49 protein-coding genes, 1 tRNA gene and 3 pseudogenes (1 of these 53 only partly in view) are annotated in these 57,671 nt (G+C 41.4%); 25 read left to right on the top strand and 28 right to left on the bottom strand.

Annotation, left to right across the window (positions count from 1 at the left end; genetic code table 11):
* A protein-coding gene (gene gatB, locus H6G83_RS17165) for an Asp-tRNA(Asn)/Glu-tRNA(Gln) amidotransferase subunit GatB (protein WP_190474465.1) crosses the window boundary here: on the top strand, positions 1-1,409 show its 3' portion. It extends 91 nt beyond the left edge of the window; only the last 1,409 of its 1,500 coding nucleotides appear in the window; its start codon lies off the left edge, out of view; it ends in the stop codon at positions 1,407-1,409.
* 469 nt (positions 1,410-1,878) lie between these two features.
* Here gatB and H6G83_RS17160 read toward each other — a convergent pair whose 3' ends face one another.
* The 3 genes from H6G83_RS17160 to H6G83_RS17150 all read right to left on the bottom strand — a co-directional run bounded on the left by H6G83_RS17160 (position 1,879) and on the right by H6G83_RS17150 (position 4,190).
* Positions 1,879-3,033: a site-specific integrase gene (locus H6G83_RS17160; RefSeq protein WP_190474463.1), complete on the bottom strand. Its 1,155-nt coding sequence runs from the start codon at positions 3,031-3,033 to the stop codon at positions 1,879-1,881.
* A 186-nt stretch (positions 3,034-3,219) separates the two neighbouring features.
* Positions 3,220-3,292, bottom strand: a tRNA-Phe gene (locus H6G83_RS17155).
* Between the two features lie 76 nt (positions 3,293-3,368).
* A complete protein-coding gene (locus H6G83_RS17150; protein WP_242044645.1) occupies positions 3,369-4,190 on the bottom strand; it encodes a metal ABC transporter permease in 822 nt (273 codons plus the stop codon).
* Positions 4,191-4,537: 347 nt separating this feature from the next.
* Between H6G83_RS17150 and H6G83_RS17145 the strand changes: the two genes are divergently transcribed.
* Entirely contained in the window at positions 4,538-4,801 is a 264-nt protein-coding gene (locus H6G83_RS17145; RefSeq protein ID WP_390822176.1) for an ArsR/SmtB family transcription factor, read from the top strand.
* Positions 4,802-4,912: 111 nt separating this feature from the next.
* Here H6G83_RS17145 and H6G83_RS17140 read toward each other — a convergent pair whose 3' ends face one another.
* A complete protein-coding gene (locus tag H6G83_RS17140; protein WP_190474458.1) occupies positions 4,913-5,683 on the bottom strand; it encodes a metal ABC transporter ATP-binding protein in 771 nt (256 codons plus the stop codon).
* Between the two features lie 69 nt (positions 5,684-5,752).
* Positions 5,753-6,706, bottom strand: a complete 954-nt coding sequence (locus tag H6G83_RS17135) for a metal ABC transporter substrate-binding protein (protein ID WP_190474483.1) — start codon at positions 6,704-6,706, stop codon at positions 5,753-5,755.
* A 527-nt stretch (positions 6,707-7,233) separates the two neighbouring features.
* Between H6G83_RS17135 and H6G83_RS17130 the strand changes: the two genes are divergently transcribed.
* Positions 7,234-8,859, top strand: a complete 1,626-nt coding sequence (locus H6G83_RS17130; RefSeq protein ID WP_190474456.1) for an iron uptake porin — start codon at positions 7,234-7,236, stop codon at positions 8,857-8,859.
* Between the two features lie 875 nt (positions 8,860-9,734).
* Here H6G83_RS17130 and H6G83_RS17125 read toward each other — a convergent pair.
* Entirely contained in the window at positions 9,735-10,634 is a 900-nt protein-coding gene (locus H6G83_RS17125; protein ID WP_190474480.1) for an alpha/beta fold hydrolase, read from the bottom strand.
* A 393-nt stretch (positions 10,635-11,027) separates the two neighbouring features.
* Here H6G83_RS17125 and H6G83_RS17120 point away from each other — a divergent pair, with 393 nt between their 5' ends.
* A complete protein-coding gene (locus tag H6G83_RS17120; protein WP_190474454.1) occupies positions 11,028-11,627 on the top strand; it encodes a hypothetical protein in 600 nt (199 codons plus the stop codon).
* Positions 11,628-11,914: 287 nt separating this feature from the next.
* The gene (locus tag H6G83_RS17115; protein ID WP_190474451.1) at positions 11,915-12,676 is read left to right on the top strand and encodes an armadillo-type fold-containing protein; all 762 of its coding nucleotides are present in this window, start codon (positions 11,915-11,917) and stop codon (positions 12,674-12,676) included.
* Between the two features lie 58 nt (positions 12,677-12,734).
* Here the strand turns inward: H6G83_RS17115 and ftsE are convergent, their stop codons facing one another.
* Together ftsE and H6G83_RS17105 are read right to left on the bottom strand one after the other, a co-directional pair.
* The gene (ftsE, locus tag H6G83_RS17110; RefSeq protein WP_190474450.1) at positions 12,735-13,487 is read right to left on the bottom strand and encodes a cell division ATP-binding protein FtsE; all 753 of its coding nucleotides are present in this window, start codon (positions 13,485-13,487) and stop codon (positions 12,735-12,737) included.
* Between the two features lie 273 nt (positions 13,488-13,760).
* Complete coding sequence (locus H6G83_RS17105) at positions 13,761-14,501, bottom strand: WecB/TagA/CpsF family glycosyltransferase (protein WP_190474448.1); 741 nt, start codon at positions 14,499-14,501, stop codon at positions 13,761-13,763.
* A 329-nt stretch (positions 14,502-14,830) separates the two neighbouring features.
* Here H6G83_RS17105 and H6G83_RS17100 point away from each other — a divergent pair, with 329 nt between their 5' ends.
* The 5 genes from H6G83_RS17100 (at position 14,831) to H6G83_RS35390 (ending at position 19,599) form a co-directional block, all read left to right on the top strand.
* The gene (locus H6G83_RS17100; protein WP_190474446.1) at positions 14,831-15,550 is read left to right on the top strand and encodes a response regulator transcription factor; all 720 of its coding nucleotides are present in this window, start codon (positions 14,831-14,833) and stop codon (positions 15,548-15,550) included.
* A 274-nt stretch (positions 15,551-15,824) separates the two neighbouring features.
* A complete protein-coding gene (locus H6G83_RS17095; RefSeq protein ID WP_190474444.1) occupies positions 15,825-17,501 on the top strand; it encodes a SpoIIE family protein phosphatase in 1,677 nt (558 codons plus the stop codon).
* A 3-nt stretch (positions 17,502-17,504) separates the two neighbouring features.
* Entirely contained in the window at positions 17,505-17,933 is a 429-nt protein-coding gene (locus tag H6G83_RS17090; RefSeq protein WP_190474443.1) for an ATP-binding protein, read from the top strand.
* 285 nt (positions 17,934-18,218) lie between these two features.
* Complete coding sequence (locus H6G83_RS17085) at positions 18,219-19,388, top strand: homocysteine biosynthesis protein (RefSeq protein WP_190474441.1); 1,170 nt, start codon at positions 18,219-18,221, stop codon at positions 19,386-19,388.
* Between the two features lie 73 nt (positions 19,389-19,461).
* Complete coding sequence (locus H6G83_RS35390; RefSeq protein WP_242044640.1) at positions 19,462-19,599, top strand: hypothetical protein; 138 nt, start codon at positions 19,462-19,464, stop codon at positions 19,597-19,599.
* Here the strand turns inward: H6G83_RS35390 and H6G83_RS17075 are convergent.
* On the bottom strand, positions 19,574-20,572 hold the full coding sequence (locus H6G83_RS17075) for a hypothetical protein (protein ID WP_190474478.1): 999 nt from the start codon (positions 20,570-20,572) through the stop codon (positions 19,574-19,576). The two genes, H6G83_RS35390 and H6G83_RS17075, sit on opposite strands and share 26 nt — an antisense overlap.
* A 377-nt stretch (positions 20,573-20,949) precedes the next feature.
* Between H6G83_RS17075 and H6G83_RS17070 the strand changes: the two genes are divergently transcribed.
* Positions 20,950-21,876: a tetratricopeptide repeat protein gene (locus H6G83_RS17070; RefSeq protein WP_190474439.1), complete on the top strand. Its 927-nt coding sequence runs from the start codon at positions 20,950-20,952 to the stop codon at positions 21,874-21,876.
* A gap of 290 nt (positions 21,877-22,166) precedes the next feature.
* Here H6G83_RS17070 and H6G83_RS17065 read toward each other — a convergent pair whose 3' ends face one another.
* The 4 genes from H6G83_RS17065 to H6G83_RS17050 all read right to left on the bottom strand — a co-directional run bounded on the left by H6G83_RS17065 (position 22,167) and on the right by H6G83_RS17050 (position 26,695).
* Positions 22,167-22,796, bottom strand: coding sequence for a TMEM165/GDT1 family protein (locus H6G83_RS17065; protein ID WP_190474436.1), 630 nt, complete (start codon positions 22,794-22,796; stop codon positions 22,167-22,169).
* A gap of 390 nt (positions 22,797-23,186) precedes the next feature.
* Positions 23,187-24,176 carry a protochlorophyllide reductase gene (locus tag H6G83_RS17060; protein ID WP_190474434.1) on the bottom strand — a complete coding sequence of 330 codons (990 nt, stop codon included), beginning with the start codon at positions 24,174-24,176 and terminating at the stop codon, positions 23,187-23,189.
* 236 nt (positions 24,177-24,412) lie between these two features.
* A complete protein-coding gene (locus H6G83_RS17055; RefSeq protein WP_190474432.1) occupies positions 24,413-26,065 on the bottom strand; it encodes a hypothetical protein in 1,653 nt (550 codons plus the stop codon).
* Between the two features lie 444 nt (positions 26,066-26,509).
* Positions 26,510-26,695 (bottom strand): DUF6887 family protein, encoded by a 186-nt coding sequence (locus H6G83_RS17050; protein WP_190474428.1) that lies wholly within the window; start codon positions 26,693-26,695, stop codon positions 26,510-26,512.
* Between H6G83_RS17050 and H6G83_RS17045 the strand changes: the two genes are divergently transcribed.
* Positions 26,694-26,894 carry a DUF6887 family protein gene (locus tag H6G83_RS17045; protein ID WP_190474427.1) on the top strand — a complete coding sequence of 67 codons (201 nt, stop codon included), beginning with the start codon at positions 26,694-26,696 and terminating at the stop codon, positions 26,892-26,894. The two genes, H6G83_RS17050 and H6G83_RS17045, sit on opposite strands and share 2 nt — an antisense overlap.
* Positions 26,895-26,959: 65 nt before the next feature.
* Here the strand turns inward: H6G83_RS17045 and H6G83_RS17040 are convergent, their stop codons facing one another.
* Together H6G83_RS17040 and H6G83_RS17035 are read right to left on the bottom strand one after the other, a co-directional pair.
* On the bottom strand, positions 26,960-28,687 hold the full coding sequence (locus tag H6G83_RS17040; RefSeq protein WP_190474425.1) for a succinate dehydrogenase/fumarate reductase flavoprotein subunit: 1,728 nt from the start codon (positions 28,685-28,687) through the stop codon (positions 26,960-26,962).
* Positions 28,688-28,886: 199 nt separating this feature from the next.
* Complete coding sequence (locus H6G83_RS17035) at positions 28,887-29,204, bottom strand: hypothetical protein (RefSeq protein WP_190474423.1); 318 nt, start codon at positions 29,202-29,204, stop codon at positions 28,887-28,889.
* A gap of 304 nt (positions 29,205-29,508) precedes the next feature.
* Here H6G83_RS17035 and H6G83_RS17030 point away from each other — a divergent pair, with 304 nt between their 5' ends.
* From H6G83_RS17030 to H6G83_RS17010, 5 genes are all read left to right on the top strand, one after another.
* Positions 29,509-30,156 (top strand): histidine phosphatase family protein, encoded by a 648-nt coding sequence (locus H6G83_RS17030; protein WP_190474421.1) that lies wholly within the window; start codon positions 29,509-29,511, stop codon positions 30,154-30,156.
* A 244-nt stretch (positions 30,157-30,400) separates the two neighbouring features.
* Positions 30,401-31,426 (top strand): glucokinase, encoded by a 1,026-nt coding sequence (locus H6G83_RS17025; RefSeq protein WP_190474419.1) that lies wholly within the window; start codon positions 30,401-30,403, stop codon positions 31,424-31,426.
* Between the two features lie 44 nt (positions 31,427-31,470).
* Positions 31,471-32,202: a hypothetical protein gene (locus tag H6G83_RS17020; RefSeq protein ID WP_190474417.1), complete on the top strand. Its 732-nt coding sequence runs from the start codon at positions 31,471-31,473 to the stop codon at positions 32,200-32,202.
* Between the two features lie 447 nt (positions 32,203-32,649).
* The gene (locus H6G83_RS17015) at positions 32,650-33,516 is read left to right on the top strand and encodes a zinc metalloprotease HtpX (protein ID WP_190474415.1); all 867 of its coding nucleotides are present in this window, start codon (positions 32,650-32,652) and stop codon (positions 33,514-33,516) included.
* Positions 33,517-33,713: 197 nt separating this feature from the next.
* Positions 33,714-34,163, top strand: a complete 450-nt coding sequence (locus H6G83_RS17010) for a hypothetical protein (RefSeq protein WP_190474476.1) — start codon at positions 33,714-33,716, stop codon at positions 34,161-34,163.
* Positions 34,164-34,701: 538 nt separating this feature from the next.
* Here H6G83_RS17010 and H6G83_RS17005 read toward each other — a convergent pair.
* Complete coding sequence (locus tag H6G83_RS17005) at positions 34,702-35,574, bottom strand: S-methyl-5'-thioadenosine phosphorylase (protein ID WP_190474413.1); 873 nt, start codon at positions 35,572-35,574, stop codon at positions 34,702-34,704.
* A gap of 182 nt (positions 35,575-35,756) precedes the next feature.
* Here H6G83_RS17005 and H6G83_RS17000 point away from each other — a divergent pair, with 182 nt between their 5' ends.
* A complete protein-coding gene (locus H6G83_RS17000; protein WP_190474411.1) occupies positions 35,757-35,960 on the top strand; it encodes a hypothetical protein in 204 nt (67 codons plus the stop codon).
* A gap of 403 nt (positions 35,961-36,363) precedes the next feature.
* On the opposite strand, the gene surE is transcribed toward H6G83_RS17000, so the two are convergent.
* The gene (gene surE, locus H6G83_RS16995; protein WP_190474409.1) at positions 36,364-37,044 is read right to left on the bottom strand and encodes a 5'/3'-nucleotidase SurE; all 681 of its coding nucleotides are present in this window, start codon (positions 37,042-37,044) and stop codon (positions 36,364-36,366) included.
* Between the two features lie 282 nt (positions 37,045-37,326).
* Here surE and psb32 point away from each other — a divergent pair, with 282 nt between their 5' ends.
* On the top strand, positions 37,327-38,064 hold the full coding sequence (psb32, locus tag H6G83_RS16990; protein ID WP_190474408.1) for a photosystem II repair protein Psb32: 738 nt from the start codon (positions 37,327-37,329) through the stop codon (positions 38,062-38,064).
* Between the two features lie 76 nt (positions 38,065-38,140).
* On the opposite strand, the gene H6G83_RS16985 is transcribed toward psb32, so the two are convergent.
* Entirely contained in the window at positions 38,141-38,524 is a 384-nt protein-coding gene (locus H6G83_RS16985; RefSeq protein ID WP_190474406.1) for a DUF4346 domain-containing protein, read from the bottom strand.
* Positions 38,525-38,699: 175 nt separating this feature from the next.
* Here H6G83_RS16985 and H6G83_RS16980 point away from each other — a divergent pair, with 175 nt between their 5' ends.
* Positions 38,700-39,500 (top strand): Tab2/Atab2 family RNA-binding protein, encoded by an 801-nt coding sequence (locus tag H6G83_RS16980; protein ID WP_190474404.1) that lies wholly within the window; start codon positions 38,700-38,702, stop codon positions 39,498-39,500.
* A 936-nt stretch (positions 39,501-40,436) separates the two neighbouring features.
* Here the strand turns inward: H6G83_RS16980 and glcD are convergent.
* Positions 40,437-41,915: a glycolate oxidase subunit GlcD gene (gene glcD / locus H6G83_RS16975; RefSeq protein WP_199328473.1), complete on the bottom strand. Its 1,479-nt coding sequence runs from the start codon at positions 41,913-41,915 to the stop codon at positions 40,437-40,439.
* A gap of 139 nt (positions 41,916-42,054) precedes the next feature.
* Positions 42,055-42,846: a WG repeat-containing protein gene (locus tag H6G83_RS16970; RefSeq protein ID WP_190474402.1), complete on the bottom strand. Its 792-nt coding sequence runs from the start codon at positions 42,844-42,846 to the stop codon at positions 42,055-42,057.
* 156 nt (positions 42,847-43,002) lie between these two features.
* On the opposite strand from H6G83_RS16970, the gene H6G83_RS16965 reads away from it, so the two are divergent.
* On the top strand, positions 43,003-43,794 hold the full coding sequence (locus H6G83_RS16965) for a Uma2 family endonuclease (protein ID WP_190474400.1): 792 nt from the start codon (positions 43,003-43,005) through the stop codon (positions 43,792-43,794).
* 181 nt (positions 43,795-43,975) lie between these two features.
* On the opposite strand, the gene miaA is transcribed toward H6G83_RS16965, so the two are convergent.
* On the bottom strand, positions 43,976-44,875 hold the full coding sequence (gene miaA, locus H6G83_RS16960) for a tRNA (adenosine(37)-N6)-dimethylallyltransferase MiaA (protein WP_190474398.1): 900 nt from the start codon (positions 44,873-44,875) through the stop codon (positions 43,976-43,978).
* Between the two features lie 505 nt (positions 44,876-45,380).
* On the opposite strand from miaA, the pseudogene H6G83_RS36260 reads away from it, so the two are divergent.
* The 4 genes and pseudogenes from H6G83_RS36260 to rpoD all read left to right on the top strand — a co-directional run.
* Positions 45,381-46,901 (top strand): annotated as a pseudogene (locus H6G83_RS36260) (DNA gyrase subunit B); the annotation flags it as partial.
* Positions 46,890-48,539: pseudogene (locus H6G83_RS36255) on the top strand (LAGLIDADG family homing endonuclease); the annotation flags it as partial. The pseudogenes H6G83_RS36260 and H6G83_RS36255, both read left to right, overlap by 12 nt.
* Before the next feature lie 6 nt (positions 48,540-48,545).
* Positions 48,546-48,971 (top strand): annotated as a pseudogene (locus tag H6G83_RS36250) (DNA topoisomerase IV subunit B); the annotation flags it as partial.
* Positions 48,972-50,612: 1,641 nt separating this feature from the next.
* Positions 50,613-51,785: an RNA polymerase sigma factor RpoD gene (gene rpoD / locus H6G83_RS16950; protein WP_190474394.1), complete on the top strand. Its 1,173-nt coding sequence runs from the start codon at positions 50,613-50,615 to the stop codon at positions 51,783-51,785.
* A gap of 264 nt (positions 51,786-52,049) precedes the next feature.
* Here rpoD and H6G83_RS16945 read toward each other — a convergent pair whose 3' ends face one another.
* From H6G83_RS16945 to H6G83_RS16915, 7 genes are all read right to left on the bottom strand, one after another.
* Positions 52,050-52,229 carry a chlorophyll a/b-binding protein gene (locus tag H6G83_RS16945; RefSeq protein WP_067763960.1) on the bottom strand — a complete coding sequence of 60 codons (180 nt, stop codon included), beginning with the start codon at positions 52,227-52,229 and terminating at the stop codon, positions 52,050-52,052.
* Between the two features lie 628 nt (positions 52,230-52,857).
* Positions 52,858-53,031, bottom strand: a complete 174-nt coding sequence (locus tag H6G83_RS16940) for a hypothetical protein (protein WP_190474392.1) — start codon at positions 53,029-53,031, stop codon at positions 52,858-52,860.
* Positions 53,028-53,678, bottom strand: a complete 651-nt coding sequence (locus H6G83_RS16935) for a DUF3226 domain-containing protein (protein WP_190474390.1) — start codon at positions 53,676-53,678, stop codon at positions 53,028-53,030. Before H6G83_RS16935 ends, H6G83_RS16940 begins: the two co-directional genes overlap by 4 nt.
* A gap of 2 nt (positions 53,679-53,680) precedes the next feature.
* Positions 53,681-54,802 (bottom strand): AAA family ATPase, encoded by a 1,122-nt coding sequence (locus H6G83_RS16930; RefSeq protein ID WP_190474388.1) that lies wholly within the window; start codon positions 54,800-54,802, stop codon positions 53,681-53,683.
* 97 nt (positions 54,803-54,899) lie between these two features.
* Positions 54,900-55,508 carry a Uma2 family endonuclease gene (locus H6G83_RS16925; RefSeq protein WP_190474386.1) on the bottom strand — a complete coding sequence of 203 codons (609 nt, stop codon included), beginning with the start codon at positions 55,506-55,508 and terminating at the stop codon, positions 54,900-54,902.
* Positions 55,509-55,541: 33 nt separating this feature from the next.
* Positions 55,542-56,672 carry an aldo/keto reductase gene (locus H6G83_RS16920; protein WP_190474383.1) on the bottom strand — a complete coding sequence of 377 codons (1,131 nt, stop codon included), beginning with the start codon at positions 56,670-56,672 and terminating at the stop codon, positions 55,542-55,544.
* Positions 56,673-56,878: 206 nt separating this feature from the next.
* Positions 56,879-57,376, bottom strand: a complete 498-nt coding sequence (locus H6G83_RS16915; RefSeq protein WP_190474381.1) for a bifunctional nuclease family protein — start codon at positions 57,374-57,376, stop codon at positions 56,879-56,881.
* Positions 57,377-57,671: the final 295 nt, after the last annotated feature.

Genomic DNA, 57,671 nt, shown 5'->3' with positions numbered 1-57,671 from the left:
CTAGTAGCTCGACAGCATTCGGGGGAGACCCTAATACTAACATTGACCCGGTGTGTATGGGTTTACCTGGAGTTTTACCCGTACTCAACGAAAAAGTTCTAGAATACGCCGTTAAGGCAGGTTTGGCGCTGAATTGCCAAATTGCTAAATATAGTAAATTTGACCGTAAACAGTACTTTTATCCTGATTTACCGAAAAATTATCAAATTTCTCAATATGACCTACCTATAGCTGAACATGGATGGCTAGAAATTGAGTTGCTAGATGCTGATGGGAATCCCCAGCGCAAACGTATCGGGATCACACGTTTGCACATGGAAGAGGACGCGGGTAAATTAGTCCATGCAGGGAGCGTTGGCGGAGCCTCTCGGAACGAGAATCGCATTGCTGGCTCTACCTATTCTCTAGTAGACTACAACCGTGCAGGTGTGCCATTGGTAGAAATTGTCTCTGAACCCGATATTCGTTCTGGACAAGAAGCCGCCGAATATGCCCAAGAATTACGCCGGATTTTACGCTATCTTGGTGTGAGTGATGGCAATATGCAGGAAGGTTCTCTGCGTTGTGATGTCAACATATCTGTGCGTCCAGTAGGACAAGAAAAGTTTGGCACGAAGGTAGAAATTAAAAATATGAACTCCTTCAGCGCCATTCAAAAAGCAATTGAGTACGAAATTGAACGGCAAATAGAAGCCATCGAGTCAGGGGAAAGAATTATTCAAGAAACGCGGTTGTGGGAAGAAGGTTCACAACGCACAATTAGTATGCGGACTAAAGAAGGTTCTAGCGATTACCGCTACTTCCCCGAACCAGATTTAGCACCCATTGAGGTAACAGATGAACAGCTTCATCAATGGCGCAGTGAATTACCAGAACTACCAGCCCGAAAACGCGATCGCTACGAAAACGAATTAGGGCTATCTGCTTATGATACCAGAGTACTGACAGAAGAAGTCGCTGTATCTCAATATTTTGAAGCGGCGATCGCATCTGGTGCAAGTCCCAAAGCGGCAGCAAACTGGATCACCCAAGATATCGCCGCCTACCTCAACAAACAAAAGCTGAGTATTACCGAAATCGGTTTAACCCCTGCTAACTTAGCAGATGTGATTACGCGGATTGAATCTGGTAAAATTAGCAACGCCCAAGCCAAACAAAAGTTACCAGAGTTACTAACAGGATTATCCCCAGAAAAAGCCTTTGCTGGTCAAGAACTTATTAGCGATCCCAGCGTTTTAGAACCCATCGTTGATGAAGTGATAGCAGCTAACCCCAAAGAACTAGAAAAATACCGTAACGGTAACACCAATCTTAAAGGCTTCTTTGTTGGGCAAGTGCTGAAAAAAACTAACAAACGTGCTGACCCCAAACTGACAAACGAATTGGTAGAAAAGAAACTGAACGGCTAATACCAGCCTTTACTCAGTCATATTTTCACAAGAGTTTTACATAAATTACAAATAATGGGTGTCGATAATCACAAGCGAGTGGGTAACATAAGTCTGTTATATGCACCCTAATAACCAGGAGAGTTACACAAGTGGCTCTCCTTATTTCTTAGAGGAGAAGTGACAGGAGACAGGCGCTTAAACTGTTGGCTATCAAGATTTTATTAGGACTTACGCAAGTGTCATAATCAAACTAACTGTAGGGTGCGTCAGCCCCAATAATTTCGTATAATTTCGTACACATTTAAGGATTTTCCACATCTGACGCACCCTACCCCATGTGCCAGTTGCGTCAGTCCTATTTATAATTCATCCATAACCCAACTTATGCGGCAACTGCTGTAAACCCATTTTTTACCAAAAATTTGGGTCTAAAGCTCCTAGAGAAATAAATGAGACTGTATTAATCAAGCCATGTAAATAAGTCAATTTAGGAAAGGTTTGGAGGTCTAAGGTTGGTAAAGTTAGTGGCACAATAATGATTGTCAATCATCTTGGCAGAGGTTCCAGTCCATCGCCCAATCGCAGTGCTGTTAATATGTGATTCTACACACAAACTGATAAATGTGTGTCGTGTCTGGTAACTTTTACGATACGGTATGCTGCATTTGGCTAAGATTGCTTTCCATGCACGATGAGAGAAGTTATGATGATCGATGAATTTTCCTTTTGGACTGGTAAACATTAATGCTTCAGGTACTGCTTCTTCCGGCCTAATCTCATCTAAAATTTCTAATAATTCTGAATTAATCGGGAAATCACGCTTTATTTGCGTTTTTAGTCCCTCCTTCATGACTAAGCCATCTTCAGAAACCACAACAGATTCTCGAAACTGAACCACACTAGTTGTAATATGTTTCCACTTCAAAGCAATTGCCTCAGATGGCCTGCATCCAGTAAAAAACAGGAAGCGTACATAATTTGTGTAATGGCTGTAGTAGCGATCGCTAGCAAAAGTACGAATAATTAAATCTCTTTCTTCTTTACTAAAGGGATTAATATCTTGTTCTTCAGTAGTACCCTTGGGTGCTTTGATTTTCATAGCAGCAAACGGGTTAGCGTCAATTAGACCTTCTTCCATTGCCCAATTGCAGCAAGCTTTGAACTGAGTTAAACAACGCTTTGCAGCATCTGGAGTTAAGTTGGCTAAAAGATAATCTCGAATAGTGGATGCTTCATCTAGCGATCGCGTGGGTAACTTAGCGATGTGATTTCGATGCTTGGCAAAATCTTTAGCGAACGTACTAGGACTGATTTGAGGTTTTTTGAACTCGCTATATTTATTCCATAGCTCATCTAAGTGTGGTTTTTGTTTATGAATTGGTGTAACTGGTGTAACCGTACTTAGGGATGATCTAGGCTTGTATTTCTCTAAAGATTCGTCAAACCGTTCGTATAAGATGTCTTTCTCAATTTCTGCTGCTTTAAATTCAGCCAGTTTCCGGTTAGCGGGAATATCAAGTAATCCTGTAGACAAATAATGACGCTTACCACCGTAGTGAAACCTCAACTGTAACCGACCATTAGAGCTAATGATTGATACAGATCCTTTGTATCCCCGTTCCTTAGAATTTTTTGAGAACATCTGTATTAATGGTGTAATTATCCTCTACTCTACACCATTTACACCATTTTTACACCACTTTTTGGTCTAAAGGTGTCTAAAGATGTCTAATATGTATCTTAAAAATAGAACTAATGTTCTATTTTTGTTAGGGGGTGGAAATTAAAAAACCCTTGAAACTCAATGTTTTCAAGAGTTTTTTGGAGATGCCAGGAACCAGACTTGAACTGGTGACACGAGGATTTTCAGTCCTCTGCTCTACCAACTGAGCTATCCCGGCTTGGGCTTTTTTATTAGCCACGATTAATAATATTAGCGAACATAAAATGATTTGACAAGGGTTTGAGAAAAAAATTTTATGCAGCCTGGAAACGTAGCTTTGTCCAAGTAAACACAGCCACAAACAAGAGGAACTGGATCAGCACAATACTAGGGCCAGAAGCGAGATTGAAAGCGCCGGAGAGGATAATGCCAACAATGCTACTAGCAGCGCCGACTAAAACTGAGAGGAACAGAAAGCGCCCAAAGTGGTGACTCATTAACTTAGAAGTAGCAGCCGGAATGACTAAAAAAGCATTTACCAATAAAATACCAACAGCTTTAATCGCTACAGCCACGGCTAGGGAAAGCAAGACCACGAAAGCGTAACGATATAATTGCACAGGAACACCTTGAACTTTTGCGACATCCTGGTTCAGCGTCAATAAAATTTGCTTGCGTAGGGTTGAGAGTAAAAAAATGCTGCTGGCTACGAGTATAAGGAATGTCAAGATTAAATCGATCGCATCAATAGCTAGAATATCGCCAAACAAAACACCCATTAAATTTCCGCGATATCCTTGAATTAGGCTAGTCAGAATGACACCGATCGCCAATGCACCAGAGAGAACTATACTCAGTACGCTATCACTACCCAAATCAGTCTGATCAATCAAATAGAGAACGACTACACCAAAGACTAGAGTGAACGGTAATAACATCGAAGTTGGGTTGACTTGTAGCAGCACACCCAAAACTACCCCTACTAATGCTGCGTGACCTACTGCATGGCTGAAAAACGATAGCTGGCGCAAGGTGACAAAACTGCCTAGCAAACCCCCTAGTATCCCCATCAAGATAGCACCTGCGATCGCACGCTGCATAAACGGGAATTGCAGCAAACTCACCAAATCTTGCATACTCGCTGCACCAATGAGAAAGCAGGAGGTAGGAGTCCACCAAGCCAAGGATGTAATACTCATACAATCGAACTTTTCCTTACTTATATTTGCTTGTATCTTTCATCACTTATATGTAAAAATATTTATAATTTTTAAATTTTCATTAAAGTATATAATTGTCTCTATCTGGACTTTCGTTTACAAATTGTCTTAAATATCAATTTAATTGAATATTTTTCTAATTAAATAATTAAACTCACAAATATCTCATGATTAAATCTCATAGAACTTGCACTGTAGAACTCCTTAATTCAAGTGTTGCTCCTCCAACAGATGATATTCTCAGCAACGATAAAGCCCAACGCATGGCTGATTTTTTTAGTTTTTTAGGTGATGCCAATCGCTTACGAATTCTCTCTTTTCTAGCGAGAGAAGAACTGTGTGTAAGTGACATAGCCACTCAATTAAATATGAGTGAATCTGCTGTTTCTCATCAGTTAAGAAACTTACGTGCCATGCGTTTAGTCACTTATCGCAAACAAGGTCGTCATGTGTTCTATCGCCTCCACGATAATCATATTTTGGAGCTTTATCAGGCTGTGACAGAACATTTAGACGAAAAAGATTAATGTTTGTTAGGGAACAGGGGACAGGAAACAGAGAAAAAGCATAGATGCAACCTAAGTTTTTTAATTGCGTAGCGTTAGCCTTCCTTTAGGGTACTTTGAATTTTGAATTATCTAATGATGATGTTCGTAGCGACTAAACCCAGGGCCATAGGTTGCTAACAGATTTTGGGGAGAAAGTGCTATTTCTGGTTGACCAGTACAGACAAGAGTTTGGTTGAGACAAAGCACGCGATCGCAATGGCGACTTACCATATCAATATCATGGGAAACTTGTAAAATAGTCCAACCTTCCTGTTGCTTTAATTCGTTCAGCATTGCATAAAAATCAGTCGCACCCTGCATATCAACTCCTGCAAAAGCCTCATCCAAAACTAAAATTTTCCGAGTTATTACCAAACAGTAAGCCAGCAAAACTCGCTTAAGTTGACCACCACTCAGAGTACCGATCGCTTGATTGCGTAAATGATAAGTATCGGTTCTAGTTAAAGCTGCGGCGATCGCTGCTGTTTTTTCCCGGCTTTGACTCCGCAACTTCCAGAAAAATGAATGTTGCTTACTCCCTTCAGCCACCCATCCTAATCCTACCAGTTCTGCAACAGAAATAGGAAAGCTCCGGTCAAAAATGAAGTTTTGTGGCATATAGCCTAAAAGATGACGTAAATTTCCCAATCTAGTTATAGGGCGACCAAAAATTTCAATCTTACCACTGCTGTGGGGAATCAAATCTAAAACTGCTTTAACCAAAGTGCTTTTACCTGCACCATTAGGCCCTACTATTGCTGTATCTGTCCCTGGTATTAATTCAAAAGAAACATCTCGAACAGCTAAATAATTTCCTTGATATACGGTCAAGTTTTCTACTTTTAAAATGGGCGATGTCATTAGTCCTAGCTGAAAAATAGAGAGTGGTGGTAGAAGTGTTAAGGAAGATAATTGTCAATTGTATAATACCTATTTACAAGCAGCTTCTAGCTTTTGTAAGTTCTCCCTCATTGCTTGGAAGTAATACTGCGGATTTGTTTCCCCAGTCTCCAAAGAACTTAGAGGGCTTAAAGTTAAATTCAAATCTTTAGATAGGCTGGTAAGTAATTTATTATCTACACCCGGTTCACTAAATAAAGCTTTTACCTGATATTTCTTGACTGTATTCACTGTTTTTTGTACATCAGTTGGTGAAAGTTGATCCTCTGGTATTTCTACCACAGCTACTTGCTTTAAGTTATAGCGTTGAGCTAGATAAGGAAAAGCATCATGAAACGTGATAAATGTGCAGTTGGGCGTTTTGTTCAAGGTTTGCTGAAATTCACGATGTAAATTGTCCAATTCCTTTATATAAGCTTCGGCATTAGTTTGGTAAGTAGCCTTATTTGCAGGATCAGCCGCAATTAACCCATCCCGAATATTGATCACTTGCTGTTTTGCTAATACTGGATCTAGCCATACGTGCGGATTGCCGTCAGAATGTTCATGGCTGTGTTCTTTTGCTGTTGGTTCTAAAACTGGTGAAATTTCATTGAGAACTTTAATATTTTTGCTGGCATCTATTTGAGTTAGTTGTGGATTTTGGGCGTTTTTTACTGTATTGTCAAGAAAAGTTTCCAAACCTAACCCATTTTTGATTAAAACATTGGCTGTGGCGATCGCCTTCACCGCATCAGGTGTAGATTGATACTCATGTATTTCTGTCCCTGGAGGTAACAAAATCGCCACATCTGCGGCTTCTCCAGCTACTGCTTTAGTAAATAAATATATGGGCAAAATGGTTGCTACTACTTTGGTTTTGGGTTTTTGTCCTGTTGGACTTGCAGCAGCTTCCTGTGCTATTGGCGACTGTTGAGTAGTTGTTCCTTGATTGCTATTTGACTGGTTACAGCCAACCACAACAAATAAAATTAGCAAGGTCATTAAAGACAAGAGGCTATCTTGTAGTCTATCTAATCTCAGTTTGATTTGAGTCCAAATCACCGTATTTTTCCCTCCAAGGCTGCTGACACTGCATTTGCCATCATCAATCCCGATTTTGAGGATGATGCTGATCGTACATCTGTTATATTATAATAATAATCATTCTCACGGAAGAATACAGTAATCTTTAGTTTGCAATCACTAAGCTGTTGCACACATAAGAGAGCATATTCTTTCTTATATGCTGTTGGCGGTTAAGCGTTCATTGTTAACAATTAACTGTAAATAAAGCTACTCAATGATTAAGTAACTTACAAGTGTAAAGCCAAAAGTGTTTTGGAGGAATTACTGTATAAATTTTCTTGTTCTAACTATATAAATTACGAATCCTTAACTTTATTTGTGACAAAAATTCCTCAGTGCTGGTAATATCTTGAAAAGACTTTTGAAGCAAATATACTCTTACCTTAGCTTGGGATAGACCTTAGCAATCACTAAGTAGGTGTGAGTAAAGTGTGAGGAGAAAAATGCAGAATTTTTGTAAGTATTGGCTAGTTAACCCAGCCACAATTTTTAGTGTCATATTATTTTCTGGTGCTGCTACCTTTGCAGGAGAGACAGCAGCCACAACAGAAGTAAATCAATCCACAACAATAGCTAACACAAACCTAGAGTTTGATCAGAGTAATCAACCGGGGGTAATGTCGCAAGTTACCTCAGTATCGCAATTTTCCGACGTACAACCAACAGATTGGGCGTTTCAAGCATTGCAATCATTGGTAGAACGTTACGGTTGTATTGCTGGGTATCCCAATGGAACCTATCGCGGTAATCGTGCCTTAACAAGGTATGAATTTGCCGCCGGGTTAAATGCTTGTCTCGATAGAGTCAACGAACTCATCGCCACCGCCACGGCTGAGTTAGTCAGAAAAGAAGACTTAGCCACATTACAAAGGCTACAAGAAGAATTTTCTGCGGAACTTGCAACATTAAGAGGTCGAGTTGATGCTTTAGAAGCAAGAACTACTGAACTAGAAGCAAATCAATTCTCTACTACAACAAAACTACAAGGACAAGTAGTCACTGTTATTAGTGATGTTTTATCAGGTAAGCGCGTTGATGGTAGAGAAATTGAACAGAAAAATACTACCCTGGGAGCAAGAGCGCGAATAGAATTTGTTACCAGTTTTACTGGTCAAGACACATTGTTTACTCGAATCCAGACGAATAATATTGTTAGCCCCGACATTAATACTCCAGAAGGGAACTTATTTTTTGGTTTACCTCTTGAAGATGCTAGCAATAACGCTGGTATTGACGCTTTATGGTACTCATTCCCTCTAGGCAAAAACACGCAAATTAAACTGATTGCAAATGCAGGTGCAGCAGACGACTTGACAAGTACTGTAAACCTGTTTGATGGTGATGGCGCTTTCGGTGCTATATCTACTTTTGGTACAAGAAACCCAATTTATGCACAGGTAGCTGGTGCAGGTTTAGGTGTGAACTATCAGTTTAATGATAGGTTAGCCCTGAGTCTTGGCTATTTGAGCGGTACAGCTAATAACCCAGCACCTAAGAGTGGTTTATTTGATGGGGGTTACGGCGCATTAGCACAACTGACAATTAAACCGAGCGATCGCATCACTGTAGGATTAACATACATTAATTCCTACAATCAACCACTACTTACAGGAAGTAATGCAGCTACTTTCGCGCCTTTATTTGATGAAGAAGATAACCTAGATATTCCCTTTTCCAGCAATTCCTACGGTATTCAAGCATCCATCGGCATCACCGATAGGATAGTTTTAGGTGGTTGGGCTGGTTATACCACAAGCCGCACCCTAACTGGAGAACGTGGCGATGTTGATATTTGGAACTATGCTGTTACCCTTGGCTTCCCTGACCTGGGCAAAAAAGGTAACTTAGCAGGTATCATTGTGGGCATGGAACCAAAAGTAACTAGTTCTCGCGTTGGTGAAATAGATAGAGATAGAGATACTTCCTACCATTTGGAAGCATTCTATCAATACAAACTCAGCGACAATATCACCATCACACCCGGAGTTATCTGGCTAACAGCACCAGACCACAACGATGATAACGATGGCGTAGTCATTGGGGCTTTGAGAACTACATTTAGTTTCTAATTTCAATAAAAATTATCAGCAAGACGCAAAATAATTATTTGCGTCTTTTTTTTAACTATTTTAGGACTTACGCAACTGGCAGATTTTTTCTGTAGGGTGTGTGACTGGCGATAATATTTGAACGTAGTCATGAGACTTGTAGCGTCACGCACCAACCACCAATTGTGACACTTGCGTAAGTCCTGATTCATTTAGATAAACCCTGGTGACAGTTGCCTAAATTCTGGTATTGCATATGCAAATCAGTCTAATTAGAAAATTTGTAGAAACTACTGAAAATTTAGCGTATAATAAAGTTTAATGACTTACAGCACTTTCCATGAGGAAAAGCTAATAACTTTAGTCTCTAACATCTCTACCCTGTAAACCTTTACTGCATTTAAGCCAAAAACTCTGTAAGTCTTATTTTACAGACAATGACACAAGTAAAAAAAGACCAGCCTCCCACAGCTGGTCTAATTGTCTTATTTTTGCGTTGTCTTCTCAATAGAGTTAAAACCCGGTTGCGTATTCCCAAAATGCAACGGGCAACTTTTCTTAACAGTATTGTAACAGCCAACACAGTTTTTTTAAAAAAATTTATTAAAAAAAGATAAACCCTAGTGCAATTAGCCTCTATCTTTCAGAATATTTTAATAGGACTTACGCACCGAGTTTATCTATGGAGGTAGGGTGTAAGGGTGTAAGGGTGTAGGGGTATAGGTTTAGAGTTTTTACACCCCTACACCCCTATACCCCCATACCCTTGCCTACACCCTTGATTTTTCGTTTTCATGCGTAAGTCCTATTAAAAATGTCAAGGGGCGGAGATGGAGGGTATAGTTTTAACAACCCCTGCGGGAAGCCCCCCAGTGTAGTGAAATCTGTTACCACAACTATTGATGATTCAGCAAAGGCAAGAATTTCTTAATCAGTCCAATTGTCACGGCTGGTAGTTCTAACTGTGGAGTTAAGCCCACATCTTCCAACTGTTGAAACACCTGAATTGCTTGAGGATTCTGTTGTGCCAAGCGACGGCCAATTTCTGGGCCAGTGAATTGAGACTTTTGACCCCAGATAATGGCTGTGGGTGTTGTTAACTGTTCAATGTAAAGCGATAAATCAAAGCACAAATCACCCCGGACGAATGACAAAGCGGCATACTCAGCATGAGGCTGCTGGGCAGACTGTAGATAAGCTTCGACAATTTCGTCATATACTCGGTTAGGTTGAGCAAATTGCCGTTGTTCCAAAAAACTACGAATACCGCCACTGGTAGCAACGCCGGTACTGTATAGTAAGCGGTCGAGAAGAGGGATACTGACTATTTGCACAAAAATACTGCGAGTGTAGTTTTCGCCAAAATCAGACAACCCGGCTGGGGTAACAAGAATTAAAGATTTAAATAAATGTGGATTAGCGATCGCCACTCTAACAGTAAACGCTGCCGTCAGGGAAGATGCGATCGCTGTTACTGGTGCTGTGCAAGTTTGCTCAAAAAACTCCCGGATAGTCGTTAAATAATCTTCTATCTGATAATTGCGTTCTGGATGTTCGGATCTACCCCAACCTATTAAATCTGGTGCTAATATCCGATACTGCGAAGCAAACGCCGGATAGACTTTCGACCACTCATAAGCAGAAGATCCGCCCCCAAAGCCATGCAGAAACACCAAAGTTTCTTGCTCTTCAGCCTTCTCACTTTCCTGCCAAAGTGATCCAGCACCAGTGTAATACACCATTTTACCTAGCGAGGTAATTACCGAACGTTGTTCAAATCCAGGTGGTTGAAACATAGTGTTATTCATTAGTCATTAGTGTTTCTGTCTCCCTCATCTCCCTCATCCCCACAATTGCTATTATCAATGAACCAGCAATAATTTCACCTCTAGCCAGCGTCAGATTAAGCAGATGTAAAATTACTTGCTCACTTGTAAAGATTTAGTGATTTTTTTTCACACAGCAACAGAGCTTTTGCTTGTAACTACCTGATGGCAAGGTTTACTTAAATCTGATTTAGGTAGCGAGTATCACTTAGCTAATATTTTTTCATCCTTTTTTTATGATAGGCTACAGGAAAGTTACGGATAATTATCATCTTCCAAATAATGCTAAAGCGCTTATAAGCATTGTTTATTATTTGTTAGTACAAAAAAATAGCTGTCAGTATTTTTATGATTCTTTAGGTAATGCTAAGGTGGGGTGTTGTGTTCCAGCAGGCTACTCTTCAAACAGATCAACTACCAAAATTTGAAGACAGTAAATTTGTATGCAATCAATTCGATGGGAAGAAACAAGTTGTCGCTTCGGTGAAACGGAGTCAGTCGGAGGAAGGAATTAATAATACGATAGATGCAGAAACTTGTGTATGTTTGAACTTAGAAGATTTAAAGTGCTTTGAAGTGGTAGAGCATCAATATGAACATTGGGGAGTGATTTTGCAAAACTCAGTAGCGATACAACCATCAAACCCAGCCTTTCCCACTAATTCAGGGTTAACAGTTTTGATGGGTGCGCCCAAAAGCGGATTTTTGGAGGCGAAATTTTTGCGTCCTGTTAGCCAAGTGAGTGCTTGTGTCACTAGTTCCCAAAGACTGGTAATGTCCGCCTACGATCGCGATCGCCAGTTAGTAGCCCAAAGCATACTGCCTAGTGCGAATCTTGCCAACTCTGATTCGGCATTACACCCCAACACCTCACTATCTGTAACCAATCAAAATATTTGCTCCGTTAGCTTCTGTGCATTTGACGGTCAATTTACAATCAGTGCGTTTTGTTTCTGTGTTTAAGCAGAATCAGCAAATTTTAGCAGCAAAATCGCTTGACCCACTTCAACCCAGGTATTCTTATAGAGTATTATTGATGGTCGATTTATAGTATTTGGTTTTGAAAAAGCAAAAATGCTCAGTATGGTAATTTAAATTTACACTATCAAAGGGTATCTTAGCGGTAGCGGTGCGTTGATTATTAGGCTGGACAAAACTCAGAACTGATAACTCAGCATTAACTACTGGATTTCAATACCAAATAAAACTTATAAATTAGACAATTTTGTAATGTTAGGTAGGTAAACACTGTGGTAAAGGCTTTGTCTTCTTGGCAGCAATTAATCAACCAGATGCCCAACTGGCTGCTTCCAGAGCATAAGACGAAAGCCCCCAAGCGGCGGAATTATCAGCATCTGTCAGAACTAAATGGTCTGGTAATTTTGCTCTTCATTCTCGTTGGGATGTGGTTGTGGAACTGGAAACTACTATTAGCACTGCTAGTTGGCGTTGGCGTAATGTTATCAGCCTACTCAATGCAAAAATGGGACTGGAAGTTACGTTGGGTAGAACTTCAAAAACTTTTTAACGGGACAAACCGCCGATTAGTGATAGCTGTAGGTAGTGGGGGACTAGCTACTGTCAGTACTTACATGGCTGCGGCAATTTTGGCAGACTCCCCTAGCCCTTGGATCGCAGCTGGTGCGATCGCCCAAGGATTAGGAACATTGCTGACTATAATTTTGCTATTGTGGCAACTTGTCAAAAACTATGCTGGTAAAGAGGAAAACGACTTTGAGCAGTTCTTCCTCAATCTCACAGAAAAAGACTCTTTAAAGCGCTTGGTAACTTTACGTAGATTAACTAAAATCATCAAAGCTCAACAAATTGACTCCCAATTGCAGCGAGAGATTACCCAATGCTTGCAATTGCTACTCACTCGTGAGGAAGAACCAATAGTTAGAGAAGCCGCTTTTGAAAGCCTACAAGCCCTAGAGCCATTACAACCACTACAATCTCCACCTATGTCACCTCTCAAACCCTTGTCAAGTCAAGTTAAGGCAAAAGCTTAGGGACTGGGTGTTATCAGTTATCAGTTATCAGTTATCAGTGGAAATAACCTGTCAACTGTCAACTGTTAACTGTCAACTGATAAAGTTTACCATTACGTACTTGTACCACAGGACGATTACATCGGCGGACTAATTGTTCGTCGTGAGTAGTAACAATGATAGTTGCTCCAAAAGAATTTAACTTTCGGAGAATCTGCATCACTTGCCAAGAGTTATCGGGATCGAGATTGCCTGTAGGTTCATCAGCTAATATTAATGGTGGCGTTCCTACAATTGCCCTTGCAATACTCACCCGTTGTTGTTCTCCTCCAGAAAGCTGATCAGGAAAACAGTCAGCTTTAGAAAGCAAACCCACCAATTTTAGTGTAGGTTCTAAACGCCTTTGAATTTCCTTGCGGGTATAACCTTGAGCTTGTAACACAAAAGTTACATTTTCCGCCACAGTGCGCTGGGGGATGAGTTTATAGTCTTGAAATACAATACCAATACGTCGGCGTAATAATGATAAGCGATCGCCCCGCAAAGTTGTCACATTACAGCCGTTCACCACCACTTCTCCTTGGGTGGGTAACTCCTCCCCATACAGCAGTCTTAACAGAGTTGACTTCCCTGAACCGCTAGGCCCTGTAATAAATAAAAATTCTTTATTTTTAATCTCTAAGTTGACATCCAGCAAAGCATGACAACCATTAGCATAAGTTTTGGTCACAGACCTTAACTGCACCATGTTACTGGTACAACCTTCTTGAGCTTTCCCCTCTTTTTCATCAGTTACCTGTTCGCTAGTTGCTGGATTTGTTAATACAGGCATTACTCAATCTTCCTTAGACAATAGACAATCGTTGAGTAGGGACGCACAGATGTGCGCCCCCACTATGTATCTGTATCGGTATAACGTTCATTTTTGTGAGCCTACCCCTGAAAGGAGTTAGCATCAACCTTACCTGAACAGTATTGACTTAAAAATAAGGATTCCCAAGTAAAGCCTAAAAATCTCAAATCCAGTATTAAAAGTTTTTAAACCCTTTACATTAAGCTAGTACAATCACTTAACTTACAGGGAGCAACTGTCAACCGTCAACTCCTAAATAGTCAAACGATAAACAAACGCCTTCACCGCAAATTGAGGCAAAGCCAACATTCGCCGCCAACGCCAAGGTTCTTTGTAAAGACGATATAGCCATTCCAAATTATTATTAGCCAACCAAGCGGGGGCGCGATTTTTGCTACCTGACCAAATATCAAAACTACCGCCAACACCAATCCAAATGGCTTGGGGACACAAATGGCGATTTTGTGCAATCCATAATTCTTGACGTGGTACACCCAAACCGACCAAAATCACCTGTGGTTGTAATTGAGCGAGATTTTGTCGCAACTTTTGTTCTTCTTGTGCAGAATGGAAGCCGGAATGACTACCTACAATCTTCAAATTAGGCGCTTTTTGCTGCCAATAATCGGCTGCTTTTGCCGCTACTCCGTTTGCGCCACCGTAAAAGAACACCGTTTTATCTGGCTGCTGTTGACTAATTGCTGGCAACACCGTTTCCGCTAGTTCAATCCCCGGACAACGCTGGACTTTTTGCCAACAAAGCCAGCGCAAATACATAACTATCCCTGCACCATCTGGAATGATCAACTCCGCATTCTGAATGATTTTGTTCAGGGATGTATTTTGCTGCGCCTGCATTGTCATTTCCGCATTCAGTGTGACTACATGAGCGCCCTTGCCTTGTTTTAAGGATTCTAGCAACCACCTTGGATAGTCACTCATCACATGAACTGGGATACCCAGCACCGTAAACACTTTAGATGATGGAAACATAGCCCTTGAGCCTCACACCACATTGTCTCGACGATAGTTTATCAAATTTTTTCACAGGTCGCCTCTGGGCTGAGAGGGAGGGTATTATGCAAATAAGTTGACGAAGAAAACTGAATTGTTAAAAGTGAGCTTCTTTTTTGCTTATTTTGCATAATAAAAACAGCTTATAATGCCTGAGTAATCTTATATCATAGTTTTTTGAGAAATTTCTGGAAAAATTAACTAGATTATTTTTAGTAATCGCGAGGCTGTATCAGGTAGTAAACGAAAAAAACAGGGAAATTTCGGTGAAAATTTTTGTGTAATAGCGTAACGGGTAGAAATTGACTATGAGTAAAATTCGGATTGCGCTGATTGAGGATCATGATCTAACCCGTGTGGGTATTCGGACGGCACTACTACAAAGAGAAGAAATGGAAGTTGTCGGAGAAGCTGCCAATGCGGTAGAAGGACTGAATATGTTAAAAACGGTACAACCGGATATTGCGATCGTTGATATCGGTTTACCAGATAAAGATGGCATAGAGTTAACAAGGGAATTAAAATCCAGCAACAGTAATAACCCGGATTTAGGAACAAAAGTATTGATTTTAACCTTACGGGATAATAAAGAAGCGGTTTTGGCAGCTTTTGCAGCTGGAGCTGATTCTTACTGTATGAAGGATATTGGGTTTGATAATTTATTGGAAGCAGTCAAAGTGACTTACAATGGCAACGCTTGGATTGATCCAGCGATCGCCAGAATTGTCCTACAACAAGCACAACAGTCTCCTAAACCAGAGCTTACCAAAGTAGAACCAGAAAATACCCCAAAAAATTCCGCCATTGAAGAAGATTTAGATATTATTGACCCCTATACCCTTACAGAAAGAGAGTTAGAAGTGCTACAGTTGATCGTCGAAGGCTGTAGTAATGCCGTCATCGCCGAACGTCTATATATTACAGTCGGAACTGTAAAAACCCATGTTCGCAATATTTTAAATAAACTCTCCGCCGATGACCGCACCCAAGCGGCAGTCCGAGCTTTACGTTCTGGATTAGTAGGTTAAACTGGGATGGGATAGAAAGATTCTCAAACAAACTAAAGAGTAAAGTTATACTTGTGAGAGAAGTAATTTTTCTCCAAAAAAAATTACTTTTTTTACTATTATGGCAGTAGCCAGATAGATAAGGAAAAGGAGCGATCGTCCAATCCTGATAGCAAGCAGATATTAAACCTGTTACCTATCCCCTGTCCCCTGTTCCCTGCCATATTTAACTACTCGGTGGGATAAGAACTATCATATCTCACCAATTTCTAGTACGCGAAAAAGCAAGTCAACTATGACGCAAAACGAGGTGCAAAAACTCAAGCTCATGGTAGTAGACGATGAGCCAGACAACTTAGATTTACTCTACCGTACTTTTAGGCGAAATTTTCAAGTATATAAAGCCAATCATGCTCGCAAAGCTTTAGAAATTCTGGCTCAAGAAGGCGAAATGGCTGTAATTATCTCAGACCAAAGAATGCCCGAAATGAACGGTACAGAATTATTGAGCCGTACAGTTGGACTTTATCCCGACACAATCAGGATTTTACTGACAGGTTTTACAGATGTAGAAGACTTGGTAGAAGCCATTAACTCTGGTCAAGTTTTCAAATACATCACCAAACCTTGGAATCCTGAACGCCTAAAAGCTGTAGTTGAACAAGCCACAGAAACCTATCGCTTAGTTAAAAAACGCACCCAAGAATTGCAGCGTGCGTTGCGGCGACAATCTTTATTTAACGCGGTAACAACAGCCATTCGAGAATCCTTGGATTATGAGAGTATGCTGCAAAAAATCGCCGCCACTATAGGACAAACCTTTGGAGCTACTTGTTGTCTACTCAAGCCAGTAGAAAACAACCGCCTAACTCCAAGTCAGTTTTATTATCAAAATCCAGCAGCAGATTTACCTGAAAGTGCCTTTGACCCGTCTTGTTTAATCGTCAAAGTACTGGAAACTGGTGATTATCAAATTGCCCAAGATACATACAATGGCAAATTCTGTAATTACTTGGTTGTACCCCTATCCTACCAACAGCAACTGCTAGCTGTGCTGGCTCTTTACCAATGGGGACTAGAGCATTCTTGGCATGATGAGGAGATTCAATTAATTACAGGTGTGGCTGAACAAGCAGCTTTAGCAGTTTCCCAAGCAAAACTCTACCAACACCTGCAAGAAAAACAACAGCAAATCAGTGCTGAATTAGAAGTGGCGCGGCAAATTCAAAATAATTTACTGCGTCAAACCCTACCAGATATTAAAGGCGCAAAATTACAAGCTTGTTGTTATCCAGCGCGAGAAGTAGGCGGTGACTTTTTTGAAGTCTTTGTTCATCCCACACAAGGAGATGTGTGGTTAGCAGTGGGTGACGTTTCTGGTAAAGGTGTACCGGCGGCTTTATTCATGGCTAGCGCCATTTCTGTCTTACGTCGGGAACTATCACAAGAAAACCCACCTGAACCCAACGTAGTTATACATAATCTCAACCATGCTTTGTCTGATGACTTAATTAGCAACAACTGCTTTATCACTTTTGTCTTAGCTCGTTACACACCTACCACTAGAGAGATAGTTTATGCAAACGCTGGTCATATCTATCCGTTAGTGTGGTCAAATCAAATTAAAGTACCAGAAAAACCCGTCTATCTCACCGTGAGAGCCATCCCTATAGGAATTTTACCTAAGTGGCAGGCTAAGTCGGGTAGTTTATTGCTGAAACCAGGAGATACATTACTGTTAGCCAGCGATGGAATTACGGAAGCAACAGTATCGACAAAATTAATAAATTCCGTGAAAACCGGGGGTGGCGGTCAGTCGGTAAGTCATTCTATGCTGAATCAAGATGGTCTGTGGCAACTTTTACAACAAGAGCCTCAACCACTATCTCTTAACCACTTGTTAGCTCGGATTCAGGCAGATAACCAAATTCAAGAAGACGATCAAACTATACTCTCATTGGAGGTTTTGTAACTTATGAAAAGTGAGCTTCATGTACCAAGTGACTTGAACTATTTGAACATCGTCGAAAACTGGTTACTGGGATGTTTAAAAATTCAGTTTGGAGAATCTGTTGACTGGTCACGACAATCAAGTCGCTTGCGTCTAGCGTTGGTGGAAGCCTACTCTAACGTTGTGCGTCACGCCCATAAAGAGCAACCAAACATACCAATATTACTACGTGTAGAATTTAAACAACGAGATATTGCTATAGAAATTTGGGATTACGGCGCAGGTTTTGATATGTCTAGCTATTTCCCACCGAATCCAGATGATAGGCAAGAAGGTGGCTATGGTTGGCTAATTATGAATCGTTTGATGGATAAAGTAGAATATCAATTGCAGGTTAATGGGGCTAACTGTCTCAAGTTAGAAGCTACTATACCAGAATTAACTAATAGTTGAAGAGGGAATAGAGGACAGCAGAAAGAAAAGAATGATAGGAACTGGTAGAAGTTTTTGTTAGGGTATAGTGCAGGCTAGCCCAAAAAAATAAATGATAGTCCTATATTTAAATAAAGATTTGTGCAGTAATTTACTGCGAAGCGTTAATAGTAATATAGGTACATCTATCACTAGCTGATGTGCATTTCTTCTTAGGAGTATTGGATTTTTCTTGCTAAACTGATTTAATTAATTATTTGGCAGGCAACTCTCCAGGCAAGAGAATGTCTATCCGCTTCATTTAAAATGCGAACTATTGCGGAAATTAACGAAAAAATTAACCGTAAAACTGCGGTAATCCTGACAGTTGAAGAATTAAAAGCACGAGTGTTAGAAGTTGGTGTCAGTAAAGTTGCCCAAGAAGTTGATGTAGTCACTACTGGCACTTTTGAGCCAATGGAATCCACTGGTGCTATTCTCAATCTTGGACACACTGACCCACCAATTAAAATTCGCCGTTGCTGGTTAGATGGCGTTCCCGCTTACAGTGGTTTTGGGGCTGTTGATTTATACTTGGGTGCTAGCTGTGCTGTAGATGTAATGGACGGTGAAGAAGTCCGCGAACGTGGCGGTGGTCATGTGATTGAGGATTTAATCGCGGGTAAACCCATACAGGTCAGGGCGCAGGGACAAGTAACTGATTGTTATCCCAGAGCGAGTTTTGAAACTACAATTACTCGCGACACTATCAATCAGTTTTATTTATTCAATCCCAGGAATCTCTACCAAAATTTTATCGTCGGGGTGAATGGAGGCGATCGCCCACTGCATACCTATCTCGGCCCCCTACAGCCACGCTTGGCAAACGCTGTTTACTCCAACCCTGGGGCAATTTCTCCCCTATTCAATGACCCCAATTTACAACTCATTGGCATCGGTACAAGAATTTTCTTAGGTGGTGGCGTTGGTTATGTGGCTTGGGAAGGTACACAACACTTTCCCTTACAAAAGCGCCTAGCTAATCAAACACCAATCGGCCCGGCTGCGACTTTAGCTTTAATAGGTGATGCCAAACAAATGGATGCCCGTTGGGTGAGGGGTTGTTACTTTAAAAGTTACGGCCCTTCCTTGATGTTAGGCGTTGGCGTGCCATTGCCAGTGTTAAATGAAGAGGTGGTAAAACACTGTGCAGTTCAAGACCAAGATTTAGTAGCGCCAATAGTAGATTTTTCCATTCCTCGGCGGGTTCGTCCCACATTTGGTTTAGTGAGTTACGCTCAACTCAAATCTGGACGTGTCACCATTGAGGGTAAAACTGTGAGGGCTGCGCCTTTAGCTAGCATATTCCTCTCTCGACAAGTAGCAGTAGAACTAAAACAGTGGATTGAGGCAGGTACTTTTACTCTCACAGAACCAGTAGCCCCAATTCCTCAAGAGCGTTCTTTCCTACCTCAAGATAGGTGGCGGGATTTTTAGGGATTGGGGAAGGGGGAAAGGGGAAGGGGGAAAGGGGAAAGGGGAAGGGGGAAAGGGGAAAGGGGATTAGGGATTGGGTATTTCTCCCTCATCTCCCTCATCTCCCTCATCTCCCTCATCCCCCTCATCTCCCTCATCTCCCTCATCCCCCTCATCTCCCTCATCTCCCTCATCCCCCCTACTCCCTACTCTGCCGACTTGGGCTTCTTGACCGGCTTAGGAGTTGGCGTTTTTGGCTGGGGTTTGGAAACTGCCGAGGGTTCGCCGCCGACTTTCTTGACGGGACGAGGCGTTTCTCCGGGTCTTCTGGGGGGAAAGGGTTTTCTGGAACCACCACGGGGGCCGCCGCCACCGCCGCCTTTGAACGGTGGTCGGCGTTTTTTGGGTAAGTCGGCGATCGCTTCGGCAATTTGCACTACCAAAGCGTCACCTTCTCGCTTGGCTTGGAAATCCCAAAATTTCCCTACAGCTTTGGTGGTCAGTACACCTTGCAGTTTCAATTTAAAGTATTTGGGTTTATCCGTTGGTTTACGGGGTGCTTGCTTAATTTTGACAACTAAGCTTTTAGAGTCAAAAGCTTGGTAAACTACTTCACCACGGACAGAAAATCCACCATCAGGGATATTGGCTGAAGGCGCTGGGGGTTTTGTTGCTGCTTCTGGCGTATCGGGTACTATTAATTCTTGTAAACCCGATTCTGGCTCGTCTTCTTCTGGTGAATTTTTAGCCAGATTTTCTGGTTCCCAAACGCCGACGATTTGCATATGCAAACTGTCATTTTCTTGCCTTGTGCGGGGATAAACTACCCACAAATGGTCTTTTTCCAGGTCTAAGTGATTCTTGACTAAACTCATAATCCGACCCAGGAGGACGGCGTTGAGTTCTACCCCATCACAGGTGAGCAAAATACCTTGAGTGAATTGCTCATCGCTAGCACGGTAACGACCCCGGACTAAACCAATGGCACGATATTGCATTGGTTCGCTGGGAGGCGGGATTGGTTGCTGGCGATCGGCTAGGTTCCCATCTGAGGTATTCTCACTAGTGGTAGATGAGGAATTTTCTCGTTTAATGGGTGGCGGTGCTGCTATTTGAATATTAGCGGCTGCCTCTGTATTATTTTCAGGCTGATCGGAGGCAATAGAGTTGGAAGATTCAGGCAAAGGCATCAGGTCGGAAGTCATAAAAACTCCTTGCGGCGGAGACACATCCCAATTTTGGGATTTTACTAAGCATCGAGAAAGAGCGCCGATGTGACTGATGAAAGTATATTGGCTTTTCATAAGATCACATCCAACGCTCTATACAATTTTAAAGACGCTAGACTCGTCATTCTACTCTAAATCTGTAATTTAGCGCCTTTATACTAGTTTCGGAAGCATATCACAGCTTCCATTTTGACGGCTCCTCCTAAAGTCATCACTTACTTTAGCGGTGCTAATCGGTTGTTTGTTATAAAATTCACAGGTATTTGGCGGTATTCCGTAAGCTTTTGGAAATCTTTAACGTTCTCATTCGTGTAGATAATATTGTGATTATAGTTATGGAGGGGGTTTAAACTGTGTCTCAACCTGGCAATCGCTGGATAGTTCAACTCATCTTAGCACTGGCAGTTCTAGCCTTTGTAGGTGTTTCAGTGCTGCCCATCATTGGGGCGCTCAACAATAGTACATCACCTCCAAATCCGAATAACGCTAGTACCCCAAGCGCCCCTGTTGCTTCCAACCAAAAGACTAAATGGGAAGATGAAGTACGTGGCTATGAATCGGTTTTACAAAAGGAACCAGAAAATCAAACTGCTTTGAAGGGTCTATTACAAGCGCGGCTACAACTTTTAGCGATAAAACAAGGTAATGTGCAAAGTGTCATTGAGCCTCTGGAGAAATTAGCCAAGCTCAATCCTGATCAGACTGAGTATGGTGTGCTACTCGCTCAAGCCAAACAGCAAATTGGCGATAATGAAGGCGCAGCTCAGGCTTACCGGGCAATTTTAGACACGAAACCCGGTGACTTAAAGGCATTGCAGGGAATGGTAGTGCTGCTGATAGACCAAAAACGCCCCGAAGCTGCTGTTGGGTTATTACAAGATACCCTGACTAAAGCAGCCCAAGCAAACACGATCCAACCTGGAAGTGTGGATACAGTGGCTGTAGAGGTATTATTAGGCAATGTTCATGCTTCTCAGAAACGTTTTCCTCAAGCGATCGCCGCATTTGACCAAGCAATTAAGAAAGATGCCAAGGATTTTCGCCCAGTTCTCGCCAAAGCACTGCTTTTAAAGCAGCAGGGACAAACAGCAGCAGCTAAACCTTTATTTGATACTGCCTTAGCCCTAGCTCCTGCACAATACAAGGATGAAATTAACAAAGCAGCCTCCGCATCTCCCACCCCCGCGCCTGCTGCTTCTCCTGCGCCTACTCCTGAAGGTAGCCCCACTCCTGCGCCGGCTGCTCCTACGCCTACACCAGAAGCTACTCCGAAGCAGTGAGGGAGTGGGGGGAGTCTGACAGGTGTAGGTTTTTTACTGGTGTTCCAAAAACCTTGGTTTGGGGTGTAAGGGTGTAGGGGTGTAGGGGTGTAGGGGTGGATGAAACAATGATTTTCTCGTTAGTTTTATAGTTCTTACTCACTGCTATATTAAAAACCTACACTTGTGAGGTGGGGGGAGTGGGGGGAGTAGGGGGAGAAAAATCAGTAATTTGTTGAGTAACTAAAAAATATTATTCTCCCTCATGCCCCTCATCTCCCTCATCTCCCTCATCTCCCTCATCTCTCAGCTTACGCTCCTTCAATAGCAGCGACAACACCAAAAATCAAAAACAAACATCCGCCGGCAAGGGTGAGTTGGCGTTCAGAGATTTTTCCGGCGATCATTTTGCCACCGATGACTGCGATCGCTGCACAAATAGCATGACCAATAATGGCTCCTACGGTTACGCCAATGATGTCATTTCCGGCGGCTAGGGCGATGGTGGCAATTTGTGTGCGATCGCCCCATTCAGCCATAAATGTCAACACAAAGGCTTCTAATATAATCGATAAGGGCGTTTTTTGTTTTGGTAGCTGCAAATCGGCTTTTTCTACGGCTGCTTTTGCCTCTTCTATTTCGTCGATGACTTCGGCTTTATCAGCAGCAGCAGACATTTTACTCCCTTGGTACAACAGCTTAATTCCAAAGGCAAAAAATAAAACAATTACAGCATAGTGAATATAAATTTTTGGTAACAGAGACACTACTTGTCCAAACATCACCGATAAGACTGTCATAGCTGCTAAAGCCGCTACCACCCCTGTAAACACCAAGCGTCGGGAATGGTGCATTGCTAATATGACGGCGATAAAGAATGTCTTATCACCCAGTTCGGAAACTGTAATTAGTAATAAACCTGCGGTAAAAGCTGTTAGCACTCTCTCAAGCTCCTGAAGAACGTTTACCGATGTGGAGCTTGATGAATGCCAAAAGACCTCACCAAGCTCACATCTCGAATGTGAACTTAGTGAAGGTCTCGCTTACAAATCTTTAATTATTGTCATCTGAACCAGGCTCATCGCCAGTATGTTGACTCAGATGTACTGGCTTTTGCCAGCAGCTACTCCCCTTCTATCAGAATTGAATTATATACCTGTCTCAGGCAAGAGTCAAGCACTTAAACTATGGGTGATAGATATTTTGACATTGCTAAATCTACGAATGATTCTTGTAGGGTAGGCATCTTGCCTGCCCGGAAATATGGAGGACGGGCAAGATGCCCATCCCACAAAACTATTTAAATCATTTCCTATTTATGCAATGACATTTTAACTGTTGACAGCAACTGGTTTTTGTGATGCCAGTCCTACTAGTTTTTCGCTCAACTCCCATAGGCGATCGCCTTTTTCGTCATCGCGGGCTTGGGGAGAAACTTTCTGCACAAAAGACTTACCATCTTTTTTCTGACGATTTCCCCAACTCCAGTAAGCACCAGACTGTTTATATTCAGGTGCTGCAACTACATCTGCAACTCTTTCTCCTGCTAAGTCTTGGGATACGTATCCCCCAGTAATGTATTTCTGGAATAAGGGGAAGAGTTTTTGGAATAGGGGATAGTGGTTACGGAATAATGGTGTTTCGGCTACGCAACCGGGATACAGGGAGGTGAAGGTGATTCCTGTTGACTCGTGATAGCGGCGATGCAGTTCTCTCATGGTGAGGACGTTACAAACTTTGCTGTCTTTGTACGCCTTCACAGGTTCAAACTTTTTACCGTCAATCATGGAAATGGGCGGTTTAAAGCCTTGGGCAAAACCTTCCAAGTTACCCAGGTCTGGGCGTGGTGGAATCTTTCCACCTAGTTCGTCTGGGTTGTGGGTGACGGTTCCTAAAATCACCAGTCGTTTATCCGCCGCCGATGACTTTTGCAAGTCCTCAAGCATGAGGTTACACAGCAGGAAATGACCAAGGTGATTAGTGGTCATGGTTAACTCGTAACCTTCTGGGCTGCGTAAAGGTTCTTTAATCAAAGGCATATAAATTGCGGCGTTACATACCAAAGCTTCTAAAGACTTGCCGCTTGCTCTAAAATTGTTGACAAACTGGCGCACACTATCCAAGGAACCTAGATCAATGTGCATGATGGTGTAGCTGTCCTTGGGGATGCCCACATCTTGAGCGGCTTGTTCTGCCTTTTCTAAATTACGGCAAGCCATAACCACGTGCCACCCTCTTTTGGCAAGGGCTTTAGCTGCATACAAACCAACCCCAGAAGAAGCTCCAGTAACTATAACCGTTGATTTTCGATCCTGTGCCATTGTCTTAAGACTCTATTAATCGCCGTTTCCTATTTTCAGGATTTTACCCTAATGAGTTACTGCTTCTGATTGGTTTATTGCTGACTGTTACATAGCTCTACATTTATCGCAACTTTTAGTTTAAATTGCTTAACAAATGTTTGGACTGGAGTAGGTGGGTGTAGGCGATCGCCTAATTGACGGCGTATCTATAATGTTTAGATTAACCAACGCTGTTAAACGTGGATTTATCTGCCCTAATCTAAAACATAGACTGTAGCTGTATCTGTTTCTGAAACAACTTTTGCTGGTCTGGCAATCTTGCCATTTTCCACAATTTTAAATATAGGCCATAACTTCTCTAAATCCGATGGACTATATTTTACAAAATATGGTTTTTCGTAGGCTGCATCATTAACATATGAACCATCTACTATTAAAGACCTTTTAGGATGGATGATATAATTACCAGCCTCACAAACATTAACGAATTTAATCTCCTTCTGGGTAATATTTTTATCAATATAATTGTATTTATTATGGATTTTTCTCCGATTCTGCACTCTAGGGTCGCAAACAACTGCACCTGATGGTAACTGACTGATAATCTGGGTCATATCTGCTGTGTTCATCACCCGATTACTACCATACTTACTTAATAAGAATTTGGACTCATAAAATAAGTTGCTAAAGCAAGACATGAAAATAATGATGCCTGTGAGTATGTAAAATATTTGTTTTTTGCTCTTAGAAAAATTCAGGTAAGCAAGAGACGTAATCGTTAAAATAATAGGCGTAAATATTATGAGTATTTTGTAGTGAAAAACAGTTGTTTCTGAATCAAGGTTAGAAGCAGCATATAAATAAAGACCCCATGTAGAACACAAGATACCCCAAATATATTGATTTCCTTTAAATTTGACAATACCAAAATACGTAACCACACTGAGGAAGATAATAGATATAACGAAATACATCCATGAAGCATTCCACAGATATGGTTCTTGAAAGAGTTTGAAATAATTCAAGAATAAATTGCTCAGTTTCTTAGCTAAACCTGCGAATAAAGAACTATTTGTACCTGTTTTAGACTGAAATATAACTTTTACAATCAATTTAGTGTTCTGAAAGCCTCTGCCAAATTCACCTATCCAATATGGTAGTAAGACAATTGCGCTTGATAGAAGGCTGATAATAGGTAATATTATTAGTGAGTAAGATTTTCTCTTGATAACTTTATATAAAAAAATCCCACAGCTAATAATAAATACAATGGGCATTACAAACAGCGTGGAAGAGTGTAAACTCATTAATATGGATAAAACTATTCCATATCCAGCCCATAACATAGCTTGCACTGGAAAAGAAAATTTACCCTCTATTTGAACATAGTATAGTAATGTAAAAGCCAGAAAAAAGAAAGGAATTGAACTAGGATTCCATTGAAAATTATTAATAAATATTTCGCCATAGAGAACGCTATACCAAAAGCCAGCTAAACCACTTAGCAATATTCTCTTTTGCGGTTCGACATTTTCTAGCAGTTGATAGACTAAATAGATTAATAAAGGGATAGATAAAAAAGAAAATAAGGCGTTGGGAAATGCTTGGAAGACTGGATCTGCACCTAAAAGGGTAAAAGGCCAGAAAAGATAATAATAGAGGGGTAAAATATGGTGTCCACCCACAGCCGCGACGGGGCCGAGTGTAGGAAATTCACCTTTCCAAATATTCAGGACGATAAAAGCATCCCTTATTTGATCAGGAGCCGGGCCGATATCAAATGATACGTATTGAAAAACACCAATGATTCTGGTGATAAAACCTATGAGAATTGCTAGGAAAATAAGGCTGTAGCCTGTTACCGTTGTTTTACTAAGATGCTTCAACTTTAAACTAAGTTTAAACATGATAGTTATATCCTTACGTAATGATGATGTATGATTGGATGCTGTTTTACAATTTTTTGATTTCCAGTATCATACATTACGCATTTATAAACTTTTGTTTTTTTATTGCTAGGTATCCATGAAGATACTTAGAAAATTCTCGTTAGATTTGTGGTTGGGGACAGGTGACAGGGAACAGGGAGTAGCTGGAATGCTTTGTGCCTAAGTGTTGTGTGATTACTTGAGATTCTGATGTATCTGGCAACTTACCATATCATGTCCGTTAGAACACTGAAGGTATCTGTGGGGGTTGGTCATCAGTGATTAATAATTGGGGCGTTGCTGAATTAGAATATGAAATCGCAAAATGACCGTCCTTTTTCTTTGTAACTTAGCGCCTTTGCGCCTTTGCGTGAGACAAATTCATATCTTGATTCAGCAACGCCATAATTGGTATAGCTTTTCCTAACTATTACCTAATTTCCGCTTGAGTATTTCTGCCATTTGCTGAAAATCTTCTTCTGTTTGGGGGAAGGGATATACTGGACTGTTGGGATTTCCCCGTTTGATCAATTCTTCAATAGCATCATCATCTTCTCGGTGAGCGAGAACTAGAGATGGTAATTTTACCAGATGGTAGAATAGAACCATGACAAAAGCAAACTATACTGCAATGACAGACCAGGAGCTAAAGCGTTACCTTGTCAATCATCGGGATGATAAGGAAGCTTTTTATGCTTATATGGATAGACGTAAATCTCGTAATCGGGATGTTGCTATTGAATTGAATGATCCAAACTGGGAAGAGAAAATAAAAGCGGCGATTGAGAAACAGTTAGGCTCTGCTTGATAATTCAACTACTTTATCATCGAGGTGGACTAGTATTTACAGTCCCCTCGATTGATCATATCTACTTAATACTTCCTTTCCTTTGGCTCAAACATATTAATAACCACTGGGCGATATTGAATGTCAATACCTGCGGGTGAATAGTAAGCCATTGTGTGTTGCAGGAAATTAGCATCATCTCGCTGGGGATAATCTTCGCGGAAGTGTGCGCCACGGCTTTCTCGACGGTTGAGGGCTGAGGCTAAAATTGTCTGTCCGACTACGATTAAACTCCGCAATTCTAATGCTTCTACTAATTCGGTATTCCAACAACTGCCTTTGTCATCTAAGTATACTTGACTATATTTCTGTTGCAGTGCTGATATTTTTTCCCAACCTTGAGTCATTAATTCTTGGGTGCGGAAAACGCCACAGTATTCTGTCATCGCATCTTGAAATGCTTGGCGGACTTCGTTAATACGGTATTGTCCAGGCTGTTCTAGTAGGGCTTGGATTTCTTGTTGAGCTTGTGTGATGTAACGTTGCTCATCTATGGTGGGTAACTTACGTTGCTGCACATATTGAGCGATCGCCGCCCCTGTCCGCTTACCATAAACTACACATTCCAATAGCGAGTTACTACCTAGACGGTTCGCCCCATGCACGGATACGCAAGAGGTTTCCCCAGCCGCAAAGAAGCCTTCAACTAAGCCATCGCCACTACTGCGGACTCTACCATCCGTGTTCACTGGTATACCACCCATACAATAGTGTATGGTAGGACGGACTGGCATGGGTTGAGTGACTGCATCTACACCGACTAGGCGATGGGCTTCTTCCCAACAGAAGGGGACGCGACTCATAATTTTTTCTTTACCCATGTGGCGCAAGTCGAGGTAGACAAAGGGGCCGCCTGCACTTCCATCTGGATGGACACCACGCCCAGCCCGAATTTCATAGGCGATCGCCCGTGAGGTAATATCACGAGGAGCTAGTTCCATGCGACTGGGTGCATAGTTCGCCATAAAGCGATCGCCTTCGCTATTAATGAGATACGCCCCTTCCCCCCGCACAGCTTCGGAAATCAAGACACCAACTGGATATAAGCCTGTGGGATGGAATTGGACAAACTCCATATCTTCTAGGGGTAAACCTGCGATCGCCGTCATCGCCAAGCCATCACCAGTGGAGGCGTAATCATTGGATGTCGTGTTATAAACGCGACCATAACCTCCAGTGGCAAACATCACAGCCTTTGCCCTAATTACCTCGATATGCCCATCTAATAAGCTGTACATGACCACACCCTTAGCCTCATTTTCTTCCAAAATCAGGCGCATCACGTACCATTCTTGATAAATATGCACACCGTAACGCCGCAAATTATTCACCAATTCATGCAGAATTGCGTGACCAGTCTTATCAGCAGCGTAACAAGTGCGATTATGAGAATGTCCCCCAAAAGCCCGTTGAGCAATGCGACCATCAGGGAGACGTGAGAATAAAACCCCCATGTGTTCCAGGTCAATGACTACATCTGGGGCTTCTTGAGCGAGTATCGCTACTGCATCTTGGTCTGCTAAATAATCAGAACCCTTGACAGTATCAAAAGCGTGAGCTTCCCAAGTATCACTCGAATCCACATTTTTTAACGTAGCCGCAATACCACCTTGAGCAGCTACAGAGTGGGAACGAATGGGGTGAGTTTTGGCGACCACTGCAACATTTAAACTAGGGTCAGTACGAGCAATTTCCACAGCCGCCCGACACCCAGCCAATCCACCCCCAACAATAATTACATCATGCTCTAGCATATTAGCCACCGACTACAAAACCCTGCTGTTCTATTGTAAAGACGTGATTCACTGAGATGTCTGGTATCTTCACAAAAAAATTCCCCATCAGTAGACGGGGACAGGAAAATTCAAAATGCAAAATTTAAAACTACTTACGGGTAGGCTCAAGCTGACGTTAGCGCCGCTTTAGTACAAAATTTCCATTAACTAGATATTATCAACTTGTTGCTTGTACAGGTTTTTGTTGGGAAACGTTACCAGGGATAGGTTCAGTTTTTGTGCCTGGTTCTACAGCAGTAACTTCTATATGATTTAACAATGTAGTTACAAATGCGAACAACAAAAACGGTAGTGATAGCAATACAACAAGACCAACAGTTACTAACGCATATACTGGTCTTCTAGCACCCATCAATGCTAAAGCTGATGCCAAACTCAGGACAATCGTAATTAACCAAACAATTATTTGACCGTAGATATCACCAAAGGTTAAGGTGCAGACAAAACGATAGTTTTGATTACTAACTTTGCTCATTTATGTTTGCCTCAAGTCTTTCCTATAGGTTCTACGTTAAAACCATGTTTGACCCAGAGACAATTTCTCAATATTTTTGCAAGGTTTGTAATATCACTTCATAAATGGGGAAAGGGGAAGGGGGAAAGGGTAAAGGGAAATAAATAAACTGTTGACTATAGACTGTTGACTATGGACTGTTGACTATGGACTAATGACTAATTACAAATTATTACAAGATTTATCATATATTGGGTTTGCACCCGTCTTTTTGGGTGTCTATTTTTGTGTGTAGCGAGTTCAATTCGCCTGATTAATCAAACCCATGAGTCAAATAGTCTGGATCGCAAGACACGCCAACCGCCTCGACTTTGTTAACCCTGACTGGTTTCTGACCGCAGAACGACGTTATGATCCGCCCTTGTCTGATGATGGGATGGTGCAAGCTAAACAGCTAGCTCAACGTTTGCGAAAAGAGAAAATCCATCATATTTTTGCTTCTCCTTTTCTGAGAACGGTACAAACTGCTAATGCAGTAGCAGAAGTTTTAGATTTACCGATTAATCTAGAGACAGGGTTGAGTGAATGGCTCAATCCAGCTTGGATGACTGAAGAACCAAAACGCCTGTCAGCTTCAGCCCTAGCAGAATTATTTCCTAGAATTAATCTGAGTTATACAGCACGTATTGCGGCGAATTATCCTGAAACCCACGAACAAGTCAGGGCGCGTTCGGGACAAACAGCTAGGTGTTTGGTGACGGAGTTCTCTCCAGATAATATTTTGTTGGTGGCGCATGGTGCGTCTGTGCTGGGTGCTGCAATGGGGCTAGTTGGAGAAATTGCCAAAACTGAAGTCAAAGCTTCTTTATGTTCCTTAGTCAAGGTTGTGCGCTACGAGCCTGACTGGTTGCTAGAACTAAAGGGAGATACTTCCCATTTGACTGAGGTAGAAGAAGTGATTCGATTTGCTTAATAAGTTGACAGTTGACAGTTGACAGGTGACAGGTGACAGGTGACAGTTGACAGTTGACAGTTGACAGGTGACAGGTGACAGGTGACAGGTGACAGTTGACAGTTGTTCTTTTCCCCTTTCCCCCTTCCCCCTTCCCCTTTCCCCCTTCCCCCTTCCCCTTTCTATGGACTGTTGACTATTAACTGTTGACTATGGACTAATGACTAATGACCACTGACCACTGACTCATTTACTACTAAGTTTTATGACTTTATTATTAGCGGGAGATATTGGCGGGACGAAAACTATTTTACGTTTGGTGAAAATATCAGACTCATCGGAGTTAAAGACTATTTTTGAGGAAACTTACCACAGTGGGGATTTTCTTGATTTAGTACCGATGGTGCAGCAGTTTTTAGTCAAGGCTAATTCACCAACACCCGAAAAAGCTTGTTTTGCGATCGCCGGGCCAGTGGTGAATAATACTGCTAAGTTGACTAATTTGGCTTGGTTTTTGGATACTGAACGATTAGCCCAAGAATTGGGTATTCCCTTAATTTCGCTGATTAATGATTTTGCTGCTGTTGGTTATGGGATTTTTGGTTTAACTAAGCAAGATATCCTCACTTTACAAGTTGGCAAAACAAAACCGGAAGCCCCTATCGCTGTTATTGGTGCTGGTACTGGGTTAGGACAAGGATTTTTAATCAAGCAGGGAAATCACTATCAAGTTTTCCCCTCGGAAGGTGGACACGCTGACTTTGCTCCCCGCAATGAGTTAGAGTTTCAGTTATTGAAATATCTGCTGGATAAACATGATATTCAGCGTGTTTCTGTGGAACGGGTAGTTTCTGGACAGGGAATTGTAGCAATTTACCAATTTTTACGCGATCGCAAACAAGCCACAGAGTCGCCAGAAATTGCTCAAATTGTCCGCACCTGGGAACAACAAGCCGGACAGGCGGAAAAAAGTGTAGATCCTGGTGCAGCTATTGGTAAAGCCGCAGTGCTGAAGTGCGATCGCCTTTCGGAACAAACCCTGCAATTATTTATAGATGCTTATGGTGCAGAAGCCGGGAATTTAGCCCTCAAACTCTTACCCTATGGCGGTTTATACATTGCAGGCGGTATCGCCCCCAAAATCTTACCCTTGATTGAAAACAGCAACTTTTTACTCAACTTCAGTCAAAAAGGCAGAATGCGCCCACTATTGGAAGAAATCCCCGTTCATATCATTCTCAATCAACAAGTGGGATTAATAGGTGCTGCTTTGTGTGCTGCTAGGTTATAACAGCTAGCATCATCAGTAATATCAGCATCCGCGATGCCAAAACTATGACAGTAAAAATTGTGTTCTCGTTCATCGCCGCTACCTTAGTTTGTAGCGGCTCCATGACTGTAGAAGCACGTCAGCCCAAACGTGCTAATGCTCCAGCTAAAACAGTTATATCTCGCAAAAAACCAACTGTTGCTCAAAAAACTGAGTCTCCAAGAAAACCAACTGTTATTAAAAAAACCGAGTCTCCAAAAAAACCAACTGTTGCTAAAAAAACTGAGTCTCCAAAAAAACCAACCATTGCCGAACCAGTTCAGCCACAATGGAAGTTGTTTACTGCCCCAGATGGACGCTTTTCTGTTTTAATGCCTGGTATTCCCAAAAAGGAATCCCAAACCCAAAAAACCCACATGGGGGAAATTAATTTAGAGGTTTTTTCAGCCCAACCCCCCAAACAGGAAGTAGCTTATTTAGTGGTATACAACGAATTTCCCTATAGCTATGGAAAAATCACAGACCCCCAGGAAATTTTGAATAACGTCCGAGATATGGCGTTAAAGACCACAAAAAGTAATTTGTTGAATCAGCGCAATATTCGCAGTTCTAACGGTCATCCAGGCAAGGAAATTACTTATATAAATGCAGGCGGTAAAATCACCAAAAGTAGAATTTATGTGGCTGATGGACGCTTGTATCAAGTAATGGCGATAACTACCAAAAAGCAGCAAAATACTCTAGCTAAAACTATTACCGGATATCTCAATTCCTTCCAACTAGTTCTGAAAAGGTGAAATGTAGCAGGGAATAGGTAACAGGGGACAGGGGACAGTAGGGTGGGGAGTGCATCGCCACCTTCTTATTGAAAAGGTATAAACTTACCAACTGCTATGAGATGCCCAACAATGAGACATGATTTACACCTTTGCCCATTAAAAAATTCCCATAAAACCTCTACATTCCTCTGCGCTAATCTCTGCGCCACTCTGCTTTTGAAAAAATATATTTTTCCTTCTAAAAAAGTATTAAGAAATACAGATTCTCAAAACTTATATCTAACAAATACCGCCACGAACTAATATATCGGCAACTCAAAGCCGGAAAACCGTACTCATAATAGAGCGTAATTTCTACCTGATATATCCCTGTTTAGATAGATACAATCAAGGTACAACTTAACTAATATTGTTGTCTAGTAAAGATTAAAAAAATCTTTACAGCATTAGCAGGAGAGCGAAAACATGGGAAATCAATTCAAAACGCTTGCTTTGCTTGCTGCCCTTAGTGGCTTATTAATTGCTATCAGTTATTGGGTAATTGGCGGTAGTGGCGGCTTAATTATTGGTATTGGCTTGGCGGCAGTGACAAACCTGCTTTCATGGTATCAATCAGATAAGATTGCCTTGGCCGCTTACCGAGCGCAGCCTGTAAGCGAAAGCCAAGCGCCGGAATTATATCACATGGTGCGGAGATTATCGCAACGGGCTAATATTCCCATGCCTGGAATTTACATCGTTCCCGGCCAAACTGCTAATGCTTTTGCCACAGGACGAGATCCAGAACACGCTGCTGTAGCTGTCACTGAAGGCATTTTAAATATATTGCCAGAGGATGAATTAGAAGGTGTCATCGCTCACGAACTTACACATATTATTAACCGCGACACCTTAACCCAAGCTGTAGCTGCTACGGTGGCTGGTGCTATCTCCTTCTTAGCGCAAATGGTGAGTTATAGCTTATGGTTCGGGGGAGTTGGTGGAAGAGATAACGAAAGAGGCGGAAATCCTTTTGGGGTTTTGTTAACTGTACTGCTTGCACCGATAGCCGCAACAATTATTCAGTTAGCAATTTCCCGCACGAGAGAGTTTTCTGCTGATGCTGGTTCTGCTAAATTAACAGGTAATCCTCGCGCTTTAGCTCGTGCATTACAAAGATTAGAAGCTACAGCAAGACAATTACCTTTGAATGCTAACCCAGCTTTTGAACCGTTATTAATTATCAATCCCATCTCTGGGCAGTTTTTAGGCAATTTGTTTTCTAGTCACCCATCTACGGAAGAAAGAGTTCAAGCACTGCTTCAGTTAGAGCAACAACTGGTTAGAGGCTAGGGAGATGAGGAAGTAACCCACCCCTAGCCCCTCCCAAGAGGGGAACAGGAAGCAGAGGAGTAGAGAACAACTTTTGACTTTTGTACGGGCGGGTTTAATTGACATATTTATTTTCCCCATGAATTTCTGGCTGAACCCGCCCCTACTGGACTGTTGACTAATGACTAATGACTAATAACAAAAAGGATATTTCAACTATGAATAGTGACAACATTGAAATCATTGAAACTGTAGAAACTGTTCAATCTACTGTGGTAGTAGAAATTAGCTCTCAAACTGATGAGATAGTGGAAGCGGAGATGGTTGGCGAAACTGATGAAGTTAAGCGCGAAACTAAAGCACTCATTGAAGCCCTTAAAAGACGCGCTCAAGCTGAAGCTGAAACCGCCGGAACTTTCACTCGCGAAACTTACATAAATGCTGTGCGTAAGATTCGGGAAACCATTGAAGGGGGCAGAACTGGGGATGGTGATGGTCTGAATTTAGATGGAAGCGATCGCATAGAATATTTCTGGGCAGTATTGAAGGACGAAGCTGAGAAAAACTGGCATTTGTTGATGAAGGATTTTGTAGATTTTACTGTGCGTCTACAAAATGCCGCTAAAGCTGCTTGGGATGCCTTCAATGCCCCACGCCATCAAGGTTAATGGATGGAAAGCCAAGTAATTCAAACTAGATGAACTGCAAACAGAAGTATGGTGTGTTGTCGCATAGCGCAACGCACCATTTTGACATTATAGTGGCGTGGCAAGCTTAAAATGTTGCATTAATTAACCACAGAGGCACAGAGACACAGAGGTTAGAGAGGAAACTTATTGCACTATTTTAGCCTTGCCAGTCCAATAGTGGCGTGTCTAGACTAAAATAGTGCATTAGATTTAAATAAAAAACCGCCGATGTTGGCGCAGCCTTCCCGCAGGGTACGCCGATGAACGCCGATAAAACTGATTCTATAATGCAACATTTTAGCCCGGTCACGCTAATAGTAGCGCGACTGGACTAAAATGTGGCAATAGGTTTGGGGAAAATTGAACGCAGATGAACGCAGATGAACGCAGATGAACAAGATGATAGATTGTTGGCTAATGCACAAATTTAGTCTAGACAGTCCAGTAGGGGTTGCTAATTGGTAATAGTAAAAAACAATTACCAATTCGCTATTACCCATTACCAACTATTGGTTGATTACAAATATTTCTGTAACAATAACTCTAACTTCTCCTTTGTCGCCGCAGGTGCTTTGTCTAAATTTGTCAAAATTGCATACTTCAAAGCAGAATGAGCCTCACTATGTGGGGGATTTTTACTTAAACGCCTTACAGTTTCTTGAATAACTTTTTGTGCGTTAACAGCGTTGCGTTGTAAATTGCCAATTACCATTTCTACAGTCACACTATCATGGTCTGGATGCCAACAATCATAGTCTGTAACTAGTGCCAAGGTAGCATAGGCAATTTCTGCTTCCCTGGCTAACTTCGCTTCTGGTAGGTTAGTCATACCAATGACTGTTGCACCCCAACTCCGATAAAGATTTGATTCTGCCTTTGTGGAAAATGCGGGGCCTTCCATGCAAACATAAGTGCCGCCTCTGTGGAGAATGACATCTGGTAAATTTAAGGATGCGATCGCATCCGCTAAAACTCCTGCTAAATTTTTACAGATGGGGTCGCCAAAGGCAATGTGAGCTACAATACCCTCACCAAAAAATGTAGAAACTCGGTTCTTTGTCCTATCGATAAACTGGTCTGGAACTACCATATCCAAGGGTTTAGCTTCTTCCTTTAAAGAACCTACTGCACTAGCTGAAATTAAATACTGCACGCCTAATTGCTTCATTGCGTAGATGTTGGCACGGAAGGGTAACTCTGAAGGTAACATCGTATGATTACGACCATGCCTAGCTAAAAATGCTACTCTTATCCCATCTAATTTTCCTAGTATTAACGCATCAGAGGGCGAACCGAAGGGGGTTTGAATTTGGACTTCTTCTACATCTTTGAGGGCTTCCATCTTGTAGAGACCACTACCACCAATAATCCCAATCTGCGCCTGAGTCATGAGTCTTAACCTGTTGCTTGCTGAACTGCCTAGTTATTTTACCGAAAAGGCGAGTATCACAGGAGGCATCAAGCTATAACCATTGAGCATTTGTTATTCAGTATGCTCACTAATGTCAGACTTTACAGAAGATTGTTATTCTCTAAAGCATAACTTTAAGAAAATAAATTTTGGTGAGGAATATGCCAATTACTAGCCCCTCAACCCAAATGCCTTTAGAGTCAATTTTTGAACATATATTTGCTATTGGCAGAATCTCACGCCGCGACCAACAGTTATTAATGTCTACGCTATTGTCTAAAGAAGATTTAGACGATGCAGAAAGGCATCAAATCAACCGTATATTCGGCGCTTTGCAAAAGGGATTATTGAAAGTTGTCGATTAAACAATTAATTAGGACTTACGCAAGTGTCATAATCAAACTAACTGTAGGGTGCGTCAGCCCCAATAATTTCGTACAGATTTAAGGATTTTCCACATCTGACGCACCCTACCCCATGTGCCAGTTGCGTAAGTCCTGTTAATCTTGGGAATGATTTTGCGGAAAAAGGTAGGCGATCGCAGCCCAACCTGATACAGTCAGTAAGCTCACCAAAAATGTAGCTAAGGCAAAAGTAAACATAGTGATTATCCCCAGATCCTACGTAATGATGGTTTCGGCTGTATACTTTTAACGTAACAGTCTGATATGACGCAGGTACAACTTGGCTGTGACAATCATTTGTAAGTTTTTTAATTCATTCAGGTTTCAGGGTTAGCAATACATAGAACTGTTTGTTAACCCTGGTTCACACCCTTAGTTGTGTGACTGCAATATTACCTGCAAAACAAACTTCCACATCACTCCCTGGTGTACGTTCACGCTTGCTGTATTCACCGACATAGAAAAAATCGTCGCCATCAATGCGGTAGTTCACTGGTAAAGGTTTAGTGCAAGGATGGCAAAAAACTAGCTCTGGTTCGGGTGAGCCTGGTAGTATGTGGGGTAAATTGACATTCCAAAAGCAACCCGGTTCTAGAGGACGGTGTAATAATTCTGCTAGAACTTCAGCCGTCCACTTAGCTGCTAGTTCCCAATCAAAGTTGTGTTTAGCTTTACGATAGTGAGAAATGGCGATGCCGGCAATACCGTGCATTGCTGCTTCTCGCACAGCCGCAACGGTTCCAGAAATGTAAGCATCTACTCCCAAGTTACCGCCTGCGTTGATGCCTGAAAAGACAAACTTGACATCTTGAGAAATTTGTGTTATTGCAATTCTCACACAATCGGCGGGAGTACCAGCGATCGCATATTCAGTATCAGAACGTTTTTGTAGATTAATCGGGTGAGCAGTGGTAACTTGATGACCACAACCTGATTGATGATCTCTAGGTGCAGCAACGATAAAGTTTTTGCCTTGGACAGCTTGAATTAATGCTTTAATTCCCGGCGCATCAATACCGTCATCGTTAGTTAAGATTATGGTCATAGTGATTAGTCATTAGTCAATAGTGATTAGTCAATAGTGATTAGTCATTAGTCATTAGTCATTAGTTATTGACAACTGTCAACTGTCAAGAAAGCGCATCTATGGCTACGCTAGGCAAGTTACATCAACAAACGGTATCAATCAACAAAACTCTTCAGAGAATTACAATCATCTCAAAATTTCTTCCCTCCTGCCTGCCTCTGAGAATAAATTTTTCCAGATAGTGCTTTTGACATTGGTTGTGTAGTATTTTTGGTGCTAGATGGTCTTATAAATTTATCAATGACACATATACTCAACCAAGTCTCTCGGATGAAAAGCCGATTCATCCAGATGATTTTACCTTTATTAGCTGTAATTCTCGTTTCTTCCCTATTTACCGCCCCTGCACTAGCTACGGGTGTGTATCAATTACCAAATCTCAATCCTGGGGATTCCACCTGGGTGTTAGATGAAGGCGATGTAATTAGCCGCATCAATGAAGGGACAATTAGCAGTAAGTTTGACGACTTGGCAAAACAGACAGGTAAGGAAGTTAGATTTGTAACTGTCCGTCGCCTAGATTATGGTGAAACACCAGAGAGTTTTGCACAAGCTTTGTTTAAAAAATGGTTTCCTACCCCAGAAGCGCAAGCAAATCAAACTTTGTTAGTGCTGGTGACTGTGACTAATGGTACTGCGATTATCACTGGTGAAGAGGTCAAGCCTACACTCACAGATGCTATCGCTAAAAGCGTCGCCGAGGAAACCTTAGCTGCACCTTTACGCGATGGTAACAAATATAACCAAGCATTTTTAGATGCAGGCGATCGCCTAGTGACTGTTCTCTCCGGTCAACCTGATCCCGGCCCACCAAAAATTGTAGACAATGTGCAAGTAGAAGGCACATTTAAGAAAGCCGAGGAAACCGACAAAGGTAACGCTACAGCTTGGGTAGTAGGGCTGTTAATTGCCGCTACTATCATCCCAATGGCAACTTACTACATTTACCTCGCTGTTCAACCATCGTCTGAAGGTTAGGGGAATTTAATCAGTTATCAGTTATCAGGTAATGTTAACTGATAACTGATAACTGATTACTGTTAACTGAGACACCCTAGTCCTGCACGTACTCTTGTCCTGTAACTAAAGCAACTTCAGCACGGACAAATTCACGACCTAAATAGGCGGCGTGATCTAACAGAGTGACGGGACAGTGTGGAGTTTCTTCAAAAATTTTCACACACAATTCCTTTGCTGTTCTGCCACTAAAAACTGTGGTGTGAGTTCTTTCTACTTTCCCCTTAGCAGGAATTACTTTACCTGTTTGGGGATCTACAGCTAAACCACGTTCGTCAATTACATTTGTAAAATGTTTGGCATAAATTAAGCCTGCTGCTCTATCTATATAGATAATGAAATATCCATTAGGGTCAAGGTCAATATGACGCTGAGAAAGTTTATTATCAATGGCAGCTAAATCTTCAACTATCAAATCCATAAGCTTGAAAAACTAACATTTTATTCAGGAATTTTACGCTCCATCTCAAGTTTGACATAATCCTTTGAATCTGAGATTCAGGAGATTGTAGTTTCAAACAGCGATTGCAGGCATAACCCATCTTATATCAATTCGTAAATTGGTATTATATAGCGGTTGGGTAAGAGAGTTAAGCATGAGTCTGGTTTGGCAAGCAGATTTTTATCGTAGTCCCCTACATGATGCAGATGCACAAGTTTTGTGGGAGTTGTTAATTTGTGATGCAACTCGCAGTTTTGAATATACGGCGACTTGTCCCCAGTCTGCGGCTAATTCCAGTTGGTTGACTGAACAATTTCAGTTAGCCGCAGGGGAAAAAATGCCAAGTCTGATTCAAGTTTTTCGTCCCCAGTCTTTGAGTTTAATTGAAGCGGCGGGAAGAAATTTAGGAATTAATGTGGAACCGCAACGCCAAACTCTGGCTTTGAAGCAATGGTTGCAAGAAAAGCAATATTCCATCGCCGTTGATAAACCACCACCATCACCATTACCGAATAATTTGTGGGGTGACGAGTGGCGTTTTGCGAGTATCCAAGCTGGGGATGTTGTGGAGATGTTTAGCGATCGCCCAATTCCCATTTTATCCTTACCAGAGTCTCTCCAACCGCTTAATTTAGGCTTGGCATCAACCACTGCGATTCCTGGTGTGGTAATCTATGGTGGTAGGCGATCGCTTAATTTAGCCAGATGGATTGCCCAAGCCCGTCCTGTAGAATTGAATTATATTGCTGGTGCGCCCGATGGTTTGGTATTAGAAGCCGGCTTGGTGGATAGATGGGTTTTAGTCACCTTTGAAGATGCAGAAGTAGCACAGGCGGCGCAAGTCTACGAACAACGCAAACAGCAAAGCAAAGGATTACACTTTCTATTAGTCCAGCCTGATGATTCTGGCATGACTTATACAGGTTTTTGGTTACTACAGTCTACTAGGGAATAGGGGACAGGTGACAGGGGACAGGCTTATCGTTAGGACTTACGCATGAAAACGAAAAATCAAGGGTTTGGACAAGGGTATAGGGGTATAGGGGTGTAGGGGGGTAAGCCTTCAAAACCTACACCCTTACACCCTTACACCCTTACACCCAGTCTTAACAGACAACATTGGTGCGTAAGTCCTGATCGTTATACTCATCTCTCTGTTATTGCAATAGGTATAAATCAATACGGTTCAGTTAAGGCTAAATTGGGCAGAAACATTAACTAAATATCTAAATTCATCGGCGTTTATCGGCGTTTATCGGCGGTTAATTATTCTTATCTGAACAGTATTGAGGTATAAATTTACTTTTTTATCTCTGTGCCTCTGTGATTAATCAATTCTTGCTAAATTGAGCCATGAGTAACCTCATGTGCGTGAAAGTTTATGTGAATTTTTATAAAATCATGTAATTTTTAGAAAATAATTATCAGAAAAATGGGTTGAAACCCCGTCGTTCGTTAGTAGGTTAAAACACAGGTAAATAATAAACCCTGATATTAACGTGAGTTCGACAAGCGTTGTTTTGACCTCTCCCCCAACCCCTCTCCTACGAGGCTATCCATTACCCACATCTTTCTTTACAATCTTAAAACCCTTGCTTAGTAAGCATCTTGCCAACTCAGTTTTTCATCGGGCTTGACAAATTCGCACCTTATCTTCTCGCTAAAACCATGTTTTTATTGAAAATCAACAACGAACAAATCAGGGTTAGAAAAAACGTGAGTGAATACTCTCACAAATGTTGAGATAGATCCGGGTAATGGATAGCCTTGTAGGGAAGGTGGCTGGGGGGTTAGGTCTGTCGTTAACTTTTCCACATAACGTGAAAAGTCAGAAAAATAAGTGGCTCAAACCGCTTACTACAAACATATCATTGCTGTTAATTGATAACTATTAAAATCTTTCTACACCTTCAAACTGTGGAGTTTTAGCAATATTTGCAGCTTCGCCACAAGTGCGTGGTGTGGGGAACATCTTCCCAGGATTTGCTAAACCTTGGGGATTAAATACTTCTCTTACCCATTGCATAGTTTCCAAATCTGTATCACTAAACATATCTGGCATATAGCATTTTTTATCAGCCCCAATACCATGTTCACCTGAAATACTACCGCCAACTCTCACACAAAGCTTGAGAATTTCTCCACCCAATTCTTCGACTTTTTCCAATGCCCCAGGAACAGCATTATCAAATAAAATTAATGGATGTAAATTCCCATCCCCAGCATGAAACACATTAGCAATAGGATAACCAAATTTCTGACTTAATGCTTCAATTTCCTGCAAAACATAAGGTAATTGCGTCCGAGGAATTACCCCATCTTGCACATAATAATCTGGGCTTAAATGACCAGCAGCAGCAAACGCCGCTTTACGTCCTTTCCACAATTTCAACCTAGTTTCTGGGTCACTAGCAGAAGTCACACTCCGCGCTCCATTCTTTTTACAAATTTCCGTGACACGTTGTTTATTCACCTCAACTTCAACTTCCAACCCATCAATTTCCACTAACAAAATCGCCGTCGCATCACGAGGATAACAATTAGTGGCGACAACATCCTCCACCGCGTTAATACTAGCGTTATCCATCATTTCCATCCCACCAGGAATTATCCCCGCACTGATGATATCGGAAACAGTCGCCCCAGCAGCTTCCACACTGGTAAAGTCTGCTAATAATACACAAATTGATTCTGCACTTTTGAGGATGCGTAAGGTAATTTCTGTCGCAATTCCTAAAGTCCCTTCCGAACCGACAAATATACCTGTTAAATCATAACCAGGGGTTTCGGGAATTTGTCCACCTAAATCAACTATTTCCCCTTCCGGCGTAACTATTTTCAACCCCAAAACATGGTTAGTGGTGACACCATACTTTAAACAATGCACCCCACCAGAGTTTTCTGCCACATTACCCCCAATAGAACAGATAATTTGGCTAGAAGGGTCTGGTGCATAATAAAATCCCGCACCACTGACAGTCTGTGTTACCCAACTGTTAATTACCCCTGGCTGTACTACAATGCGCTGATTATCTAAATCTACGCTGAGAATTTGCCGCATGAGGGAAGTAACAATTAACACAGAATCTTCCGATGGTAACGCCCCACCAGATAACCCAGTTCCAGAACCGCGTGCAATGAAAGGTACAGCATACTGATTACATATTTTCACCACCGCCGCAACTTGTTCAGTAGTTCTAGGTAACACCGCCACAGCCGGACGTTGACGGTAGCTAGTTAAACCATCACATTCGTATGTGATAAGTTCCTCACGGCGTTGGACTACGCCTTTTGTCCCCAGGACAGCCTCAAAGGCTTTGATGATGGGTTTCCAGTTACGTTGTTTTTTATCTTGGTCTTGGATAAGCATAGATTTTTATTTAACTACGGGTGGAGGAGTGTAATTAGTATATGTTGTAAGGATAACAGTTTCAGGGGATGAAGAGGCAATGCCTACGGTGGCTGTATCAACGCTCTCATCTTGAAAGTTTACTCAGTTCTAGCAATATTTAATCAATAAACTTACCTGTTTTATCTATTAAACGCTTATTTCGACCGATAAAAACAGATGCTTTTCCTGCAAAAAAGCTCGTAGCTCGATCAAATTTGCACTGAATGACTAACTCTCCACTATGGTTAATATAACCCCATTTGTTTTCCATTTTAATCAATGCTAATCCTTCAGAAAATTTTTCAAGACAATCAAATTTTATTGGTATTACTACTTTTCCTGTCTGGTTAATGTACCCATACTTATTAGCAAGCCTAACTCGCGCTTGTCCTTGCTCAAAACTTTCAGCCCAGTCAAACTGAAATTGAATAACTAATCTACCTGTTGTATTTATATAACCCCACTTATAACCAATTTGTACTAATGCTAAACCTTCAGAAAAATGCCAAGCCTGATTAAACTTTGCAGGAACTACAAGCTTTCCTGTAGGGTCACTATAGCCATATTTATCAGCAATCTTAACCCGTATAAGATTTTCATAAATTTTTTCTTTCTGATTATCTTCCTGCTCGATATTCACAGATTCTATCTTGTGAATAGACTTAATATGATGCTTATCTTGGATTTGACCTAATATGTCGTTGATTATTTCATGATTAGCAACTCCAGAGTGAGTAATCATTTGTCCTGACTGATCAATATAGCTGACTTGATTACCAACTCTTACCTGTGCTAATCCGTTACTAAAATCTCCTACTTCATCAAACTGAGGTCTAACTACTACTTGTCCCTTTTGATTTTTATATCCCCATTTACTACCTTCCTGATAGGGGATTAGGCGGTTGTTCATTAAAATTGCTCAATTAGTAAAATTACTACTGAATATGTTTTAACCCATACAGGATAAATATTACAATACTTAAAATATGAACTCGCAATAAAGTTATCACCTTTCACTCATAATCAATTAACCTAGAAATAACGCGCTTAGATAGTGGATAAATTTATGGTTGAGCAACTTATCATAAATAACGATAATTTCTATGTGCCAGATGCCAACCAGCTAATTACCGAAGATGATACACCTGTGGATAATTTTGCATCTGCCAAACAGCAACGTTTATTAGTCAGTTCTCTTTACACTTCTTTTCAAAATCAACCTTTTTTAGCTGAAGCTAATGTAGGTATATATCAGTCAGATAAACAGCCACCAATTGTTCCTGATATTTTCCTCAGCTTGGATGTCCAAACACCTGAAAATTGGTGGGAAAAACAAAACCGTTGTTATATGGTTTGGCAGTTTGGTAAATTTCCAGAAGTTGTGTTAGAGATTGTCTCAAATAAAGAAGGTGAAGAACTCGGTAAAAAGCTGCGAACTTATGAACAAATGCGGGTGAGTTACTACATTGTATATGACCCGATACAACAATTAGGAGAAAAGACACTACGAGTTTATGAACTGAGAGGAAGACGTTATTTTGAAACTTCAGAAAATTGGTTAGAACAAGTTAGTTTAGGTGTCACTTTTTGGCAAGGGGAGTTTGAAGGAAGACAAGACAATTGGTTACGTTGGTGCTACCCAGACGGTAATCTTTTGCTTACAGGAGATGAACTTGCACAACAGGAACGACAACGCACAGAACAGGAACGACAACGTGCAGAACAGGAACGACAACGCGCAGAACAGGAACGACAACGCGCAGAACAGGAACGACAACGCGCAGAACAAGCAGAAGCACGCGCACAACTGTTAGCGGAAAGATTAAGGGCTATGGGTATTGACCCGGATGCTTTGTAGATAAAGTTCTTTATGTTCGCGTAGCGTCTCGCAGAGAGGACTAAAGTCCTCACTACAAACTCAACTTTTATTCTCCATTGTAGAGATTGGTATACAACGTCTCTACATCATTTTTTCTTAATTTTGAATTTTGAATTTTGCGGAAAGTTCTGTAGGCGGGTTTCCCGCCGTAGGAAACTTTTCAAGACGAATTTTTAATTGATATGACACGCTGCCAAACTTTATCTAATAAATCAGCATCATTAGCATCAAACCATTCAATTTGCGGATATGCTCTAAACCATGTGCGCTGACGTTTGGCAAATTGTCTTGTATGTAAAACTGTTAATTCTTCTGCTTCCTCCAAGGAAATTTTACCTGCTAAATATTCCTTGATTTCTTGATATCCTAAAGTATTTAGTAAAGGCAAATCAGCACCATATTTTTGACATAGATATTCAACCTCAGCCACTAAACCATCTGCTATCATTTGCTCAGTGCGTTTGTAAATCCGCTCAGTTAATTTATCCATCTCACAATCCAAGCCAATTTGTAAAATCGGATACTCTGGTGGGTTTTCTCCTTGTTGTTCAGATATGGGTACACCAGTCACGTAAAATACTTCTAATGCTCGTAAAGTTCTCACAGGATCATTAGGATGAATCTTTTGAGCAGCAATCGGATCAACTTGTTGTAAAATGCTGTAGATTGTGGTTTGACCGAGAGATTCGAGTTGCGATCGCAATTCATAATTCGGTGCAACCCTGGGTATCTTCATCCCCTGCACAATCGAGCGAATGTATAACCCAGTACCACCAACCAACAAAAGTGGCGAATTTGGCAGAGAATTAATTAATGCTTGTGCTTGTGCTTGATAATCTGCAACCGTCATCGTTTCTGTAGCATTGCAGATATCTATTAAATAATGAGGAACCGCTTGTTGTTCTGCCAAACTGGGTTTAGCTGTCCCAATATTAAACTCACGATACACCTGACGAGAGTCAGCACTCAAAATTACCGAACCCAACCGCTTGGCTAACTTCAAAGCCAAACCAGATTTCCCCGTCGCCGTCGCCCCACAAATTACGATTAATTTAGTCATTAGTCATTAGTCCATAGTCCATAGTCCATAGTCATTAGTCATTAGTTTTTCTCCCCTGCTCCCCCCACTCCCTCATCTCCCCCCACTCCCTCATCTCCCCCCACTCCCTCATCTCCCCCCAATCCCCAGTCCCCAGCAACGCTTTTGTGCTACAATCTTGAGGCTTTTTACTATTTTGAGCGATCGCCTCTTCGATAAATAATTTCCTGAATGCAACTGTGTTCTCACTACATAACACTCGCCAGCATATATAAAGACACAAACCCATCATCCTAAAACAACTTCCACCCAGTCCCCAATCCCCAGTCCCTGAGTATGTTATAAATTGAAAAAAATTGCAATATTCCGGCGATTAATTGAAAAAACTTATGGGGATACATCCCCTATTTAAACTTCTCACAAAATTGCCCCACAGCAGCCATTAAGGCTTTTGTGTTAGAATTTTGGAGTGATTTGACTTTTTAGCCTTTGGGCGAATTTTACCCCACGCATCAGGAGAATTTTCATGACGAGCAGTTACAGTGCCGATCAGATTCAAGTTCTGGAAGGTCTGGAAGCCGTCCGCAAACGACCGGGGATGTACATCGGGTCTACCGGGCCGCGAGGACTCCACCATCTAGTTTATGAGGTGGTAGACAACTCTATTGATGAAGCATTGGCAGGTTACTGCACTCATATAGAGATTGACATCAATGCAGATGGTTCCGTGACTGTCACAGATGATGGTCGGGGTATTCCTACAGATACTCACTCGCGCACAGGAAAATCGGCGTTAGAAACTGTATTAACCGTGCTACACGCTGGGGGTAAGTTTGGTGGCGGTGGATACAAAGTTTCTGGAGGATTACACGGTGTTGGTATTTCTGTAGTTAACGCCTTGTCAGAAGTTGTCGAGGTGACAGTCTGGCGGGATAAAAAAGTTCATACCCAACGTTACGAACGGGGTGTCCCCGTTACCGAACTCATCGCCAAACCTTATAAAGAAGCGAGAACTGGAACATCTGTTAGTTTTAAGCCAGATGCTCAAATATTTACAACTGGGACTGAATTTGATTACATCACCCTAGCAGGTCGCTTGCGCGAGTTAGCCTATCTCAATGCAGGGGTAAAAATAACTTTTACCGACAACCGTTTAGAACTGCTGAAAAGTGATACACCCAAAGTAGAAACCTATGAATACAAGGGTGGGATTAAAGAATATGTTGCTTACATGAACCGTGACAAGCAACCACTCCATGAAGAAATCATTTTTGTGCAGGGAGAACGCAATAACGTCCAAATAGAAGTTTCCTTACAATGGTGTACAGATGCTTACACAGACAACGTGCTGGGTTTTGCTAACAACATCCGCACCGTAGATGGCGGTACACACCTGGAAGGTTTGAAGGCGGTACTGACCCGGACATTAAATGCGATCGCCCGCAAGCGCAATAAAATTAAAGAAAATGAACCAAACCTCAGTGGTGAACACGTCCGCGAAGGTTTGACGGCGGTTATTTCCGTCAAAGTACCAGACCCAGAATTTGAAGGACAAACCAAAACCAAACTTGGTAACACCGAAGTTCGCGGTATCGTTGACTCTCTCGTTGGCGAAGTCCTCACCGAATACCTAGAATTTCATCCCAGCATTGCTGACTCCATTTTAGATAAAGCTATTCAAGCCTTCAAAGCCGCCGAAGCAGCACGTCATGCGCGGGAGTTAGTTAGACGCAAATCTGTATTAGAATCTTCCCCATTACCCGGTAAACTAGCTGATTGTAGTTCCCGTGACCCTAGTGAGTCGGAAATTTATATTGTAGAAGGAGACTCAGCAGGTGGTAGTGCCAAACAAGGACGCGATCGCCGCACCCAAGCCATCCTTCCCTTACGTGGTAAAATTCTTAATATTGAGAAAACCGACGATTCCAAAATCTATAAAAATAATGAAATTCAGGCGTTAATTACCGCCCTGGGTTTAGGCGTGAAAGGTGAAGAATTTGATTCCACCCAATTACGCTATCACCGCATCATCATCATGAGCGTAGCCGGTGACGAACCAACATTAGTCATGGATAATTCAGGTAAAACTGAATTTGTGCAAATTGGACGGTTTATTGATGACTGTGCAGAAGGGCGACGCAACGTCAAAGAATACCAAGTCATCTGTTTTGACCAAAAAACCCATAACACCCGCTTCCGTCCCCTCAAAGCCGTCATTCGTCACGAACACAAAGAAGCAATGTATCGGTTAACCACCCGTTACAATCGTTCTGTGAAAGTCACATCATCCCACAGCGTCTTTGTTTGGGAAAACGGTCAAGTCATTCTCAAAAAAGGTAACGAAATTAAACCAGGGGATATATTAGTCGCCAGTCGTCGCCTTCCTCGTCCCGCCAATAGTCCCACCCGCATCGACTTACTCGCAACTTTCCACCAAGCAGAATTAACCAAAGGTCTTTATCTCCAAGGTGAAGATGTGCGGCGAGTTGCAAGTCAGCGACTACTCGCCAAAGTTGAACGCCCCGACTTGTTGAGTGAACCGAGAATCATGTTAGATTCAACAGCATGGCAACAACTAATTACAGCTCGTCAACAAGCCGGAATTAGTCAGAAAAAAATCGCCACTGCTTGCGGAGTTAAACAACCTATCACCATTAGCCATTGGGAACGGGGAATTAATCGTCCCATCTTATCCCAATTCCTCAACTATGTAGAAGCAATTGGTTGGGATGATAAAGTTGTTTATGAACAGCTACCATCGAAAATCGACGCACTCCTCAATCAAGGCGATCGCAGTAAAAATGCAAAATGGCGGGAAATTAGCAACTACAAACCCTTTGATGAATTTACCTCACCAGAAATCGCCTCTTTAGGTGATGATGTGCTACTTGTTCCCCAAGCGCATAGTGAAAAAGCATTTAAGCGTTATCTACCCATCACCCCTGAATTAATGTGGTTCTTGGGTTGGTATGTAGCCGAAGGAACCCTTAGCCAACATCAAGTTAGCCTCAACTTAGGCAAAAAAGATGAGCGTTTCATCCCAGAATTAATTACAGCCATTCAATTCGTTTTTGGGGAAACACCCAGACTCTATCCTGACCCCGATAGCGATGGTATTAAACTCTACTTCCACAGTGTAGCGGCGGCGAGATTAATTCAAGCTTACGGTTTAGCCAAGCCAGCACACCAGAAAAAACTTCCCGATATTGTCTTTAGTCTGACTGAAGATTTACAATTGGCTTTTGTGGCAGGTTACTTCTTAGGTGATGGGACAACCGCAGGTAGTCACATATCCTTTACCACTAACTCTGGGGAACTGAAGGAAGGATTATTATATCTGTTGGGACAACTGGGTTTAATAGCCGCTAACAGTCAACACCAACCAACCACAAAACCCGATGCTACAATTCAAACCCGACATCCTTACTACAGCATCAGAATTTGTGGAAAAGAACAAATCTCTAGATGTCGGCAAATTTGGCAGCGTCATAGTAATGCCCATAAACTAGAAGCATTATTAGCTAGACCCACAGCCAAAGCCCAAGATTATATTAACATCAGCGATGATTTAATGGGTTTACGAGTAATTAGGGCTGAGGAAATAGAATTGGTTGGCGATTATGTGTATGATTTTTCTGTAGAAGATGACGAAAACTTCGTCTGTGGTACTGGTGGTTTATGCGCCCATAATACCGACGCGGACGTAGACGGCGCACACATCCGCACATTATTATTGACCTTCTTCTACAGATACCAGCGATCGCTCATCGAGCAAGGTTTCATTTACATCGCCTGTCCCCCATTATACAAGGTAGAACGGGGACGCAATTATGAATATTGTTATAGCGATCGCGAACTCCAACAAGCCATAGCCAAATTCCCAGCCAACGCCAACTATACCATCCAACGCTTTAAAGGTTTAGGGGAAATGATGCCCGAACAACTCTGGACTACCACCATGAACCCCGAAACCCGCACCCTCAAGCAAGTAGAAATTGAAGATGCAGCCGAAGCCGATCGCATCTTTACCATTTTAATGGGCGATCGCGTCGCACCCAGACGCGAATTTATCGAAACCCACGGTTCTAAACTTAACCTCACAGATTTAGATATCTAATCTGTTGATAGTATCAATATTTAATTTCTCAATGGGTAATTGCTTAACATCAGTTACCCATTTTTTTCAATAGTCAACAGTCAATAGTCCATAGTCATTAGTCCATAGTCCATAGTCAACAGTCATTAGTCCATAGTCATTAGTTTTTCTCCCCCATCTCCCCCCACTCCCTCATCTCCCTCTCCCCAGTCCCAATCAAAAAATTTTGCATATTTTGACTAGTTAGCAAAAAATGTTTGATAGGATACATAGAGAATATTAAGTCAATCTATAACTTTTTCTGCATACACCGATGCACAAAATTTACCCAAAGTCAAGTATTTTAGACGAGGTTCGTAAATTTTTTATCATTTATCTCAGTAAGACAGATCAATATCAGTTTGTGAATTGGTTCATACTAGTTACAAATCAAAAAAGTATTTGTTAAGCTTGTATGGCAAAGTTAATCTTGGATTTCAGGCGACATGAGTATGATTATCTTGAGGGTTGAAGTCCACAAGATAAAGTTTTTTCTGTAAACTGCGTAATTTATTTCGCATTTTTCTTATATGAAGTCAGCCTGTAAAAACTTGGCAATTTTATCAATAGACTGGACGAACGTTTCCAAATAACGTTGCTAGCATTAGATTGTGTAGTGCTGGTAGCTCTTATCGGTATATTCTAGTTTACCGTTGAAAAAGCTACATATTCTGTCTTTGTTCGATAAAGTTTTGTCATAAGTTGACAAATATCTGTAATTTTGAATGTCAAATTCCTTTTTAATTGATTAAAATATCGTTGGATACAATAAAAAGAGTTTGTCAAGATTCTATGGGTGGAAATCTCGGCGGTGCGCTAATGTGTGAATAAGACCAAATCTGTAAAACCTTAATCGCTAGCCATCCGGCTAGAATGGCTCCAGGCTTTACACGAAGCTCAAGGCGATGAACCAGTAAAAAGTTAAGTTTCTCACAAGAAGCATCTCTATAGCTGTATGCACTTCTTTGGAAGTCCTCTCCAATTCTCCGGACTAATTTATTTATGAAGGAAATGTAAAAATGGGTGCGTTCATTGTTCTCGCCTCAATTAACATAAAATATACTGTTTCTAGGTAATTTATGTTTCGCACAATACCAGAAATTGTATGAAGGCGGCTTTAATTTCCTGAGTATGTAAAGATAACGGCAATGCAATTGCATAAAGCTTTAGAGAAAATTTAAGGGGATTACTACCACTTTCAACATCTTTTTGATATTGGAGGCTTCACCTTCCGTAATCAGTTCATGATTAATACACAAAAAGAGTGCAATTTTTGTGAAACAGGCTACAATCGGAACAGTCTTTATAAGAAAATCTGCCAACAGTCATAAATCATTTATATGCAGTGGTAATTTTTTTATCGAGACGAGTCTACTTTTAGACAAGCCAGTTAAAAGTGATTAGCCAAAGCTACACTTTTGGTTTGTACCGAGATAAATAAGTCAGCATTAACTGCTGATTTTTACAATGAGTCCCAAGTTCCTCTTTAGAGGAACAAAACGTCCGAAAAAGATTAGGGAAACGAACTTAAAACCCTATCTTCGATTGTCAACTAGCTCTGATTAAAAAGAGCAGTAGAACATCTTGAGTAATTGATTCTGCAAGGAGCATGAGGAACGCGGCATGAACCAGGCTAACAACGTACTCGATAGCATTTATCAGCCTGACCTAGAAATGATGAATCAGCCTGAGATCGAGTTAGAAGACCTCCTAATTGAAGAAGACGAGGACTTATTGCTCGCTGATGATGGCGACATTGATGAGTTTTTAGAGCCTCAGTCTGATGAGGACGACGCAAAGTCTGGAAAAGCCGCTAAGTCGCGTCGTCGCACACAAAGTAAGAAGAAGCACTACACCGAAGATTCCATTCGTCTGTACTTGCAAGAAATTGGTCGCATCCGTTTGTTGCGTGCAGATGAAGAAATTGAACTAGCAAGAAAAATTGCTGATTTATTGGAATTAGAGAGGGTAAGAGAACGGCTGTCAGAACAGTTAGAACGTGATCCCCGTGATAGTGAATGGGCAGAAGCAGTACAGATACCATTGCCCGCATTCCGTTACCGCCTGCACGTTGGCCGCAGAGCAAAAGATAAAATGGTGCAATCAAACTTGCGCCTTGTAGTTTCAATTGCCAAGAAATACATGAACCGTGGCTTATCTTTCCAAGATTTAATTCAGGAAGGAAGTCTGGGTTTGATTCGTGCGGCTGAGAAGTTCGACCATGAGAAAGGTTATAAGTTCTCCACCTACGCTACTTGGTGGATTCGCCAAGCCATTACTCGTGCGATCGCTGACCAATCTCGCACCATCCGTCTGCCGGTTCACCTCTACGAAACCATCTCCAGAATCAAGAAAACCACTAAACTATTGTCTCAGGAAATGGGACGCAAGCCAACAGAAGAAGAAATCGCTACTCGCATGGAAATGACCATCGAGAAACTGCGTTTCATCGCCAAATCTGCCCAGCTACCCATTTCCTTAGAAACACCCATCGGTAAAGAAGAAGATTCCCGCTTAGGCGACTTTATCGAATCCGACGGCGAAACCCCAGAAGACCAAGTTTCTAAAAACCTTCTGCGCGAAGATTTAGAAAAAGTCCTCGACAGCCTCAGCCCCCGCGAACGCGACGTTCTCCGCCTCCGCTACGGTCTAGATGACGGTCGCATGAAGACCTTAGAGGAAATTGGGCAAATCTTCAACGTCACCCGCGAACGTATTCGCCAAATCGAAGCCAAAGCACTCCGTAAGTTACGCCATCCCAACCGCAACAGCGTTCTGAAGGAATATATTCGTTAGTCAGTTGTCAGTGTTCGGTTGTCTTTTGTTTTTACAATTGACCACTGACAAATAACTTAAAAGCCTGGAAGTGTTGTTACACCTCCAGGTTTTTTTGTTTTTATAATCTATTTTTCTAGGTATTACATCAACTCCGGCTGCTCACTTAGGATATCTTTGGTTTAGTCGGTAATAGGTAATAGCGAATAGGTAATTGCTTTTTACCATGACCAATTATCAATTACCAATCCCCAAAATATGATAAGTGTTTAAGCGGAGATGATATTACAGAATACCCCAGAAGTGCAGGAAGCCTTGACCAGAGAACAGCTCAATCAATGCGGCTGCTAAAAAGCCAATCATTGCCAAGCGACCGTTCCAGATTTCGGCTTGAGGAGTGAAACCCCAACGCCAAGAATTGCGGTCTTCAACTACAGAAGCAGAGATTTTTGTTGTGTCTGTCATGGGTGGCACTCCAAATTAATTTTGATAAGGATTATTGCCGTATGTAAATTAATATAACAATATTTTTCGAGAATGCAACATTTATTTATATTTTTGTTGTTATAGATTAGTTGCAATAGTTAGGGGACAGGGGACAGGGGACAGGTGAGTCTAGTCCTGTAGGCGGTGAGTGCAGTGCTGCGGGAGGGTTTCCCTCCGCAGGCAACTGCCGAACCCGGAGGGGTTTCCCGCGCCCTGGGAACTGGCGAACCCGGAGGGTGATAGGTTCAAAAACTGATTGCTATCAAGATTTTATGATTCCTCCATGTCCTCATCTATGTGGCTACTGCCATACATACAGCAGTTTCGCTATTCGTGAAATACTGTAGAGACGTTACATGTAACGTCTCTACATGGTTTTGGGTTTTACGCTTGTACTTCATTTACCCAAAATATGCTGTATATGGGAATAGATAAAGCAAGGACAGCTACAAACAGATAATTGTATGGAGAATTATGTATATTGCCATTATTTAGCAACTATTTTAGCAGTAAGCTTCTGTTTTCCTTGATTGATAGGCAGTTAAGAGCTTTGTAAATTTTAATATCAAATATTATATTTGCTAATAACTTGCAATTAATGCAGATATTACAAGACAGGCGATCGCATTAGTAAGACCGATTCCACAAATCTTGGCAACACATTCATGATTTGTAGGGGCGTACAGCTGTACATCCCTACCCAGAAACCTGTCGCATTGTTTTTTGATTGGTATAAGAAGGTATGTGTGGCGATCGCTATTTTTCCCAGGCTAAAATTCACAGGTCGTACAAAGTCTTAAACCAGTTCACGAATACCTGTGCTTTTGGGTGCTGGGGATTGAAAATTTGATACTCAATAGCTTGATGCAATTGCCTTCCAGGGTCTTCCTGCCATGCTAGCCAAGTATAAATTTTTGCTTTATCTGTATCCGCATCTATAAATAACGCTCCCTGATTTTTTGCCTCAGCTACAACTTCCTTGGCGTATGTCCAAAGCAACTCACTCTCATCTGGAATCATATAAGCTAGAAAAGTCTCTAGCATCCCTTGCATCAGGTTATCTGGCATCATCCACACACCAAACTTAATTCCTGTGTTCGTAGTGTGGATTAGCCCTGTTGCTGGTATTTGTTGAGGAATATCAGGAATACTCTTTGCACAAGCATCTCTAATACTTTGCCAACGTCCTTGAGGGTCATCATCTGCATCTACCATTAAACCCAGGTGAGTCAGTCCTGATGCTTGTAACTCTGTTGATATGCGGTCTGAATCAATATTGCTACAACCACCACAATCATCTATTAATACAATTGCTTCCTTCTTGTTATTACCCCAAACAATTCCGTTTTTTTCTATCAATTCTGGTATGACTCGCAGGTCGTCTTTCCCCTCAACCAAAAGCTTCTTAGCTACGTAACCCCTTGGCATTACTAACGTACCTCAATTTCTCTTTCAGCAGCAATGACAATTTGAGGTTCTGTAAAGACTATACTTTTATCCTTACCTTGCTCAATTCTGTGGATTCTAATACCATCCTCAGCAGTATCATGTTGTTGAGCAATACTAGCTAAACTCATCCAACAATCACTATTATGAGTAGTGGCGAAAACCTGTACATTTAATCGTTTTGCAGTTTTCCAAATCATCCGCCACATATCAGACATTGCTGTAAAGTGCAGTCCGGTATCTATTTCATCAACAAATAAATATCCGTCTTTAGCACATACTGTAGCTAATGCAAGTCCTAACATACGCCACACCCCATCACCCATACTACCAATTGGTACGCGCTGGTTAATCTCAGATAACAGTACGAAAAAACCACCCCGCGAACCATCTAAAGAACCTCTAAATTTAATGGAACTTATTGGAGCGATGCGTTGAATTTTGGAATCAATTATATTAACTGCTTGCTCTACAAGTTTTTCCTCTGGTGTTAGTACAATTTGGTCAAATAGTTCAATCATCTTCTCAGCATCTAAAGAGGATGATGTGATAAATTGTACTTTTGATACTGCATTTTTAGTATCCCTACGAAACCTACGTGTATAGTCTATAGGTAGCCCTCCTTTGGAGGATAAAGGCCGCATTAAAGGTTCTTCTCCCCGCTTATTGTCCCAATTCATTATAAAAAGAAGTTGTTCAAATGAATCTATAAATTCTTGACCTTGAAGATCAGGATATTCATTAACCTGTGTAACATTAGTAACTACACGTGAGCCTATGGATACAACAAGCTCTTCTTGAAGATTGTCATTACAACCTATTATTGAAAATTTACTTCCTATGTCAATTTCATGTCCATAAAAAAGGTTGCGAACATCCAGTTCTTGCGAATTGTTAGAATTTTCATCAAAATAAAATTCACCCCGCTTAGTCATTGCTTGACGTAGTGGTTCAAGATTATTTCGTGAGCATAAGAGTTGAATGGCTTCTAGTATTGATGTTTTACCTGTATTATTTTTACCTACCAGCAGGTTGACTCTACCAAGCTGCTGAAGCTCGAAGGATTTAAAACCTCGAAAATTTTCTATTTTTACAGACTTCAACATAATTTTGTTAGGTGGTGATGAAATGGAAGTAAAAATATGTTTTAAAATTAGTAATTATGAATATTTATACTTTAGCAAAAAGTGGCGATCGCACTCCCTAATCCACGCCATCAATTTTCTCTTCCGGCTCTGCCACCCCAAAGTTTACTTTGTCGTATAAATCCTGTAAGCTAATCTCAAAGGGTACAGTAACGAGAGCGATCGCCTCATCCTCCTCATCATATTCCCGCAGATTCCATTGCTTTTTACCTGTTTTGGAAAACTGCTCTACATGAATCCGAGTTTGGTCAATTAATAAATATTCTTGAAAGCTAGGAATTGTTCGGTAAGCCTTAAATTTATCTTCACGGTCATACCCTTTAGTAGACTTTGATAAAACTTCCACAATTACCTGGGGATTGAGAATTGTATCTGTTCTATTGTTAAATAACTCAGCCTCTCCAGGCAAAATCATCACATCAGGATAAGTGTATATCCGTTTTTGAGCAATCCATAGACGAACATCACTCATGTAAACTCGGTAATTTCGTCTTTTGAAAGCAGAGTTTAACTCTGTACTTAAATTAAGAGCTAACTGATTATGATTTAATGTTCCGCCTGCCATAGGAATTATTTGTCCATCAATGTATTCGCTTTTATATTCAGCATTTTCCTCAAGTGCTAAATATTCTTCTGGTGTGTAGTATTTCTGTTGTGTTACTTGCATAATCCTCTAGAAAGTTTATTACAAATTATACTTTTATCCCCACAATCTTCTTCCGGCTTTGCCATTTAACCGATTATGGGTATCTTCTAATAATGTAGGAATATCTAACTTTTCTGGACACCGAGGTAAACAATCACCGCATTCTGTACAACGGTTTGCTTTCATTCCAGGGAACCAGTGACCAGCATTTTCAAACATTCCATAACGATATTGTCCGTAATCTGTCATGTTGTACGCCACTGCCAAATTACGTAATCTCAAAACTTCGGGAATATTGATTTTTTCTGGACAAGGTAAACAAGCATAGCATTGGCTACACTGTTGGGTTCCTAATACTGTTTTTTGATGATTTTCTAAACTTTGCAAAGTAGCAATTTCTGCTGGTGTTAACTCACCAACATTATCAGCAACTTGTAACGGTGCTACTAATTCTTCTGGCGTGGCTGGCCCTACACTTAAGGTAGTAATGCGTTTGTCACTTAAGAGAAATCTATAGTTTAATTCTAAAGGCGAAAAGGGATGACATAAATCTTTGAGGCTTTGAGGAGGCTGGTATAGCTTCCCGCCCTTATCGGCTGGGGAGATGATAAAAACGCCCATATCTTTGCTTGCGGCTAGGGCGATCGCATCTGCATTCCTGGGAAAAAAATAGTAGTAATGTAGATTGATAAACTCAAAAAAATCTGTGTTGATTGCTGCTAAAATTAACTCTAAAGCCCCGTGGGTGGAAAAACCAACGTGTCTAACTCGCCCGTCATTTATTGCTTCTTCCACAGCTTTCATGCAGCCATTTCTAGCTTGCACCCACTCCAGATGTTCCCAAGTATTTAAGCCGTGGATACCTAGACAATCTAAGTAATCTAAGTTCAACCTTTCTAGGGATTCATCAATATACCGACGCATCACATCAGCGTCAGATGTGGGGGGAATTTTAGTAGTTATATGAAGTTGTGAACGAGGTACAGACAACCCAGCTTTGATTGCTTCGCCAAAATACTCTTCACTTTTACCGTAACCTCTGGCTGTTTCTATATGATTAATTCCTAATGCTAAGGCTTTAGCAATAGTTTGCTGCACATTTTCGCTATCAGCTAAATAGCGCATTGTCCCTAAAGAAAAAACCGAGAGGTTTAGGTTAGTTTTGCCAAAGCGTCGGTAGTGCATGGTACTGAGTAATGAGTGCTGTTAGCGGTAGCGGGGCGTTCAGCCCGTCTTGAGTGAAGAAATCTCTGTTTGAGGATTTACGCCAAATCATTGAGAAACAAATAACAAAAGATAGGGCGTAAAAAAGTAAGGTTGAACAGATAAGTTAGCTCAAACCCTGTTCCTTATTTTTACTCAGAACTCGCTACTCGTTACTTTGCACTTTTCTAACTGTCACCATTACCAAAGCGCTTAATTAAATCCTCTGGACGAAGATTGGAGATAAATTCCTTGAAGGCTTGTTGTTCGGCTTCATCAGCGTCACGGTCTACAGGAATCGAAGCATCAGCAATTACCTCTTCCATCACCCAAATAGGGGTATTTGTACGGAGGGCAACAGCGATCGCATCGCTAGGACGTGCGTCAATTTCTTTCTTGACTTCGCCTTGCTGAAGAATCAAAGCTGCATAAAATGTATCCTTTTGTAAGGAATGAATCACCACTTTTTCCAGAGTCATGTTCCACGCCTCCAGAATATTCACAATTAGGTCATGGGTTAGGGGACGGGGAGGCTTTTGATTCTCCAGTGCGCCCATAATAGCCCTAGCCTGTTCCTGACCAATATAGATTGGTAAGGCGCGGCGATCAGAAGCGTCTTTCAACAAGACAATTGGGCTGCGGGTTATGGCATCTAATGCTATGCCAGCGACTTTCATTTCAATCATTGACTAAGCCTCTATCATCCTTCGAGATATCAAGGATAAGTGATAAATAATACCCTTTGTTGGGTAAGTAAAAGCAGGAATAAACATAGCGATCGCTCTTTAATAATTGTCTCTATTAAACTCCCAACTGGTTGTGAACACCAGAGTAATTCAAATGAGTCTTGATAGACAATCACCTTCTTCAACAAGTATGCCTTGGAAAAAACGTAATTGTGTTAATAACCTTATCGAAAAATTGGGTATAAAACCCCGTCCTTATAGAACGGCTTTTGGTAAAATATAAATTGTGGAAGGG

Source organism: Anabaena azotica FACHB-119, assembly GCF_014697625.1.
Lineage (GTDB): Bacteria > Cyanobacteriota > Cyanobacteriia > Cyanobacteriales > Nostocaceae > Trichormus > Trichormus azoticus_A.
The sequence above is the reverse complement of the archived record's forward strand: the minus strand, read 5'-3'. Positions and strand labels throughout refer to the sequence as shown.

Bases quoted from the DNA above. Each gene is read 5' to 3' on its own strand.
- H6G83_RS17160 (WP_190474463.1), bottom strand. From the start codon at position 3,033: ATGTTCTCAAAAAATTCTAAGGAACGGGGATACAAAGGATCTGTATCA.
- H6G83_RS17150 (WP_242044645.1), bottom strand. From the start codon at position 4,190: ATGCAAGATTTGGTGAGTTTGCTGCAATTCCCGTTTATGCAGCGTGCG.
- H6G83_RS17145 (WP_390822176.1), top strand. From the start codon at position 4,538: ATGGCTGATTTTTTTAGTTTTTTAGGTGATGCCAATCGCTTACGAATT.
- H6G83_RS17140 (WP_190474458.1), bottom strand. From the start codon at position 5,683: ATGACATCGCCCATTTTAAAAGTAGAAAACTTGACCGTATATCAAGGA.
- H6G83_RS17135 (WP_190474483.1), bottom strand. From the start codon at position 6,706: ATGACCTTGCTAATTTTATTTGTTGTGGTTGGCTGTAACCAGTCAAAT.
- H6G83_RS17130 (WP_190474456.1), top strand. From the start codon at position 7,234: ATGCAGAATTTTTGTAAGTATTGGCTAGTTAACCCAGCCACAATTTTT.
- H6G83_RS17125 (WP_190474480.1), bottom strand. From the start codon at position 10,634: ATGTTTCAACCACCTGGATTTGAACAACGTTCGGTAATTACCTCGCTA.
- H6G83_RS17120 (WP_190474454.1), top strand. From the start codon at position 11,028: ATGCTAAGGTGGGGTGTTGTGTTCCAGCAGGCTACTCTTCAAACAGAT.
- ftsE (WP_190474450.1), bottom strand. From the start codon at position 13,487: ATGCCTGTATTAACAAATCCAGCAACTAGCGAACAGGTAACTGATGAA.
- H6G83_RS17105 (WP_190474448.1), bottom strand. From the start codon at position 14,501: ATGTTTCCATCATCTAAAGTGTTTACGGTGCTGGGTATCCCAGTTCAT.
- H6G83_RS17100 (WP_190474446.1), top strand. From the start codon at position 14,831: ATGAGTAAAATTCGGATTGCGCTGATTGAGGATCATGATCTAACCCGT.
- H6G83_RS17095 (WP_190474444.1), top strand. From the start codon at position 15,825: ATGACGCAAAACGAGGTGCAAAAACTCAAGCTCATGGTAGTAGACGAT.
- H6G83_RS17090 (WP_190474443.1), top strand. From the start codon at position 17,505: ATGAAAAGTGAGCTTCATGTACCAAGTGACTTGAACTATTTGAACATC.
- H6G83_RS17085 (WP_190474441.1), top strand. From the start codon at position 18,219: ATGCGAACTATTGCGGAAATTAACGAAAAAATTAACCGTAAAACTGCG.
- H6G83_RS17075 (WP_190474478.1), bottom strand. From the start codon at position 20,572: ATGACTTCCGACCTGATGCCTTTGCCTGAATCTTCCAACTCTATTGCC.
- H6G83_RS17060 (WP_190474434.1), bottom strand. From the start codon at position 24,176: ATGGCACAGGATCGAAAATCAACGGTTATAGTTACTGGAGCTTCTTCT.
- H6G83_RS17055 (WP_190474432.1), bottom strand. From the start codon at position 26,065: ATGTTTAAACTTAGTTTAAAGTTGAAGCATCTTAGTAAAACAACGGTA.
- H6G83_RS17045 (WP_190474427.1), top strand. From the start codon at position 26,694: ATGACAAAAGCAAACTATACTGCAATGACAGACCAGGAGCTAAAGCGT.
- H6G83_RS17050 (WP_190474428.1), bottom strand. From the start codon at position 26,695: ATGGTTCTATTCTACCATCTGGTAAAATTACCATCTCTAGTTCTCGCT.
- H6G83_RS17040 (WP_190474425.1), bottom strand. From the start codon at position 28,687: ATGCTAGAGCATGATGTAATTATTGTTGGGGGTGGATTGGCTGGGTGT.
- H6G83_RS17035 (WP_190474423.1), bottom strand. From the start codon at position 29,204: ATGAGCAAAGTTAGTAATCAAAACTATCGTTTTGTCTGCACCTTAACC.
- H6G83_RS17030 (WP_190474421.1), top strand. From the start codon at position 29,509: ATGAGTCAAATAGTCTGGATCGCAAGACACGCCAACCGCCTCGACTTT.
- H6G83_RS17025 (WP_190474419.1), top strand. From the start codon at position 30,401: ATGACTTTATTATTAGCGGGAGATATTGGCGGGACGAAAACTATTTTA.
- H6G83_RS17020 (WP_190474417.1), top strand. From the start codon at position 31,471: ATGACAGTAAAAATTGTGTTCTCGTTCATCGCCGCTACCTTAGTTTGT.
- H6G83_RS17015 (WP_190474415.1), top strand. From the start codon at position 32,650: ATGGGAAATCAATTCAAAACGCTTGCTTTGCTTGCTGCCCTTAGTGGC.
- H6G83_RS17010 (WP_190474476.1), top strand. From the start codon at position 33,714: ATGAATAGTGACAACATTGAAATCATTGAAACTGTAGAAACTGTTCAA.
- H6G83_RS17005 (WP_190474413.1), bottom strand. From the start codon at position 35,574: ATGACTCAGGCGCAGATTGGGATTATTGGTGGTAGTGGTCTCTACAAG.
- H6G83_RS17000 (WP_190474411.1), top strand. From the start codon at position 35,757: ATGCCAATTACTAGCCCCTCAACCCAAATGCCTTTAGAGTCAATTTTT.
- surE (WP_190474409.1), bottom strand. From the start codon at position 37,044: ATGACCATAATCTTAACTAACGATGACGGTATTGATGCGCCGGGAATT.
- psb32 (WP_190474408.1), top strand. From the start codon at position 37,327: ATGACACATATACTCAACCAAGTCTCTCGGATGAAAAGCCGATTCATC.
- H6G83_RS16985 (WP_190474406.1), bottom strand. From the start codon at position 38,524: ATGGATTTGATAGTTGAAGATTTAGCTGCCATTGATAATAAACTTTCT.
- H6G83_RS16980 (WP_190474404.1), top strand. From the start codon at position 38,700: ATGAGTCTGGTTTGGCAAGCAGATTTTTATCGTAGTCCCCTACATGAT.
- glcD (WP_199328473.1), bottom strand. From the start codon at position 41,915: ATGCTTATCCAAGACCAAGATAAAAAACAACGTAACTGGAAACCCATC.
- H6G83_RS16970 (WP_190474402.1), bottom strand. From the start codon at position 42,846: ATGAACAACCGCCTAATCCCCTATCAGGAAGGTAGTAAATGGGGATAT.
- H6G83_RS16965 (WP_190474400.1), top strand. From the start codon at position 43,003: ATGGTTGAGCAACTTATCATAAATAACGATAATTTCTATGTGCCAGAT.
- miaA (WP_190474398.1), bottom strand. From the start codon at position 44,875: ATGACTAAATTAATCGTAATTTGTGGGGCGACGGCGACGGGGAAATCT.
- rpoD (WP_190474394.1), top strand. From the start codon at position 50,613: ATGAACCAGGCTAACAACGTACTCGATAGCATTTATCAGCCTGACCTA.
- H6G83_RS16945 (WP_067763960.1), bottom strand. From the start codon at position 52,229: ATGACAGACACAACAAAAATCTCTGCTTCTGTAGTTGAAGACCGCAAT.
- H6G83_RS16935 (WP_190474390.1), bottom strand. From the start codon at position 53,678: ATGCCAAGGGGTTACGTAGCTAAGAAGCTTTTGGTTGAGGGGAAAGAC.
- H6G83_RS16930 (WP_190474388.1), bottom strand. From the start codon at position 54,802: ATGTTGAAGTCTGTAAAAATAGAAAATTTTCGAGGTTTTAAATCCTTC.
- H6G83_RS16925 (WP_190474386.1), bottom strand. From the start codon at position 55,508: ATGCAAGTAACACAACAGAAATACTACACACCAGAAGAATATTTAGCA.
- H6G83_RS16920 (WP_190474383.1), bottom strand. From the start codon at position 56,672: ATGCACTACCGACGCTTTGGCAAAACTAACCTAAACCTCTCGGTTTTT.
- H6G83_RS16915 (WP_190474381.1), bottom strand. From the start codon at position 57,376: ATGATTGAAATGAAAGTCGCTGGCATAGCATTAGATGCCATAACCCGC.